The following is a 56,947-nucleotide window of genomic DNA, read 5'->3' as shown; positions in this document are numbered from 1 at the left end:
CCCATCCCGGCCGGCAGGTCACCTCAGACAGCCCAAGGAGGCCAGGCATGGAACCAGGTTCAGCTCCGCAAAAAAGGCCGCGGGGGTGGCGGGCCGCCGGCCTGCTCCTGGCCCCGGCCCTGTTGGCATCCGTCCTGGTGGGCTGCCAGCCCGCCAGCCCCGCGCCTGCCCCGACGGGCAGCCCCAAGCCAGCGCCAACCCAGAGCCCCACAAAAACGGCAGCCCCGGCACCCTCCCCGGCCACAAATCCCGGCGGCTCACCAGCCAGGGGAACTCCGGGGCACGTATTTGTCATCAACCTCGAAAACAAGAACTACGACACTGTTTGGGGTGACAACTCTCCGGCCCCGTACCTTGCCGGAACTCTCCGGAGCCAGGGTGTGCTGCTGACGAACTACTACGGGATATCCCATAACTCGCTGCCCAACTACCTTGCCCAGATCTCCGGACAGCTACCCAACGACGCCACCAAGCAGGACTGCCGCACCTACACCGAGTTCCATGCCACCGGCAATGGGCCGGACGGCACGCTGCAGGGCAACGGTTGCGTCTATCCTGGGGACACCCAAACTTTGGCCGGGCAGCTGACCGCGCAAGGCAAAACGTGGAAGGGCTACATGGAGGACATGCAGCAACCGTGTGAGCACCCCAACGTCGGGGAAGCCGATAACCACATCAGGGCCACCCGGGAGGAGATGTACTCCACGCACCACAATCCGTTCGTCTACTTCCACTCCATCCTCTCGTCCCCGGACTGCGCCAACAACGTGGTCAACTACTCTGCGCTTGCGGACGACCTGAAATCCGTGGACACCACACCGAACCTCGCCTACATCACCCCCAACCTCTGCCACGACGGGCATGACGAATCCTGCGCCGACGGCACCGGCGGCGGCATGGGGACGGTGGACAACTGGCTCAAGGACCAGGTCCCGGCCATTCTCGCCTCCCCGGCCTTCCAACAGGACGGCATGCTGGTGATCACCTTCGACGAGGCCGAGGTCAACTCGGTGGGCCCCTCTTCCGGATCCACGGGCAGCCCCGCCGGAGGTGCCGCAGGCGGAAGGGTGGGAGCGCTGGTGCTCTCCCCGTTCAGCACGGCGGGCGCTTCCTCGGACCAGCCGTACAACCACTACAGCCTGCTGGCCACCATCGAGGACCTCTTCCACCTGCCCCGGCTGGGAATGGCGGCCGACCCCGGCGTGAAGACCTTCAGCGGCGACGTCCTGCGGCAGGCATCCTAGGTGAAGCTCTCCCGGGCCCGGCTTCAACGGGCAGGACGACGGCGGGCCGTCCTGGCGGGTGCGGCCGCGCTCGTTTTGGTGGTCCTCGCCGTCGCCATTCCCCCCGTCATGCGGTCCGGGACGCCCTCGGGGCCTGACACGGGAATCTCCAAGATCAAGCACGTGGTGATCATCACCCAGGAAAACAGGTCGTTCGACAGCTACTTCGGCACCTACCCGGGTGCCGACGGGATTCCCATGCAGGACGGCAAACCCACCGCCTGCATTCCGGATCCTGCCAAAGGCGGCTGCGCGGCACCGTTCTACAGCACCGCCGATTCCAACGCCGGCGGCCCGCACAGCCCGGACGACGCCACCGCCGACATCAACGGCGGGGCCCTGGACGGTTTCGTGGCGCAGGCGGAAAAAGGCCTGGCCCATTGCGAACCCACGGCCACCGACTGCAAGTACAAGTCGAAGGCCACCGATGTCATGGGCTACCACGACAGGAACCAACTGCCCACCTACTGGGATTACGCCGACAACTTCGTCCTGCAGGACCACATGTTTTCCTCCGCTGCGGCCGGCAGCCTGCAGGCCCACCTCTACATGGTTTCGGAGTGGTCCGCCAAGTGCACCAAGGCCGGGGACCCGTCGTCGTGCGTCAATTCGCTGCAGGGCCTCGATACCGAGCCGGAGAAGGCGGACTTTGACAAGAGCCTGATCGGCCAATGCCAGGCGAACACCGATCCGCAGCCTTGCCAGGCTGCCCTCCAGGCTGCGGGCCTCAGCCCTGACCTGGCCGCGCAAACCTCGCAGGTCGCCTCTGGCAGCTGCAAATTCACCGATACCTTCACCGGCTGCAGGAACGCCGTTAACGGCGCCGACGTCCCGGATGCCCTAAAGGGAAAACTGGCCGATGCCGCCAAAACGCTCAGCCGGCCGGACTACGCCTGGACCGACCTGACCTACCTGCTCCACAAACACGCCGTCCCGTGGGCGTATTACGTGTTCGGCGGGACCGAACCGGACTGCGAAAACGACGCCGCCACCTGCCAGCCCGTCAAACAGGACGCCGAAACGCCGGGCCGGTGGAATCCGCTTCCCTATTTCGACACCGTCAAGGAGGACGGGGAGCAAGGGAACATCAAGCCGCTGACCGGTTTTTACGACGATGCCCGGCAGGGCAGGCTCCCTGCAGTCACGTGGGTGGCGCCCACCGACGCAGTCAGCGAACATCCCCCGGCGAAGATGAGCACGGGCCAGCAGTATGTTGCCGGCCTGATCAACGCGATCATGAGCGGACCGGACTGGGACAGCACCGCCATCTTCCTCAACTGGGACGACTGGGGCGGGTTCTATGACCACGTCCAGCCGCCGGTGGTGGACAACAATGGATACGGCCTGCGCGTCCCCGCCATGGTTATCAGCCCGTATGCCAAGAAGGGGTACATCGACCACCAGGTCCTCAGCCAGGACGCGTACTTCAAGTTTATCGAGGACGATTTCCTGGGCGGTGAGCGGATCGACCCCGCCACCGACGGCCGGCCTGACAACCGTCCGGGCGTCCGGGAGAACAATCCCCAGCTCGGTGACCTGGCCAACGCCTTCGACTTCAACCAGGCGCCCCGGCCACCCCTGATCATCTCCGACGCGACAACGTACTGACCCCGCCGCAGGCCTTTCAGGAGGTTGGGACCGTGCAGTCCGCCGCGTCCTCCACTACGCGCTCCAGCTCACCGGTGCGGTGCAGCACCTCCATCTGCCGCACCGCACCGGTACCGTCCGCCAGCAGTCTGTCCATCAGGTCCTCCACCCGGTGCAGGTCGCCCATGTCCTCCAGCGCCCCGCGGACATGGTGCAGCAGGGAATTGACGACGGCGAGCGCGGGCGCCGGGCGGTGCGTTTGGGGATCGAGCAGCTCACCCCGGAGGCCCCACCGGCTTGCCTTCCAGCCGGCAAGCCTGAGCAGCGCCGACGGGACGGACACCGGTTCGATCCCCTCCCGCCACTCCCTGGCGGCGGTTTCCACCAGGCCGCGGGCAATTCCGGCCAGCAGCACGGTGTTCTCCGGCCGCAGGCAGACGTCGGCCACGCGGATTTCCACCGTGGGGTAGTGCCGGGACAAGCGGGCGTCGAAGTACACCATGCCCTCGTCCATGGCGACGCCGGTGCTCACCATGTCATGCACCAGCTGGTGGTAGGCGTCCGGGGAGCCCAGGAGTTCCAGCGGCCCGGCGGACGGCCAGCGGTTCCACACCTGCGAACGGTAGCTGGCGTAGCCGGTATCCTCGCCGTGCCAGAACGGGGAGTTGGCGCTCAGCGCGACAAGCACCGGCAGCCAGTTACGCATGCGGTCCAGCACGGCCACGGCCTCCTCCGGCGACTCGACCGAGACGTGGATGTGGCAGCCGCAGGTGAGCTGTTCCCTGGCGGTCAGCCCGTACTCCTCCATCATCGCCCGGAACCGCCGGAGCTGTACGGGATGGGGATCGGCGGGCAGCGGTGAGGTTCCCAGTGCCGCCACCCTGACACCCACGTCCTCGGCCGCCTGGCGGGCGATGGCCCGGCCGGCCACGACGTCCTGTTCCAGCCGGGCCAGGGTGGCATGCGGGGGGCTGACCACCTCGATCATTTCCTGCTGGAACTCGGCTGTCAGGACGGGTCCGGACGCGGCTTCCAGCGGGCGGACGTAGAGGTCCAGGAGGGCCCCTGCCAGGGGCACGGCTTCCCCGGTTCCGGGATCCACTAGGAGCAGCTCCTCCTCGATGCCGAACGTCCGGCTGCCTGCACCCGCACCGCCGGAGCCGTCATTGCCATAGGTGTCCATCGCCGTCGTCCCCTGTCCCCTGCGCCGTTGCAAGTTCCTTCCCGCTGCCGGCCCCCAGCCCCCTGTCTCCAGGCGCTGTTGGAAGGAAACCTTATGATAAGCAGCCTTATCAATCCGTGGGAAGAGCCACCACGTCCCCGACCCTCGTGTTAGGGGATGCAAACCTTCATGGCGTACCGGCCGCCATGGTGCTTTACTGCCAACATGTCTGAAACCCTCAAGCTCAACCGCAACGAGCCCCACGACAGCAGCGTGGCAGCACGCCTGAACTGGCTGCGCGCCGGTGTACTGGGAGCGAACGACGGTATTGTCTCGGTCGCGGCAACCGTGGTGGGCGTCGCGGGTGTGACCAACGACCTCGCACCCATCCTGGTGGCGGGCACCGCCGCCGTGGTGGGCGGTGCCGTGTCCATGGCCCTGGGCGAATACGTCTCCGTGAGCAGCCAGAGTGACAGCCAGCGCGCACTGATTGAAAAGGAACGCCAGGAGCTCAGGGACGATCCCGAGGGCGAACTGGACGAACTGGCCCACATCTACCAGAACAAGGGACTCAGCGAAGCCACGGCCAGGACCGTGGCCGAGGAACTGACGGCGAAGGACGCCCTGAAGGCGCACCTCTCCGCCGAACTGAACATCGACGAAGAAGAAGTGGTCAGCCCCTGGCACGCCGCATTCGCCTCCGCCATCGCGTTCACCGTCGGCGCCATCCTGCCCATGCTGGCCATCATCTTCCCGCCGCAAGCTGCCCGCATCCCGGTCACCTTCGTTGCCGTCATCCTGGCGCTGGCCCTGACCGGCACCATCAGCGCCAAGATCGGCGGAAGCTCAAAGCGCAAGGCAACCATCCGGCTGGTGGTGGGCGGCGCGTTGGCCATGGCCTTCACATTCGCGGTGGGTAGCCTGTTGGGCACCACCGGCATCGCCTAGCAGCACCCACCCCGCCCGCCACCTACCGCCCAGGAGCGTCCACGTGCTCGAAATCGCCGGCCTTCCCGCCCACATCCTGCTGATTCACGGCGTGGTGGTCCTGGCCCCGCTGGCCGGTGTCCTGGCGGTGGTTTTCGCACTTCTCCGGCGCAGCAGGCGCTACCTGGCATGGCCGCTGGGCATCCTGGCGCTGATGATGGTTCCGCTGACGGTGGTCACTGCTGAAGCCGGGGAGCAGCTGGAGAAGGCCCGGCCGGCATCCCAACTCATCCAGGACCACGCCCACCAGGGAAGCTTCCTCCGCTATGTTGCGGCGCTGTTCCTGGTGGTGGTGGCGGTGCAGATCGCCGCCGCATTCCCCTCGCTGCTTGGCCGGCTGCCCGCCTTCCGCGGCCTGGCCACGCTCCTCGAATCCCGCTGGGTCCTTCCTGCCGCGTCCGTCCTGGGCGTCCTGGCGGGCCTGTTCCTGGTGTACCAGAGCATCGCCACCGGCCACTCGGGAGCAGCGTCAGTCTGGGCCGCCACGCGTTAGCGGAGCCAGCCCGGCGAAACGGTCCTCTTCGGGGACCTGCACCTGCTGCCCCGGGCACCCTAAAAACCCTTCACATCGCCATGCTCCGCGCGTAGGGTGGGGCTCACAACTGCTGGTCCCCGGGCCGGCGGTGGGCTCATGCAGTCGGGCTTCTGGAGCATGCCGGAGGGACCACAAGTGGGTAAGAAACCGTTCCGAAACCACAGCATGCGGCGCTTCGCAGCGCTGGCCGCAGGGATTCTTGCCCTGCCCGCGCTGGCCTCCTGCTCCGCGGAAGTCTCCCGCGGTTTCCTCCCCGGAGCCCGTGACACCACCAACAACACCCAGCTGATCACGGACCTGTGGGTCAACTCCTGGATCGCCGCACTGGTAGTTGGCGTCATCACCTGGGGGCTGATGATCTGGGTCATCGTGGCGTACCGGCGCCGGAAGAACACCGTGGGGTTCCCACCGCAGCTGAGCTACAACCTCCCCCTCGAAGTCTTTTACCTCGCCATTCCGCTGATTGTCATCGGCGTCCTGTTCGTCTTTACCGACCGGGAACAGCGTGCCATCGATGCGCGCTACCCCAACCCGGACGTGGTGATCGATGTCTTCGGCAAGCAGTGGTCCTGGGACTTCAACTACGTCAAGGAGCAGGTCCACGAGGACGCCGGGCAGCAGGCCCACCTGAACGGGTCCTATGGCGCACCGGACCGGCTGCCCACGCTCTACCTTCCGGTGGGGAAGACGGTGGAGCTGCACCTGCAGTCCCGCGACGTCCAGCATTCGTTCTGGGTGGTGGATTTCCTGCAGAAGCGCGACCTCTACCCGGGCCACGAACAGTACAACCCGTACATCAGCATCACCCCCAACCGCACCGGCGAGTACATGGGCAAGTGCGCTGAGCTCTGCGGCGAGTACCACTCCGAGATGCTTTTCAAAGTCAGGGTGGTGACGCAGCAGGAGTACGACAACCACATCGCCGACCTGAAGGCGAAGGGCAACACCGGCAACCTGGGCGCCGACTACGACAGGGTCCCGCAAGCGGCCCCTGCGCCGCAGCCCGCGGAAGTTACAGAGTAGTGAGGGCATGACGATGACCACCACAGGCCAACGAATGGGCGGCACCCCGGCCGCCGGAGTCCTGCCGGCACCCGTGGTCCCTAAGTCCAAGGGACGCCTTGTGGTCAACTGGATCACCTCCACGGACCACAAGACCATCGGGTACATGTACCTGATCTCGTCCTTCGTGTTCTTCTGCGCAGGCGGCGTGATGGCGCTCCTGATCCGGGCCGAACTGTTCGAGCCCGGAATGCAGATCCTGCAGACCAAGGAACAGTACAACCAGCTGTTCACCATGCACGGCACCATCATGCTGCTGATGTTCGCCACCCCGCTGTTCGCAGGGTTCGCCAACGTGATCATGCCGCTGCAGATCGGTGCCCCGGACGTGGCGTTCCCACGCCTTAACGCGCTGGCTTTCTGGTTCTTCCTGTTCGGTTCCACCATCGCCGTGTCCGGCTTCATCACCCCGCAGGGCGCGGCGTCCTTTGGCTGGTTTGCCTACGCGCCGCTGTCCAACACCACCTTTACGCCGGGCATCGGCGGTGACCTGTGGGTCTTCGGCCTGGCACTGTCCGGCTTCGGCACCATCCTGGGCTCGGTCAACTTCATCACCACCATCATCTGCATGCGCGCTCCCGGGCTGACCATGTGGCGGATGCCGATCTTCACCTGGAACACCCTGGTGACGGGCATCCTGGTGCTCATGGCGTTCCCCCCGCTGGCCGCGGCGCTGTTCGCCCTCGGCGCGGACCGGAAGTTCGGTGCCCACATCTTCGATCCCGCCAACGGCGGCGCCATCCTGTGGCAGCACCTGTTCTGGTTCTTCGGCCACCCGGAGGTGTACATCATCGCGCTGCCGTTCTTCGGCATCGTCTCGGAGATCTTCCCGGTATTCAGCCGCAAGCCCCTGTTCGGCTACAAGGGCATCGTATATGCCACCATCGCCATCGCGGCCCTGTCGGTCACGGTGTGGGCCCACCACATGTACGTCACCGGCGCGATCTTCCTGCCGTTCTTCGCCTTCATGACCATGCTGATCGCGGTGCCCACCGGCGTGAAGTTCTTCAACTGGATCGGCACCATGTGGGGCGGATCGCTGACCTTCGAAACCCCCATGCTGTGGAGCCTGGGTTTCCTGGCCACGTTCCTGTTCGGCGGCCTCACCGGCATCATCCTGGCCTCGCCGCCCATGGACTTCCACGTCTCGGACACCTACTTCGTGGTGGCGCACTTCCATTACGTGGTGTTCGGCACCGTGGTGTTTGCCATGTTCGCCGGTTTCTATTTCTGGTGGCCCAAATTCACCGGCAAGATGCTGAACGAGCGGCTCGGCAAGATCCACTTCTGGATGCTGTTCCTGGGCTTCCATGCCACGTTCCTGATCCAGCACTGGCTGGGGGTCCTGGGCATGCCGCGCCGGTACGCGGACTACATGCCGGAGGACAACTTCACCTTCATGAACCAGTTCTCCACCGTCGGGTCCTACCTGCTGGGTGCGTCCCTGATCCCGTTCTTCTGGAACGTGTACATCACGTCCCGTTCGGCGAAGAAGGTCACCGTTGACGATCCCTGGGGTTTCGGGGCTTCACTGGAATGGGCCACCTCCTGCCCGCCGCCGCGGCACAACTTCACGTCGCTGCCGCGCATCCGGTCCGAGCGACCCGCCCTGGACCTGCACCATCCCGAGCTGAGTATCCGGCTCCACCCCTCGGAGGACGCGCCGGCGGAAAGCGTCCTGGGAGCCGCAGACATCGGGGCGCAGGACGTCCGCGATCCCAACCCGGACAAATAGCCCAGGCCGGTTTCCAGGGCGCGCCGTACTTTTCGAGGCGCAGCATCGCTGGCGCACCCCAAAGCCGGGCAGCGCCTGTGATGTTGCGCAGCGCATTCCATTTTCCGTGTCGGCCGCGGCATTGCATGGCAGGAATGCGCCGGTCCCCTCACACCCATATCCCGATAATTACGTCACGCCATAGTTTCGTAATTGATGTGAACCTCGTCACTTAAACCGGTTTTCGGCTTGGAGCTTAGGTTTGCCTACCCTACAGTTTTCAGACATAGGCAACATTAGTGTTGCGCAATAGGACCTCGGTTCAAGCAGACTTTTTTCCCCACCGAAAGCAGCCTCAATGAAGATCCGCAACAGCGCGCTGGCAGGCATCGCACTCGCCGCCACCGCAGCTCTCGGCCTGACCGCCTGCGGCGGCGGCACCCCGGCAGGCAACGGCTCCTCCGCCTCCGGCGGCGCGGCCTCCGGCGAGATCACCGTCTACAACGCCCAGCACGAAAGCCTCACCCAGGAATGGGTGGACGCCTTCACCGCTGAGACCGGAATCAAGGTGACCCTCCGCCAGGGCGATGACACGGAAATGTCCAACCAGATCATCCAGGAAGGCCAGGCCTCCCCCGCGGATGTGTTCCTGACCGAGAACTCCCCCGCCATGACGCAGGTTGAGAACGCCGGCCTGTTCGCGGACGTCAACAAGGACACCCTGGACCAGGTCCCGGCCGAGTTCTCTCCGTCCACCGGGAAGTGGACGGGCATCGCGGCCCGCTCCACCGTGCTGGTGTACAACAAGACCAAGCTCACCGAGGACCAGCTGCCCAAGTCGATGCTGGACCTGGCCAGCCCGGAGTGGAAGGGCCGCTGGGCTGCCTCGCCCACCGGCGCCGACTTCCAGGCGATCGTCTCGGCCCTGCTGGAACTCAAGGGCGAGTCCGCCACGGAGGACTGGCTGAAGGCCATGAAGGACAACTCCAAGGCCTACAAGGGCAACAGCACTGCCATGAAGGCTGTCAACGCCGGTGAAGTGGATGCCGCCCTCATCTACCACTACTACTACTACGGCGACCAGGCCAAGACCGGCGAGAACTCCAACAACGTCACGCCGTACTACTTCAAGAACCAGGACCCGGGCGCGTTCCTGTCCGTCTCCGGCGGCGGCGTGCTCAAGTCCTCCAAGAATGCTGCCGCTGCGCAGGCGTTCCTGAAGTTCATCACGGGCAAGAAGGGGCAGGAAGTCCTGAAGAACGGTACGTCCTTCGAGTACGCCATCGGCTCCGACGTGCCCGCCAACGACAAGCTGGTTCCCATCAAGGACCTGCAGGCTCCCAAGGTTGACGCCGCAAAGCTCAACTCGCAGAAGGTCAGCGATCTGATGACCCAGGCCGGACTACTCTAATTCCGTGACCTCCGATCTATCGGCTCCGCCAAGGGCGGGCGCGACGACGGCGGGCAGGGGCAGCAGCCCCCGCCCGCCTTTGGGCGTTTCCGCAGTATCTGTCCTGGCGGTGCTGATCGCCCTCTTCTCCCTCGTCCCGCTGGGGTACGTGGTCTACATGACGGTGGCAACCGGGTGGGATACCGCCGTCGGCCTCATCCTGCGGCCCCGCGTGGGCGAACTGCTCATGAACACGCTGCTCCTCATGGCAGCCACCATCCCGCTGTGCCTGCTGCTTGGCGTGGCGGGGGCGTGGCTGGTGGAACGGACCAACCTCCGCGGCCGCCGGATCTGGGCGGTCCTGCTGGCCGCACCGCTGGCCGTCCCGGCGTTCGTGAACAGCTACGCGTGGGTATCGGCCATCCCGTCGCTGGGCGGCCTGGGCTCGGGGATCCTGATCTCCACCCTGTCCTACTTCCCGCTGGTGTACATCCCGGCGGCCGCCACCCTCAGCCGGCTGGACCCGGCCATTGAACAGTCCGCAGCCGCGCTGGGCCTGGGCGCCTGGCGGGCCTTCTTCCGGGTGGTCCTCCCCCAGTTGCGGATCGCCCTGACCGGTGGCGCGCTGCTGGTGGGACTGCACCTGCTCGCCGAATACGGCGCCTTCGCCATGATCCGCTTCGACACCTTCACCACTGCGATCATGACCCAGTACCGGTCCACGTTCAACGGGGCCGCCGGAAACATGCTGGCCAGCGTGCTGGTGTTCTTCTGCCTGCTCCTGCTGCTGGCGGAGGTCCGCAGCCGCGGCACCGCCCGGTACGCCAGGATCGGCTCGGGGGTCCAGGCCAGGGCGCTGCGCCTCCCGCTGCACGCCTACCAGGTCCCTGGCCAGGTCTTCCTGCTGGCACTCACGGCACTGGCGTTCGGCCTCCCGTTGTACTACGTGCTCAAGTGGATCGTGGCCGGCGGCGCCGAGGTGTGGGCCGCCGCCGAGTTCCTTCCGGCGCTTTTTGCCACCTTCGGGTATGGGCTCGCCGGTGCCGCGGCCACCATCGTGGTCGCCTTCCCCATGGCATACCTGGCGGTCCGGAAGCCCGGCTGGTTCAGCAAGTCCCTGGAACTGTCCAACTACGTCACCAGCTCCATGCCGGGCATCGTGGTGGCCCTGGCCTTCGTGACCGTCAGCATCCGCCTGGCGCCTGGGATCTACCAGACGGCCGGAGTGCTGGTGGCAGCCTACGTACTGCTGTTCCTCCCGCGCGCCCTGGTGAACCTTCGGGCCGGACTGGCGCAGGCCCCCAAGGAACTCGATGAGGCAGCCCAGGCGCTGGGCAAGCCCCCGCTTCTGGCGTTCATCCGCGTCACCCTGCGGCTCACTGCCCCGGCCGCGGCCGGCGGCGCAGCCCTGGTGTTCCTGGCCATCGCCAACGAACTCACCGCCACCTTGCTCCTCTCTCCCAACGGGACCAAGACGCTGGCCACCGAGTTCTGGAGCAAGAGCAGCGAGATCGATTACGCCGGCGCCGCGCCCTATGCCCTGCTGATGATCCTGCTTTCCGCGCCCATGACCTATCTCCTCTTCCAACAGTCCAAGAAAGTAGCCGGACAGTGACAGCACCATCAACCCGCAGGCTGCCCGAGCCGCGGGTGGCACCTTCGGTGGCAGCCACCACCAACAGCCACCTGCAGATCACGGACGTCACCAAGAACTTCGGATCCCAGGCGGTCCTCAGGGGCGTCAACCTGTCCGTGGCCAAGGGCGGGACCACCGCGATCGTGGGTCCGTCCGGTTCCGGCAAGACCACCCTCCTGCGCCTGATCGCAGGGTTCGAGCACCCGGACACCGGGACCATCTCGCTCAACGGCACCACCGTGGCCGGCGAGGGCGCGTGGCTTCCGGCGCATAAACGGCAGATCGGGTACGTGGCCCAGGACGGGGCACTGTTCCCGCACCTGAACGTTGGCCAGAACATTGCCTTCGGCTTGAATCCGGCCCGGCTCGACGGCGGACGCCGCGCCGTGAACGCCCGCGTGGCGGAGCTGCTGGAAATGGTGTCGCTGGATCCCTCCATGGCCAAGCGCCGGCCGCACCAGCTTTCCGGTGGACAGCAGCAGCGCGTTGCCTTGGCCCGCGCCCTCGCACGCGAGCCGGAACTGATGCTGCTGGACGAGCCGTTCTCAGCCCTGGACGCGGGCCTGCGCGTGGCCACCCGCCGCGCCGTGGCCAAGGTCCTGGCCGAGGCCGGCGTCACCACCATCCTGGTCACCCATGATCAGGCCGAGGCATTGTCCTTCGCGGACCAGGTGGCCGTGATGCGCGGCGGCAAGCTGGCACAGATCGGCAACCCCTTCGTGGTGTACACCCGGCCCGCGGACCGGGCCACCGCCGAGTTCCTGGGCGACGCCGTCATCCTGGACGCCTGGCTGGAAGGGACCCTGGCCACCTGCTCCCTGGGCGGCATCCCGGTGCGCAGGCCACCGGCGCAGGGCCGCGTGCAGCTGATGCTGCGGCCGGAACAGATCCGCATTGCCGAGGACGGCCCCATCCGCGGTGTGGTGGTGGATACCGACTACTTCGGGCCCGAAACCACTGTGCGGCTGAAGCTCAATGTGCCCAAGGAAGTGGCGGAGCACGCCGACCACCGCTACCCGGGCGGCGGCGAAGTGATCACCATCCGGCACTGGAACGCCTCGATCGCCCGCCCCGGCATGGAGCTCTGCCTGCGGGTGGTGGGCGAGGCCGTGGCATTCCCCATGGACGAGTAACCCCTCCAGCCACACAAGACACAGAAAAAACACCGGGCCGAAACACTGCGGCAACCTGCCCACGGCAAGCTGTGCTTACGGGGACACAACAGCAGGAGGCAGCCCAATGGAGGCACAAGGAATACGCACCGCCGAGCTCCGCATCGGCGACCAGATCGAGGCGTGGCACCGGGGCAGGCTCTTCCACAAAGGCCGGGTCACCGACGTCGTCCCGGCCCTCGAACTCTTCTGGATCCTGGACGCCCGGACCGGTGCGCGCAAGCTGCTGGACCCCGAGGCCCTGGAGATCCGCCACGTGGAACCGGCACCGGCGGCCCTCGCCGCCGCGGCCACGCTGGAGGCGGGGGCGGCACCGCCCCTCGCCCCGGCCTGACGCTCCTCGGGGGTCAGGTGTGCTCCTGGTAGACGTCCGGGACGCCGTCGTTGTCAGAGTCCACTTTTTCGAGCTCTTCGGCAAGCCGGTACTGCCGGTTGCGGGTGCGCAGGACGGCAGTCGCCAGCAGCGCCGCGATCAGTGACGCAGCCAGGATTCCCACCTTGGCGTGGTCATCGTGCAGGCTGCCCTGGCCAAAGCTGAGCTCTGCCACCAGCAGCGAGACGGTGAAACCAATCCCCGCCAGCAGGGACACACCGAACACATCGATCCACTTGAAAGAGCTGTCCAGGCGTGCCCGGGTGGCCTTGGTCAGGATCCACGTGGTGGCCAGAATGCCGATCGGCTTGCCCAGGACCAGGCCCAGGATGATGCCCAGGGCCACCGGGTCCACCAGGGCCGACCCCAGGCCCGCCCAACCACCAACGGCCACGCCCGCGGAAAAGAACGCAAAAATGGGGACGGCTACGCCGGCGGAAATAGGCCGGAACCTGTGCTCGAAAATCTCCGCGAGCCCTGGCCCGGCCTCGGGTCCGCCGGAGGCCTGCGAGCGGATCACTGGGATGGCGAAACCCAGGAGCACGCCGGCCACGGTGGCGTGGATGCCGGACGCGTGGACCAGGGCCCAGGTGACGGCACCCAGGGGCAGCAGGATCAGCCAGGCGGCGGCCGCATGGCGGCCGAAGAACCGGCGGTACTTCTGCGCAAGGAAGGCGTAGAGGGCCAGCGGGATGAGCGCCAGCAGCAACGGGGCCACCTGGATGTCGCTGGAGTAGAAGAACGCGATGATGGTGATGGCGATCAGGTCATCCACCACGGCCAGCGTGAGCAGGAAGATCCGCAGGGCGCTGGGCAGGTGGGAGCCGATGATCGCCAGGACGGCAACGGCGAACGCAATGTCCGTGGCTGTGGGGATGGCCCAGCCACGGAGCGTGTCCGGACTGGAAAAATTGACGACGGCGTAGATCACCGCCGGGACGGCCACCCCTCCCACAGCGGCCGCCACGGGCACGATCGACTTGCTGAGCTGGCGCAGGTCACCGGCCACGAATTCCCGCTTGAGCTCCAGGCCCACCAGGAAGAAGAAAATGGCCAGCAGGCCGTCCGCCGCCCAGGCTCCGAGGCTGAGGTCAAGGTGCCACGGTTCGTAGCCCAGCTTGAAGTCGCGGAGAGCGAAGTAGCTGTCCGACGCCGGCGAGTTGGCCCAGACCAGCGCGATCACGGCGGCTGCGACCAGGAGGGCTCCGCCGACGGTCTCCTTGCGGAGGATCTCGCCGATCCGCAGCGCCTCTGAGTAACTGCCGCGCGAAAAGAGCGTGGAACCGAACAAAATGTTCCGGCGCGGGGTGGGCGGCGTGGAGTTCATGGGCGTCCTTAAATCCGGGTTCGACAAATCCATGCCGACCAGACTTCCCGGCGCACCTGCTTCAATCCTAAGGGAACAGGCTTCAGCCCGCGCAACGGCCCCGGGCTGGTTCCGGCCGGCCGTGCAGCTCGATGGCCCGCACGGCCCGGTCCAGGTAGGTCCGCGCCTCCGGTGAATTGGCCAGGTGGACCAGCTCCGCCGCCACCGCCACGAGTTTTACGTTCCGGTGGCTGCTGGTGGTCACCAGCATCTGGAAGGCGTCATCGGAGCCAATTTTGAGCTGGCCCATGAGGATTCCGCGCGCCTGGTCAATCACGGTGCGGGTTGCCGTAGCGCCGGCCACGGCCTCGCGGGCGGTTTGTTCGGTTTCGCGCTGCAGCGTCCGGCTGAGATCCACCATCACGCCTTCGAGCGCCGTGACTTCGCCGTCCGGGCCGAGGACAGCCTCGCCTGAGGTCAGCACGCGCCGCGTCCGGCCCTGGGCATCGACCAGCCGGTGGTACATGCAGAAGAAGCCGCCGGTGTTGCAGACCTGCGCCACGATCTCCTCGCACCGTCCGCGGTCATCGGGATGCTTGTGGGCGAAGACCAGCTCCATGGTGGGGACCACTTCGCCCCGGCGGTATCCGTGCAGCCGGTAGGTACCGTCGGACCAGTGGAAGGTTGGGCCTGCCGGCTCGATGTCCACCCTGAAGGTTCCGGCATCGGTTTCGCTGTCCCCGAGGGCACTCGAATACGTGTACAGGCCGCTGAGCTCCGTCACAGGTCCACCTCCCGGCGTACGCCGGCCCCCAGCGGGCCGGCTTTGTCCTCGCTCCCTCCAGTATGGCCGCCCCGGTGGAGGGAAGGTAGTGCGGGAGGCCCTATGGACGCCACTCGGGAAATGCCCTAGGGCACTTGACCCGTATACCCCTAGGGGGTATATTGGCGGTGTTGTCAGTGAAGTGGTATGTCCCGGCCGGCGCACGCGCCCCAGCCTTTCACAGCCGTTCAACCCCAGCACCCCTTGATGTCTTCAACGGATTGGACCTGACATGAACAGCGGAAACCGCCCCCAGCTCCCCCTCGCGTCCTCCGGCTGCAGTTGCTGCGGCCCTTCCAGTGCCGCCCAGCCAGCCGCCCTCCCCGTTCCGTCCGCGCAGGTGTCCCCCGCCGCCGTCGTGCTGACCGAAACCGAGGCCGAGGCCGGTGCCAGCACCCAGCGCAGCTTCGCGGTGGAGGGCATGACCTGCGGGCACTGCGTCCGGTCTGTCGAGGCGGCCGTGTCCGCCGTTACCGGCGTTGCTTCAGCCTCGGTTGACCTGGTCCCCGGCGGCCGCTCCCTGCTGGCCGTCACCGGCACCGCCCCAGACGCCGACATCCGCCAGGCCGTAACGTCGGCCGGCTACGCCCTGGCCTGAGACAGCCGGCGCCCCCACATTCCGCAGCCCCGGACCAGGTCCGGGTAGCGATTGCCTCCAAGGAGGACAAATGCAGGACCATCAGCACATGCAGCATTCCACCGGCCATGGACACCACCAGCGGCCCAGCGGGACGCTCACCCAGCCGCCGGCGCACGGTGCCGGCCACGCACACGGCACCCCGGCCGACGACGACCACACCGTCCACACCCACGGCCAGCACGCCGGGCACAGCACCGCCATGTTCAAGAACAGGTTCTGGCTGACCCTGGCCCTCGCCGTCCCCGTGGTCTATTTCAGCCCCATGATGGGCCATCTCCTGGGCTACATGCCGCCGGAGTTCACAGGCTCGGCCTGGATCCCGCCGGTCCTGGGTACGGTCATCTTCGTCTATGGCGGCCAGCCGTTCCTCAAGGGCGGCGTGCAGGAGCTGAAGGACCGCTCGCCGGGGATGATGCTGCTGATCGGCATGGCCATTTCCGTGGCCTTCGCTGCGTCCTGGGTCACCAGCTTGGGGATCGGCGGCTTCGACCTGGACTTCTGGTGGGAGCTGGCGCTGCTGGTGGCCATCATGCTGCTGGGCCACTGGATCGAGATGCGCGCCCTCGGATCGGCGCAGGGCGCCCTGGATGCGCTGGCCGCCCTGCTGCCGGACGAGGCCGAACGCATCACGGACACCGGCACCGAGACTGTCCCGGTGTCCGACCTCAGCCCCGGGGACCTGGTCCTGGTCCGGCCCGGCGCCCGCATGCCGGCCGACGGCAGCGTGGTGGACGGGCAGGCCGAGTTCGACGAGTCCATGATCACCGGGGAGTCCAAGACCGTGGGCCGCGGCGCCGGGGACGCGGTGGTGGCCGGTACCGTGGCCACCGACAGCAGCGTCCGGGTCCGGGTCACGGCCGTGGGGGACCAGACTGCACTGGCCGGGATCCAGCGGCTGGTGGAGGAAGCCCAGGCGTCATCCTCCCGTGCGCAGGCACTGGCGGACCGCGCCGCGGCGTTCCTCTTCTACTTCGCTGCCGGCGCCGGCGTCCTGACCTTCATCGCGTGGACCCTGCTCGGCAGCGTCCCGGACGCCGTCACCCGCACCGTCACCGTCCTGGTGATCGCCTGCCCGCACGCCCTTGGCCTGGCTATCCCGCTGGTGATTGCCATCTCCACCGAACAGGCCGCGCGCGCCGGTGTCCTGATTAAGAACCGGATGGCACTGGAGCGCATGCGCACCATCGACGTTGTCCTGTTCGACAAGACCGGAACCCTGACCACCGGCGAACCGGAACTGAAGGACGTCGCCGTGGCGGACGACGCCGATCCCGACACCGTGCTGGCACTCGCCGCCGCGGTGGAGTCAGACAGCGAACATCCGGTGGCGCGCGCCATCGTGCGGGCCGCCAGGGAACGGAACCTGCGGCTCCCCCGCGCCACCAGCTTCACCGCCCTGACGGGCCGCGGCGTCCGGGCCGGCGTGGACGGACGTACGGTGCACGTGGGCGGGCCGGCGCTGCTGCGCGAGCTCGGCGTCGTCGAACCTGAATCCTTGGCTGCCAGTACGCGCACGTGGAGGGACCGCGGCGCCGCCGTGCTGCACGTGGTCGACGACGGCAAGGTCCTGGGCGCCGTGAGCATGGAGGATGCGGTGCGGCCGGAGTCGCGGCAGGCCGTGTCGGCCCTGCAGCGGCGCGGCGTCAAGGTGGCCATGGTTACCGGCGACGCCCACCAGGTGGCGCAGGCCGTGGCCGCGGACCTGGGCATCGACGAGGTATTCGCCGAAGTCCTGCCGGCCGACAAGGACAAGAAGGTCGCCGAGCTGCAGGGCCGCGGGATGAAGGTGGCCATGGTGGGCGACGGCATCAACGACTCCCCTGCCCTGGCACGGGCCGAGGTGGGCATCGCCATCGGCGCCGGAACCGACGTGGCCGTGGAGTCCGCCGGTGTGGTGCTGGCCGGGAATGATCCCCGGGCTGTCCTGTCCATGGTGGACCTGTCCCGCGCCAGCTACCGGAAAATGTGGCAGAACCTGGTGTGGGCCACCGGCTACAACATTCTGTCCGTGCCGCTGGCCGCCGGCGTCCTGGCCTTCGCCGGGGTGGTCCTCTCCCCCGCGGCGGGCGCCGTGCTGATGTCCGCGTCCACCGTGGTGGTGGCACTGAACGCCCAGCTCCTCCGGCGCCTGAAACTGAACCCGTCAGAGGTACGTTGAGTACTGCAGTCCGAACGGAAGGAGGGACGGCCGTGGCCACCCGTGCCGTGCCGGCCCTCCTTCGCAGGGCATGGCTGTTCGCCGCTGCCCTGGCCGTGATCGCGGGGCTGCTGGGCATGCATGTCCTGACCTCCGGGCACGCTTCGCACGGGTCAATGGCACAGGGGGCTGTTCCGCACAGCACAGCTCCGCAGCCTGCCCACGCGCCGGCCGCAGCTGCCGTGGACACACCGGACCTGGCCCCGGCCGCCTGCGGCGACGCGTGCCCGGGAGTGAAGGAGTCCGGGGCGCCCTGCGTCCCGTCCGCGCCCAGCGGCCCCCTCGCCATTTCCCCGCCGCAGGCAACCCTGGCCGTCCTGCCGCTGCAGCCGGCCGGCGGCAATCCCGCGCCCGGATACAGCTACCTGCCGCCGAGCCCCACGCCCTGCGAGGTGTCCATCAGCCGGACGTAAACCGGGCTGCGCCACCCAGCACGGCCCAGTTCCATTACTCCTGAAGGACAACCATGAACACCACTTTCAAGACCCTTTCCATCGCTGCTGCCCTGGCCGCCTCGCTCGGCCTCGCCGGATGCGCCGCCAATGCCGGTTCCGGCAACAGCATGCCCGTGGACCACGGCAGCTCCGGCGCCATGTCCAGCACCATGCCTGGCGCCGGCAGCACGCCCAGCGCCGGCGCCGACCACAACCAGGCGGACATCATGTTTGCCCAGATGATGATTCCGCACCACTCCCAGGCCGTGGAAATGAGCGACATCATCCTGGCCAAGAAGGACATGCCCGCCGACGTCACCGCGCTTGCCACCAAGATCAAGGCGGCCCAGGCGCCGGAGATCAAGCAGATGACCGGGTGGCTCACCGGCTGGAACGTGCCCACCGTGATGAGTGACCATTCCGGGCACGGCATGGCAGGCATGGTGGACGACGACGGGATCAACCAGCTCAAGTCCGCTACCGGTACCGAGGCCGCCCGGCTGTTCCTCCAGCAAATGATCGGCCATCACGAGGGCGCCATCGACATGGCCCAGCAGGAACTCAGCGCCGGCAAATTCCCGGACGCGGTCAAGCTGGGCCACGACATCGTGGATGCCCAGCAGGCGGAGATCACCCAGATGAAACAGCTGCTGGCCGCGCTGTAGCAGGCGGACCCGCGAAAGCGCGCGGCGCGGCGGCGGCACCCCGGTCCGGGAGGCCGCTGCGCGCCGTCGCGTGTTAAGTTGAAAGGCACGGGCCCGAGCGGGTCCGGCACCAGCTGGGAAAAGAGAACACCTCCTTGGACACTTCCACACCAGTACGAATCCTGACCGTCTGCACCGGAAACATCTGCCGGTCGCCGGTGGCCGAGCGGCTGCTGCAGGCAGGGCTGGACCAGGCGGTGCCGGGCGGCTTCCAGGTGTCCAGCGCCGGTACCCGGGCCCTGGTGGGCGAGCCGATGCAGCCACTCTCCGCGGAGATCGTGCGGACCTTCGGCGGGGAGCCGGAAGGGTTCGCCGCGCGGCAGCTGACGCCAAAGATCCTGCGCGGGGTGGACCTGGTGCTCACCATGACCTCCGGCCACCGCGGAGAGGTCCTCCAGCTTGACGCTTCCCTGCTCAAACGGACGTTCACCATCCGTGAGTTCGCGCGGATGCTCGATGTCCTCGATCAACGGGAAGACCGCCAGCGGGCGGACAGCCAGCTCCCCGCCGTCGCACCTTCGCAGGACACCGGGTCCGACGTCGATGGCGGGCTCGGTGCGAATGCCGCCTTGTGGCGGGGGCTCCCGGCGCGGGCCGCCGGAGTAAGGCACCTCTCGCTGCCGGCCGATTCCTCGGACAACGACATCGTGGACCCCTACCGCCACGCTCCGGAGGTCTACCGGGAGATGGAGGACCAACTGGCCCCAGCGATCGTCTCCATCCTGCGCCACGCACGGCTCAACTCCCCGGTCCATGGGGGCGCCAGGTGACAGTTTGGATACTCCTGTAGCCAATAGGGGCCTGCGGGACGGACACTGATCCCACCAGTCACAATGAGGTGGAGGCGGCATGAGCGTTCCAGGCGGTTCTGATTCATCCGGCGCCGGAAATTCCGGCTCCCGGAAACCCGGCCCAACCAGTTCCCCCCGGCCTGCCTGGATGCTTGCCCTGGGGCGGCGCCGCTGGATCGCCGCGCTGGTGGCGCTGGTGCTGGTGGTGGCCGCCGGCGTCGCGGTCTTCAGCCTGAACCGGGCCGGCCAGGAAGCCCAGCCGGCAGCCACCCAGACCCAGTCGCCCAGCCCGACGCCCACGCCCTCGCCCACGCCGTCGGAAACTCCTCCACCGGCCCCCGCCCCACCGCCACCACCGGCGCCGATCCCGGACCTGCCGGCGGCCCCCATGAACATCCTTGTCATCGGCAGCGACATCCGTGACACCCCGGCCCGCGACGCCGCGGCCCACACGGCTGCCACCGGCGAACCCCAGGACCAGCGGGCGGACACCCTCATGGTGGTCCACGTCCCTGCCGACCGGCGGAACCTCTACCTCATCTCGATCAACCGGGACAACTGGGTGGACATCCCCGGTTTCGGCAGCGCCAAGATCAACGCCGGGCTGCAGTACGGCGGTATCGACATGGAGACCGCCACCGTGCAGCAGCTGCTGGGCATCACCATCGACCACACCCTGATGCTTGACTTCGGCGGGTTCAAGCTCCTGGTGGACGGCCTGGGCGGCATCGACGTCAACGTGCCCATGGACTTCCAGTCCAGCATCGAAACCCAGCACGTCTTCAGCGCCGGCATGAACCACCTCGATGGCCAGGCCGCCCTCGAATTCTCCCGCGAGCGCTACGCCTTCTCCGACGGCGATTTCCAGCGGGTCCGCGACCAGCAGATCATGCTCCGCGCGATCCTGGCCCGGCTCACGGGAGGCGGCGCCCTCAACGATGTGACAGCGGTGCGGTCGCTGGTCGATTTCGCCTCCTGCTGCCTGACGGTGGACAAGGCCTTTGACCCCGTCCAGGCTGCCATCCTCGCGTACAGCCTGCGCAACCTTGACGTGAACGCCATCGGAACCATGACCCTTCCCACGCTGGGATCCGGCTTTGTGGCCGGCCAGTCCGTGCTGTTTCCCGATTACGCTGGCATTGCGGCGGTGGGTGCGGCCTTGCGGGAGGGCCGGATCGGCGACTTCGCGAAGCCTTAGCCCGGGAGGCGCGCAGCGATGCGCATACCCGTTGCCGCGGCGGATATTCCTTTCCGCGGCCCACATCCCGGGGGCGCCAGGGAATCTGCGCGTCGCGGGTGAATTTGCGCGTCGTACACCCCGGGTTCACCCGGCCGCCAGCGTTTGTGTGCCGGCCCGGGAAAGGCTGGGGACATGACTGAGTCTTCCCAGGCCGGGGTTTCCCGCCGCACCATCGTCAAGAGTTCCGTCCTCGCCGCCGCGCTGGCCTCCGTTCCTGCAGCCAACGCAACGGCCGCCACCCAGTCTCCCGCCGGCGTCGCGCTGGTCCGCAACCGGCTCACCCTGCCCAGCGGCATCGCCACAGGCGACGTCACCTCCGATTCCGCCGTGCTCTGGTCCCGTGCCTCGGGCGCCGGGCGGATGACGGCAGTCCTGCGGGCAGTGGACGACGCCGGCCAGGTCCTGCGCGGGCGCGGCGCCTTTGAGCGGGTCCTCCGCGGGCCCCGCGCCACCCAGGCGTCCGACTTCACCGCGAAGATCCACGCCGGGAACCTGCCGTCCAACACCCGCTTCGCGTTGGAGATCAGCTTCGAGGACGACGGCGGCGCGGCCGGCGAGACGGTCAGCGGCGGCTTCCGCACGGCGCCGGACGCCGGGACGTTCAACGGCAAGGGCCGCACCGGTGCGACGGGCAACGGCGGCGGGGTCCCGGCGTCGTCCGCGCAAAGCTTTGTGTGGACCGGCGACACGGCCGGCCAGGGGTGGGGCATCAACGAGGAGATCGGCGGCATGCGCGGCTACCGGGCCATGCACCAGACCCGCCCGGACTTCTTCATCCACTCCGGGGACACCATCTACGCCGACGGCCCCATCGCCGAAACCGTGGTGGAAAAGGACGGGCAGGTGTGGCGGAACCTGGTGACGGAAGAGGTGTCCAAGGTTGCCGAGACGCTCACCGAATTCCGCGGCCGGCACCGCTACAACTCCATGGACGCCAACATGCGCGCCCTGTTCGCGGACGTGCCGGTGATCGCCCAATGGGATGACCACGAGACGCACAACAACTGGTACCCGGGCCAGATCCTCGACGACTCCCGCTACACCGTGCGGGACGTCAACACCCTCGCCGCCCGCGGCCGGCAGGCCTGGCAGGAGAACATGCCCATCGCGGACAGCTCGGCGATCTGGCGTCCGGGAACATTCGACGCCGCCGGCACGTACCAGCCCGCCCGCATCTACCGGAAGATTTCCCGCGGCCCGCAGCTGGACATCTTCTGCCTGGACATGCGCACCTACAAGTCCCCCAACACCGACGGCAAGGAACCCTACGCCACCGCCATCCTGGGCCAGGAGCAGGTGGACTGGCTGGTCAGCGAGGTCAGCAAATCCAAGGCCACCTGGAAGGTGATCGCCAACGACCTGCCGCTGGGCGTCGTGGTGCCGGACGGCCCGGTGAACGAGGAAAGCGTGTCCAACCGCGACGCCGGTGCCCCCTTGGGCCGTGAACTGGAGCTCGCCGGGGTGCTGAGTGCCTTCAAGCGCAACGGCGTCAAGAACACGGTGTGGCTCACCGCCGATGTGCACTACTGCGCCGCCCACCACTACTCCCCCGAACGCGCAGCCTTCACGGACTTCGACCCGTTCTGGGAGTTCGTGGCCGGCCCCATCGCGGCAGGATCCTTCGGCCCCAACGCCATGGACGGCACGTTCGGCCCCGAGGTGGTGTTCTCCAAGGCCGGACGCTTCGCCGGTGAGTCCTCACGCGACGGCGAAAACCAGTTCTTCGGGCACGTCCAGCTGGGTGAGGACAACAGCTTCACCGTGAGCCTCCGCAACGCCAACGGCGCCACCGTGTTCTCGAAGGTCCTGACCCCCGAGCGGTAACGTCGGTTCCCTCCCGTTCTGTTGCAATGGCGACTGCGGCGCACGCACCCACGGTGCCCTGCCGCCGTCGCCCGTTATTTTCCGCCGTGCCGTGGGTACGCCGTGGGTAATGTTCCTGCATTTGGCACGGCGAGCGGACGGGGTGGTGTTGTGAAGGATGAGCGGACGAAGGGTGCTGCGGCGGACGACGACGGCCTGACCCAGGCAGTCCAGGAGGCCGGGGCCGTGGAGCTGCTGTTGATCCGGCACGGGGAAAGCGAAGGCAACGTTGCGGCCACCGAGGCGCGGGAAGCCGGGGTGGAGGTCATCGAGGTTCCCGCCCGCGATGCGGACGTGAACCTGTCCGGGACGGGACGGGACCAGGCCAAAGCGCTGGGCAGCGCCCTGGGCCGGATCGCTGCGGAGCTGCGGCCGGACGCTGTGGTGTCCTCCCCCTATGCTCGGGCCCGGCAGACGGCCGAGATCGCGGTGGAAACCGCCGGGTGGCCGGTGCAGGTGCGCACGGACGAGCGGCTCCGGGACCGTGAGCTGGGCATCCTGGACCGGCTCACCCGGCTGGGAGTGGAGAACCGCTACCCGGAGGAATCCGAGCGCCGGGACTGGCTCGGCAAGCTGTACTACCGGCCGCCCGGAGGGGAATCCTGGGCCGACGTGGCACTGCGGCTCCGGTCCGTCCTGGCGGAGTTGAACAACCTGGGCAACGGACACCGGGTGATGCTGGTGTGCCACGACGCCGTGATCATGCTGTTCCGCTACGTGCTGGACGGGCTCAGTGAAGAAGAGCTGCTGGACCTTGCCGCCAGGGAAGCCATCCTCAACGCGTCGGTGACCCGGTTCGTCCGCCCGTCCGGCGCGGGCCCGTGGACACTGGAGAGCTTCAATGTTGCCGACCACCTGGCCGAGCAGGGCGTCGCGGTCACGGAGCACGGAGGAGATACCAGTGTCCAGCCGCAGTGACTCCTCTCCCGTCCCCGTAACGCCCTCGCTCCTGCGGGACTGGCGGTTGCCGGCACCGGGCGCTGACAAGTATTCCCGCGGCTCGGTGCTGGTGGTGGGCGGCGCCCGCTCCACCCCCGGTGCGGCACTGCTGGCAGGCGTTTCGGCGCTGCGTGCGGGAGCGGGGAAACTTACGCTGGCCGTGGCGGAGTCGGTGGCCGTACAACTTGGAGTGGCGGTACCGGAATGCGGGGCCATCCCGATGCCGGAAACGTCCGGCGGCTCCGTCAAGGCCGAACTCGATGGCATCTCCTCCTACCTGGACCGGGCGGACACCCTGCTGGTCGGGCCCGGGCTGGACGACCCCGACCTCGCCGGCGAACTGCTGCAGGCCATGCTTCGCCGCGAGGCTGGCCGTGGCGGGGACGGCACCTCCGGCGATCCCGACGGCAGCCAAGGAGGTCCCGCCGTCGTCCTCGATGCCTATGCCCTGGCCGCTATGGTGCACCTGGAGGACCAGCTGGACCCTTGGCGCGGCCGGTTGATCCTCACGCCGAATCCCACCGAAGCGGCGATCCTGCTGGGACGGGACGTGGCGGACCTCGAAAAGGACGTCGCCGAAATCTCTGAACGGTTTGGTGCCGTGGTCAGCTGCCAGGGGCTGATCAGCAAGCCAACGGGGCTCGATGCCGACGGCCCCGCCCTGTGGAAAATCACCACCGGGTACGGCGGTTTGGGCACGTCCGGCAGCGGCGACGTCTTGGCGGGGGCGATTTCCGGGCTCCGGGCGCGCGGCACCACCGCCGCGCAGGCAGCCTGCTGGGGTACGCACCTGCACGCGGCGGCCGCGGACCGGCTGGCCAGCAGGATGGGGCCGCTGGGATTCCTGGCCCGCGAGCTGGCCGATGAACTGCCCGCGCTGATGCTGGAACTCAGCGTCTGAACGCAGGCCCCGGCGGCGGGGCCGGGCGGCCGGATCCCGGACGCATGTCCCCGGACGCGTGGATGGCCCCCGGCCGGAACCGGGGGCCACCGTGGCGGGAGGTTAAGGCCTACGCTGCCGATGCGCTGTCTGGCGCTGTGGCGTGCACAGAATGGCGATACGCCCCAAAAAGGCAGTCAACAGATGTGCCCGCCTCCCGGTCCTGTGGTGAAACTAAGCGGCGATTTCCTGCTTTGCCCCCTTCGTTTCAATCTCGATCTTGCGCGGCTTGGCCTTTTCGGCGACCGGGATCCGCAGCGTCAGGACGCCGGCGTCGTAGCTGGCCTTGACGTGGTCAGTATCCAGCGTGTCACCGAGGATCAGTTGGCGGCTGAAGACGCCGCGCGGCCGTTCGGAGGCGACCAATTCGGTGTCCTTGCCCACGGGGTCCGGGCGTTCGGCCCGCACCGTCAGGACATTCCGTTCAACATCCAGGTCCACCGAGTCCGCCGTAACGCCGGGCAAATCGAAGGCCACGACGAATTCCTGGTCCTCACGCCATGCATCCATCGGCATCGCCGCCGGGCGTGCAGCCGTGCCGAGGACCTGCTGGGCCAGCCTGTCCAGCTCGCGGAACGGATCGGTTCGCATCAACATGGCTTCCCTCCTCGTAAGAGATGGTCCAACATCATTTCCCACATCAGCCGATCTATGGTGGCTGATATAGATTTTTTAGCACTGGAAGACCAGGTCCGCAAGGGTTTCCAGCAGCGGATTCCGGAAGATTTTCCGCCCCCGTGGGCACACAAAAGGGCCCTTCCAGCTGTGCATAGGCAGGCAGTGGAAGGGCCCTTTCCGAGGATGGCGGTCAGTCCCTGGTGGGGTCCGGGCGGAGCGGCGCGGGGCCGGGATCCGGGACGGGCAGCGGGCCCGGGGGCTCCGGCGCGGGGAACGGGTTCGGGGACGGCGGGCCGGGCGGGCGCGGCTGGGTGGGGTCCGGGGAGGTGGGCTCCGGGCCGGGTTCCGGCGGAAACGGCTCAGGTTCGTGCACTGGCGGGATGGTCATGAACTTCCCTTCTCACACTGGGCGGATGTGCCTTGAACTGACCAGCCTACGCTTGCGCCCCGCCGGCAACCACCCTCCACTCCCCGGTTGCTCCATCAGTCGTGGTTCCTAGACACCGGGTTTGGGAGCCGTAAGTGATGGAGCATCACGACGGCGGGAGGTTTCCACCGTGCGCAGCGCTTAGTCCGCGGCACCCACCAGCCGCAGCCAGGACCCCAACTGGCCGGGGTCCGCCTCGCCGCAGCGGTAGCCGACGTACCCGTCCGGGCGGACCGCCACCACGCCCCGCCCGGGGTGGCTGGTGAGCCGGTGGACGTGGACCAGTGGCGAACCGGGACCCGCAGGGAAAGCGGGGCCGGCACCCGCGGGGCCCGGGCCGGCGTCGCGCTCGAACAACAGGTGTATGCCCGGCACAGCGGTCAGGTCGTGAAGTCGGGCCACCCGTCCGCCCACGGCGGCGGGCCCGTCCGGCAGCCGCTCCCCAGGCCGCGGCCATCCGCCGCCCCTGGGCATCCGGTCACGTGATATCGCACTGCCGCGGTAGTTCACGAACGGCTGGGCCAGCAGCCTGATGCCCTTGGAAGTGAGCCACCGCCGGCGCAGCAGCAGCGGCAGCACCGGCGCGAAGACGGGCAGGACGCTCCGGGCCAGGCGGGCCACCCGATGCGGCGAGGCTTCGCCGAAAAAGATCACGTGCGTCAGCGCCAGCACCCGCCGGGCCGCCAGCCGCCGCTCCTGTCCGTAGCTTTCCAGCAGTTCCGGGAGCGGCGTGCCTGCGGACGAGGCGAAGCCCAGCTTCCAGCCGAGGTTGAGGGCATCGAGGATGCCGTTGTTCATGCCCTGGCCGGCGGCGGGTGAGTGGGCGTGCGCGGAATCTCCGGCCAGGAAGACGGGACTGGAGCCGAAGGTGCTGGCAATCCGGTGCTGCAGCGGAATCTGCGCCGACCAGCGCACCTCGCTGACCGCAGCACCCAGACCGGATCCACCCAGTCCCGACTCCCCCACCAGCCTGGCCACCTCCTCGGCGGGAATGGGTGGACCCAGCTGGCCGAACCGGGCTCCGGGCGCCGGGGTTGCCGGACGGGTTGCCAGCATCCGCCAGGTGGCACCCTCGCCCAGCGCGAACAGGAAGACCAGCCCGGCTGCGCCGACGGCCACGTGCAGCAACCCCTCGTCCAGGGAGCCATCAAGTTCAAGGTCGGCCATGACCGCTTCCACCCCGTACGGGCCCCCGCGCCACTGCGCACCGGTCAGGCCCCGGACAGTACTTGCCTGCCCGTCGCAGCCGGCCAGGAACCGGGACACGTGGTGCTCCGCCAGGTTGCGCCCCAGGCCCCCGGCGGGATGCAGCTCCGCGCGCACCAGGCTTTGCGTGGACGCCAGGGCTGGCTCCCGCTCGAACCCGCGGAACTCCACGCCCCAGTCCACGTGGATCCCCCGGGCCTGAAGCGCCTGGCAGAGGACGTCCTCGACGTCGGCCTGCCGGACCAGGGTGAGGTGTGGGAAGGCCGTGTCCGGGAGGTCCGCGTGGCCCAGCCGGGCTTCGACAACGTGCCGGCCCAGGTGGATGCGTGCCTCGGGAGTGGTGTCGGCGCGGTTGAGCAGCTCATCGGTCACCCCCAGGGGGCGCAGGCCCTCCAGCGCCCTGGCGTGCAGCATCATGGCGCGGGAAGGACGCGCTCTGCTCGCGCGCCGGTCCACCACCCGAACTGTGGCGCCGTGGGCGTGCGCCTGGAGGGCAGTGGTGAGTCCGGCGGGACCAGCGCCGACCACCAGGACGTCGCTGTCCGCCGTCGTACCTTGACCGGGTGCCATGGGCGGCGGATGTTAGTTGGGGTTGAGGAGCCGCCACCAGGCGTGGTCTGCCTGGACGGCGGCCGTCATCGCGGCGGGGTTGGCGAGCACCTCGTCGCGGCGCAGTCCAGGAAGCACCTTGTAGCTGATGGACCCGGGGACGCTGACCAGTTCCAGGACGCGCCACAGGGCTGCGGCGTACTTGCGGGCGCGTTCTGGACCGTCCCATTCGTACAGCCCGCGGTAGGCGCCGAAGGTGTCGTGGGCGCACCAAAGCTTGGAGACAAACCCCGGGAACCCCACAAAGAGCGGGGTGTTCAGCAGGCTCTCCGCCTCGAACAGGCGGTGCGCCCTGCCGCGGACCAGCCGGAGGGTGAAGGCCACCACCAGGACGCAGGGCTCGGCGGTCCGGCGGTCGACGGAGGTCTCCCGGTAGACCCGCGCGGTGCTTCCGTCGGCGAACCGCAGCACCCTGCCAACATTGTGTTTCGGAAGATGGACCTGCCGGCGGACCAGCATGGCACCGGACGCCGCCACGCAGCGGGCCACCGCCAGCCATGCCTGGGCCCGGGGAGCGGGTCCGGATTCGACGGTCATGGTGCCTCCTATCCTCGCAAAGCCCTTCCAGCCTGCCGGGCCGCGCGGCAGGCACCCAGAGTCTTTCGCCCCTTTCGGCTCCCCCGGTAGCGAACGCCCTGCGGGGTTGCCGGAGGGGGTCTATATATTGAATCCATGACCTCCACTTTCCTGCAGGATTCCACCGGTACCGCTGCCCCGGTCCCCCCGGTTGCCAAGAAGATCCCCACCGAACGCACGCACCACGGGGAGACGTTCGTGGACAACTACGAGTGGCTGCGGGACAAGGAATCGGCGGAGGTGGTGGAGCACCTGAGGGCCGAAAACGCCTACCAGGAAGCCGTCACCGCGCACCAGGCACCGCTCCGGGAGGCCATCTTCCAGGAGATCAAGGGCCGCACCCAGGAGACCGACCTGTCCGTCCCGCACCGCAAGGACGGCTGGTGGTACTTCAGCCGCTCCGCGGAGGGCAAGGAGTACGGCATCCACTGCCGGGTAAAGGCAGAGGACACCGGGGACAAGGTGGCCGACTGGACGCCGCCGGCCGTGGAGGCCGGGGTGGAAATCCCGGGCGAGGAGATCCTTCTGGACGGCAACGTGGAGGCCGAAGGCAAGCCGTTTTTCTCCGTTGGCGGGACGGCGGTCACCGTGGACGGAAACCTGTACGCCTATGCGGTGGACAACGCCGGCGACGAACGCTTCACGCTGCGGATCAAGGACCTGCGCACGGGCGGCCTGCTGCCGGATGTCATCGAGAACATCTTCTACGGGGTGGCGTTCTCCCCGGACGGCACCCGCCTGTTCTACACCGTGGTGGACGACTCCTGGCGCCCGTACCAGGTGAAGGCGCACGTCCTGGGCACGCCCGTGTCGGAGGACGTGGTGGTGTACCAGGAGGACGACGCCGCCATGTGGCTGGGCTTCGAACTCTCCGCGGACCGGCGCCACCTGGTGCTGGGGATCGGATGCTCGGAGTACAGCGAAACCAGGCTGCTGCGCTTCGACGATCCTGCCGGCACCGTCACTACGGTGATTTCCCGCAACGAGCGCGTCCTGTACGAGGCAGAGCCTTTCCTGCTGGACGGGGAGGAACGCATCCTGCTCACGCACAACCGCGGCGCCATCAACTCCATGGTCTCCCTGGCTTACCCGGCCGAGCTGGAAAAGCCGCTGGCCGAGCAGGCCTGGCAGACCGTCGTCGGGCATTCCGACGACGTGCGCGTCAACGGCGCCGGCGTCACCGCCACGCACCTGGTGGTGTCCATCCGCAAGGACACCATCGAACGCGTGCAGGTGATGGGACTGGCCGGCCTGGGCACGCCCGCCCAGCAGGAGCCCGTGGAACCGGCTTTCGACGAGGAGCTTTACACCGCCGGCGTGGGCGGCTCGGACTATGAATCCCCCGTCATCCGGCTGGGCTACACGTCCTACTTCACGCCGTCGCGCATCTACGATTTCGTCCTGCCCACGCCCGGGCAGCCGGCCGGTGAGCTGCTGCTGCGCAAGGAAAGCCCGGTCCTGGGCGGCTATGACGGCAGCGACTACGTGGCCACCAGGGAATGGGCGACCGCCGGCGACGGCACACGTATCCCGCTGTCCGTCTTGCGGCACAAGGGCGTGAAGCAGGATTCGACGGCGGCTGGCCTGGTCTACGGGTACGGCTCGTATGAGATGAGCATGGACCCGGGCTTCGGCATCGCGCGGTTGTCGCTGCTGGACCGCGGCATCGTGTTCGTGATCGCCCACATCCGCGGCGGCGGCGAGCTGGGGCGGCACTGGTACGAGGACGGCAAGAAGCTCACCAAGAAGAACACCTTCACCGACTTCGTGGACGCCACCGACTGGCTGGCAGGCTCCGGATGGGTGCACCCGGCCCGGATCGCCGCTCTCGGCGGCTCCGCGGGCGGGCTGCTGATGGGCGCCATCGCCAACATGGCGCCCGAAAAGTACGCCGCCATTGTGGCGCAGGTGCCGTTCGTGGACCCGCTCACCAGCATCCTGGACCCGGACCTGCCGCTCTCCGCGCTGGAGTGGGAGGAATGGGGCAACCCCATCACCGATCCCCAGGCCTACGCCTACATGAAGTCCTACTCCCCGTATGAGAACGTGCGGGAGGTGGCGTACCCCAAGATCGCCGCCGTGACGTCCTTCAACGACACCCGGGTCCTCTACGTGGAGCCGGCCAAGTGGGTGCAGGAACTGCGGAACAAGACCACGGGGACCGAGCCCATCGTCATGAAGATCGAGATGGACGGCGGCCACGGCGGCGCCTCCGGCCGGTACGTGCAGTGGCGCGAACGGGCCTGGGACTACGCGTTCATCGCCGATGCCCTGGGCGCCACGGAACTCCTCCCCGGCGCCGGCCTGAAGTAACCCATCGGTTGCTCCCCACCGGCCCCCTGGCCTCGCAAGCTCGGCTGGGGAACCCTGCCGGCGTGGGCCCACGTAAACGCCGTTTTCAGCCCTCAATACGGCAGTTACGGAGCAATCGATGCGCATCGGCGTACCCGTAAAAGCTCACCATGCTTACCATTGGGGGGCACTTGTTTTTCGGCACGGGATACCAGAGGAGCAGGCATGTCATTGAGTAAGGGAACGCACGTGGAGTGGAACACTTCACAGGGCAAGACGCACGGCAGGATCGTTGAGAAGAAGACCAGTGACTTCGAGCTCGACGGCAACACCCACCGCGCCAGCGAGGATGAGCCGCAGTACGTGGTGGAATCGGACAAGACCGGCGCCCGGGCGGCGCACAAGGCATCCGCGCTGACCGAGAAGAAGTAGTCCGGTGGCTGCCCAGCACGAGGTAGTGGTCATTGGCGGAGGGAACGCCGGCATCTCCCTGGCGGCGCGGCTGCAGCGCTACGGCGTCAAGGACGTGGCAGTGATCGAACCCCGGGACCACCACCTCTATCAGCCGCTTTTCTCGCATATCGCAGGCGGCCGGGCGCAGGCCGGGGAGGCCATCCGGCCGCAGCAATCGGTTATCCCCAACGGCGTGACCTGGATCCGGGATGCCGCCGCCGGCGTGGATCCGATGGGCAACACCGTCACCCTGGAATCGGGGGCCCGGGTGGCGTACGGGCAGCTGGTGGTATGCCCGGGGCTCCAGTACGACTGGGACGCGGTGCCCGGACTCGCCGAGGCTGTCCATTCGCCGAACGGCGCCTCCCACTATGAGTTTGAACTGGCCCCCAAAGCCTGGACGCTGCTCAGCGCCATGACCTCCGGGACCGCCGTGTTCACCATGCCGGCGGGCCCTATCAAGTGCGGCGGGGCCGCCCAGAAACCCATGTACCTGGCCTGCGACTACTGGCGGGAACAGGGGGTCCTGGACAAGATCCGGGTGGTGATGGTGCAGCCCTACCCCACCGTCTTCGGGGTGCCGGAGGTGGACCGCGAACTGAACCGCAAGATCTCCGAGTACGGGATTGAACTGCGGACCAACAGTGAGCTGGTTGCGGTCAGCCCTGCCGGGCGCAGGGCCACCATCCGGGACCACGCGGCCCACACCACGGAGGACCTGGCCTACGACTTCATCAATGCCGTCCCGCCGCAGTCGGCTCCGGACTGGCTCAAGGCCACGGACCTGCCGGCTGCCGGTGACGCGGGCGGCTTCGTGGAAGTGGACCGGCAGACGCTGCGCCATCTCCGCTATCCCAACGTGTGGTCCCTGGGCGACGCCGCGGGGACCACCAATTCCAAGTCCGGCGGGGCGCTGCGCAAGCAGACCAAGGTGGTGGCCAAGAACCTCGTGGCCGCCAGGAAAGGAAAGCCGCTGCGGGCGAGGTATGACGGCTACTCGGTCTGCCCGTTCACCGTGTCACGGGACACCGTAGTGTTCGCCGAATTCGACGACAACTACCGGCCCAAGCCCACCATCCCCCGGGTGCCCACCTGGAACGAGAGCCGGCTGTCCTGGGTTGTGGACCGGGACCTGTTTCCCAAGATTTACTGGAACCTGATCCTCAAGGGCCGGGCTTAAAAGCTAACCGCCAGCCCCAACACGCCATTCGGCAGCCAGGATGGCGTAGACAAGCTCGGTGGCCCACTGTCCCTTGTAACGCCATTTATCGACGTGCCGTGCCTCCGGCCGCATGCCCAGCCGACTGCAGAGTGCGGCCGAAGCATGGTTGAGTTCATCCAGCCGCGCCTCGATCCGGTGCAGGCCAAGTTCCTCGAAGCCGAGGCGGAGCACGGCGTCGGCCGCTTCCGTGCCGTAACCCTTGCCGCGGGCCGCCGGCGCCAGGGTCCACCCAACCTCGGCCTGGCCCTGGCCCGGTAGCCATTTCAGGACCACTTCACCCAGCAGGCCCGGATCTTCGGCTGCTTCGATGGCCAGGGCCACCCAGTCGCCCTCCTTCTCGAAGACGAAGTTGGCGTACCTGCCCACCCGCTCCATGGACTGCGTATAGGTCTTGGCCGGCCCGGGGAGGAAACGGGCGGTGTCCGGCAGCGAGTGGTAGGCGTGGAAGGCGTCCAGGTCGCCGCCGTCGAACCGGCGCAGGACCAGCCGTTCGGTGGTGATGGGCAGACGGATTTCAGGCATGGATCGAGGTTACGCCACCGCCCGGCAAAGAACGACGACGGCTCCCACCTCTCACGGTCGGCGGCCTCTTGCCACGGCGAACCTCCGGGAGTACCGTTCGCGTACGGCTCGCTGGCGCCCGTGTTGTTCCTTTGGAAAGCTTGGAAAGTAGGGGCAAGAGTGAAGTCCGCACAGCCCTGGGCAGCCCTGGTCGCCGTCGGCATTCTGCTGGGCGCCGCTTCCTGCACCTACGAGGACTCCACGAAGGACCCCACCAGGGCAGCAACCACAGCAGCCCCCAGCGCCAAAGTGCTCCGCATCGGCACCCAGGACGATGCGATAGGCCCAACCCGCGGCCAGATCGAGGAATTTGCCCGGCAGGTGCAGGCCCGCTCCCACCGGACCCTGATGGTTGACCCGGTGTACCGGGCGGGAGGGGACACGGACAAGGGCTGGGACCAGCTGGTTGCCCGCCGGGTGATGAGCGGAGATCTGGAGATGGCCGTGGTGCCGGCCCGGACGTGGGACACCGAGGGTGTACTGGATTTCCGGGCACTCTCCGCGCCCTTCCTGGTGACATCAAGCGCCATGATCAAGGAAGTAGTGAAACCGGAGCACGCGCGGGGGATGCTGGCCGGCCTCGAAAGTGCAGGGGTCACAGGCCTGGCGCTCTTTCCGGACGGTCCGAGGATGCTGTTCTCCTTCACCACACCCATCCTCACCCTGGCGGATGTCAAGGGCATGGTGGTCAGGGCGCCCCTGTCCGACACCACCTTTGCCGTCCTCGCGTCCCTGGGCGCCGTCCCCGTGGACCTGTCCGACCAGGAATTCGGTGAAGGCGTGGAGAGGGGAACGGTGGGCGGCGCCGAATCCTCCATGGCCTACGCCCAGGATTTGCCGGGCGCACGGAACACGACGGGCCGTGCAGTCGCCACCGGAAACCTTGTGGTGCATTCGAAGATCAGTACTTTGGTGATCAACAACAAGGCCAGGGCTGCCCTCACCGCGGACGAACAGCAGATTCTCCAGGAGGCCGCCGATTCCACCAGGGAATGGGCCTCCGCCCTGCTGGCACCACTCTCTGCGCAAGTCCGGAAGTACTGCGAGGGTGGCGGCCAGGTGGTCCTGGCAACAGAGGAGGAGCTCGCCGCCTTCCGTGCTGCCGCAGCACCGGTCTACGGGGTCCTGGAGCAGGATGCGGATACCAAGGAGATGATTGGACGGCTCCAGGATTTGGCCGCCAGGACTCCGGCAGACCCCGCGGTCAAACCATGCGACTACGACACCTACTGAGGATCAGACGGGATCAGGCGGCAGCTGACCCGACGACGGCGGCCGTCGCCTCCGCGATGGCACGCTCCTCGTCGGTGGGAACCACCAGGACGGGAATTGCCGAGGACGGCGTGGAAATGACGCGCGGTTCCTTTGACCGCTCAGCGTTCAGGCCGCCGTCGAGCTCGATGCACAGGGCACCGAGCCGGTCCGCCACGTGCGCCCGGAACTGCTGCGAGTTCTCGCCGATTCCGGCCGTGAACACCAGCGCCTTGGCCCCGCCGACGGCCACGTGGTAGCCGCCGATGTACTTGGCCAGCCGGTAGGAGGCGACGGCGAGCGCCATCCTGGCCTTCTCATCGCCGGCCTCCGAGGCTTCCACCACGGAGCGCATGTCGTTGTTGCCGGCCAGGCCCTTCAGTCCGGATTCACGGTTCAGCATGGTGTCAATGTCCTCCGGCGTCCACCCGGCACGGCCCAGGAACACCAGGATGGACGGGTCCAGGTCGCCGGAGCGGGTGCCCATCACCAGGCCTTCGAGCGGGGTGAAGCCCATGGAGGTGTCCACGGAGAGGCCGCCCCGGATGGCGGTGACGGACGCGCCGTTGCCCAGGTGGGCGATGACGCCGTCGAACTCCTCGATGGGGAGGTCCAGCAGCGCCGCGGCCCGGCGCGCAACGTACTCGTGCGAGGTGCCGTGGAAGCCGTACCGGCGGATGCCGTGGTTGGTGTACAGCTCGTCCGGGACGGCGTAGCGCCAGGCGTGCTCGGGCAGGGTCCGGTGGAAGGCGGTGTCGAAGACGGCCACCTGCGGCATCTTGGGCCATTTCCTGGTGATGGCGCGGATGCCCAGGACGTTGGCGGGGTTGTGCAACGGAGCCAGCGGGTTGAGCCGTTCGATGGCACGGGTGATTTCGTTGTCCACCAGCACGGGCTCGGCGAACCGTTCGCCGCCGTGGACCACCCGGTGCCCCACGGCGCCCAGTTCCCGGTCCCCCAGCTCCCGGTGGATCGCCGCGTCAACCTGTTCCAGGGCCTCGGCGTGGTCCCGCGGGCCTTCGACCTCACCGTCACCGCCGCCGCCGTTGCCCATGCCGATCTTCTCGATCAGTCCCTCGGTGAGCACCGTCCCGGCCGCCACGTCACGGACCTGGTACTTCAACGACGACGAACCGGAGTTGATGACGAGCACGAGCATGCGGGGCCTCCTCAGCCTGGCGTCTGCAGTTCAACCCCACTATATGTGGCCACGCTTCCGCGCCGTTTCCTTGCGGAGCAGCGAAGCCTGTGCATAGAGTCGGCAGACCAGGCTGGACCACGCCGAGAGGACAATTCCATGACGAACGAGCCCAATTCGATCGACGAGAACGACCCCACCAACACGGGATCCAGCAGCACCGCCCCGCTCAACGCGCAACCGGATTCGGGCAGCAAGGGTGATCCGACGGGGGTGGAGGGCGCCAACCCGGCGCTGGACGATACCGGGAATCTAAAGGCTGCGGAAACCGGCGAGGCGCCGGAAGCACCGGAGAACCCCGAAGACCTGGACCTCACACCGCAGGGCCTCTCCGACGAACCCGCAAAGCAGGAAGACCCTGAGAGCCCCGCCAAGCCGGACAACAGCTAGGCGTTCGACGGCGGTACCGGGCTTTGTTGGAAAAGCCCGGTACCGCCGTCATGCGTTCCCTCCGCCTCCACCGAGATGAGCACTAGGCCAAGGTCACGGACCCTGGCAAGCAGCCCGTGAAGGGCCGCTTGGTCCGGGACCGTCCCGCTTAAGGAGGTGGTTCCCCCGTCGTCGTGCGTCACCGCCAGCCCTCCAAACCAGGCAGACCAGTTCCGGTCAAGGTGCCCTCCGACACGGATGCGGTACCGGCCGGGCTTCTCTTGTCGAGGGACGGCGGTCACGGCATACCGACCTGGCCCAGTACCTGGGTTGGGGCCGGGGACTCGCCAGCAGGCTTCAGCCCCCGCCAGAGGGAGTACCCGAGGCCGATCATGGCCACACCGGTGGGAATGGCGAACAGCCGCTCGTTGACCTGCGGCAGGAAGGGTATGGCCAGGGTTGCCACCGAGGCTGCGGCCAGGAGTGCGGCGGCCCAGCGGGCCAGGACCCGGGCACGGAACAGTGCGATGCCGAACAAGAGGCCGCCACCCAGGAATGTGGCTGCACCGGCCAGGTTTAGCACCGTCATCAGGCCCACATCACCATGCACCGGCTCACCCAGGATCAGGGCAAAGACGTCATTCACGTAGCCGGGATTGGTCCGGGCCACCGTTGGAAGGACCACAAGTCCGATCAGTTCCATGCCGGTCATGATGAGGTAGCCCGCGGCGAATACAAGGTATCCCACCAACCCCAGGACGCTTCCCCGTGAAGCCTGACGAAGGTAGATGCCGGTGATGCCGATCAGGGACAGCCAGGCCATGAGGATCTTGAGGGATTGGCGGACTGCATACTCCGTCGTGACAGCGAACTCGGCGTTCAAGTGCGGGTGGTTGATCTGGACACCGATGAACAGTGCACCCGCGGCGGCGGCGCTGACGCCGGCCCAGCGGGTGAGGCGGGTGGTGGTGATGGACATGGTGGGCTCCTAAGCCTTGGGGTTCCGGCTGCGGAGCGCTGCCGGATAAGTCCAAGGTAGGAATCCGTTGGGTGAGCGGGCATCACCCGATGATGTGATCCGTGAGGGTGACCCGGGAGTCAGGCCAGGCCATGACGTCGCGCAAGGGCGACCGCCGACCGCCTGCTGGTCACGCCAAGCTTGGTGAAGATGTGCTTGGTGTGGGTACGGAGGGTGTTCTGCGAAATGAAGAGGGCCCGGGCAATTTCCGGGCCGCTGAGCTCAGTGCCCAGGAGCCGGAGGACCTGCAGTTCGCGCTCACTCAGCGGATCAATGACGGCCGGCGGCGCCTTCCCCAAGCGTGCCGGCTCCTTCCCGGTCGGGGCAGCCATGCCAAGCAGGTGCCGGGCGGTTGCAGCGGTGCCGTGGTGCGTCCCGTCACCCGACCGTACGATCTCGCGCAGAAGTTCCTGCACGGGTGCCCCTTCGTCGAGGAACAACCGCACGTAGGCCTCCGGTTCCGGTGACGCCGTGAGGGCCTCCCGAAGGGCCTCCTGCGCCTGCGCCCGACGGCCCAACAAAGCAAGGGCCCCGGCCTGGAGCATCCTGATTTCCATCAGGCTCCCCGCCCGGCCGGATGCCGCGGCATTGGTGGCCAGCCGGTCCAGGAGGTCAGGTGCATCAAGAGCGGCACCAGGATCCGCCGGCAGCTCGGCGATCATCAGGCGGACAAGGGTCAGTTGGTTGTACTCCCCAAGGTAACCGAGGTCGTCATGCGCTGTGATCCCGAGCGCACGGGCCCAGGCGCCGGCGGCGGCGAGGTTACCCTGGCGTATCCAGAGGCGTGCCCTGACTGCGGGAACAGGGCGCACCTCCGGAAAGTAACCGGGCCGGTAAAGCTCCTCTGCCCGGTCCAGGCAGCTGACCGCCCGTCCAGCGTCACCCGCATCCTGCGCCAACAATCCAGCGGCCAGGAACCAGCGGTAACGGCTTTCCGTCATCGGCCCGCGTTCGACGAACTCTGCGGCGGCATCAAGGTGGCTTTTTGCCGCGGCAGGTTCGCCGGCCTGCCGTGACATTTCGCTGAGTACCACGTGCAGTTCGGCGCTGGCGCGCACCAGCGATTCCCAATGATCTGCGGCAGCCTGCAGCGCAATATTGCAGATCCTGCGCGCCTCACCGGGCTGGCCGGCCGTGAGCAAAATGTCCGCCAGGATCACGGTGCTGCCAAACCCGTCGAGAAGGTTGCCCCCGGCATGAAGGCTGGCTATTGCCTCCGTGAAGGTCTGCCGGGCTTCATCAACCGTCCCGGCAGCCCAGGCAGCCAGTCCCAGGAAACCAGCCGCCGCACCGCGCGACAGGTGGTCCTCCGGGCGCCCGCGTTCAAGGGCCTCCCGCGCATACGTCGCGGCACCGGTTGTGTCTCCCCGGGCCAGGGCGAGCGCTGCGCGGTAGGTGGCGATTGTCGCCGGTAAGGCCTGAAGCTCCAGGTTCTCCGGGTCCGGCGGGTCGTCCGGTTTCCTTGGACGGACAGCAGCCGCGGCCGCAAGCATTTCCTCGGCGTCGGCAAGCCGCTGCTCCACGGCGCGCAGGTCGCCCTCCGCCATCAGCATCGCCCCATAAAAGACGGTGAGCACCGGGCTGCGGCGGATGGTGCCGTCAGGGAGTTTCCGAAGCCACGCGAACAGCACCGTGTCCTGGCGGTTGCGCCGGAGCAGCGGCACAGCCTGTTCCACCAGCAGGGCGGCGAACTCGTAGTCCTGGCCGGCGAGGGCGTGCCGGACGGCGTCGGCGGTGCCACCGTGGGACGCATGCCAGCGGCTGGCTCGCCGGTGGAGTACCGGAACGCGCCCGGGATCGTCCCTGAGCAGCCTGCTTCCAAGGACGTCGGCGAAAAGGTGGTGGTAGCGGTACCATTCCCGCCTGTCATCGAGGGGAATGACGAAGAGATTTGCCCGCTCCAGGTCTGCCAGCATGCCGCCGCCACCCTCGGTTCCAGCCACGGCATCGCACAGGGGACCCGTCAGGCGATCGAGGACTGCCGTGTGCTCCAGGAAGCTCCGGACATTGTCCGTCTGGTGCCGCAATACTTCGTCCACAAGGTAATCCACGACGTACCGGTCATCACCTGCAAAGCCCTCAATGAAACCGGCGGGGTCTGGCCGGTCCCGGATGGACAGTGCGGCAAGTTGCAAGGCGGCAATCCAGCCCTCCGTCCGCTGCTCCAGCGTTGACACCTGTGCGTCGGCCAGTCCTAGCCCGGCCGCGCCGTTGAGGTAAGCCGCAGCCTCGTCCCGGGTGAACCGCAGGTCTGCTGCCCTGATCTCCAGGAGCTCTCCCCGTGACCGCCAGCGCGAAAGGGGCAGGCCAGGGTCCGAGCGAGTGGACACCACCACGTGCACGTTGGGCGGGCGGTGTTTGAGGAAGTAGGCAATACCGTCAGCGATGGCAGGGCTGTCCACTGCGTGGTAGTCGTCCAGGACCAACCAGATGTCATGGGCGGCCGCGGCGAGGTCGTTGAGCAGCACGGTCAGGACAAGCTCTGTTGCCAATGGTGGGGACGCGACCAGTTCCTGCGCTGCGGTGCCGATACCGGGGAGCGCTTTCCGGAAGGCAGCTATGACATAAGCCCAGAACGTGGCCGGGTCGCTGTCCGCCGGTTCCAGCGAAAGCCAGGCGACGCTCCGCTGTTGCTTCGTGGTGTCTGCGAGCCAGTCGGCGAGGAGCGCGGTCTTCCCGAAGCCTGCCGGGGCCGAGACCAGCGTCAGTGCGGCGCCTTCGGTGTGGACCAGTTTTTCGAAAAGGCGCGGCCGGGCCACCAGGCCCCGCGGGGGGACAGGAACGTAAAGCTTGGTGGCCATCAACGGCTGCTCCATGTGATCACCCTAGGCGACGCAAGCAACTGCCTAAGTGCCGGCGTCGTCCTTTTGAAGCGGGGCCTGTGTTTGCACTGGGGACTGAGCCTGGATGGCAGTGATGGCCACCGTGTTCACGATGTCCTCCACCGTGCAGCCTCGGGAGAGGTCGTTGACCGGTTTGCGCAGCCCCTGCAGGACCGGCCCTACCGCCACGGCCCCGGAGCTCTGCTGCACGGCCTTGTAGGTGTTGTTGCCGGTATTCAGGTCCGGGAAAATGAACACCGTGGCTTGCCCGGCCACGGAGGAACCGGGCATCTTGGACGCGGCGATCGAGGCGTCCACGGCGGCGTCGTACTGAATGGGTCCTTCGACGGCGAGGTCGGGCCGGCGCTGGCGCACCAGTTCGGTGGCTTGCCGGACCTCGTCCACGGCCTCGCCCGCGCCGGAGCCGCCGGTCGAATAGGACAGCATGGCCACCCGCGGTTCCACCCCGAACTGCGCGGCGGTCTCGGCCGAGGCCAGGGCGATGTCGGCCAGCTGCTCCACGTTGGGATCCGGGTTCACCGCGCAGTCGCCGTACACGAGCACCCGGTCCGGCATCAGCATCAGGAACACCGAGGACACGATCTTCACGCCCTCGCGGGTCTTCACGAACTCCAGCGCCGGCCGGATGGTGTGCGCCGTGGTGTGGGCGGCACCGGACACCATCCCGTCCACCACGCCGAGCTGGACCATCATGGTGCCGAAGTAGCTGACGTCCTGCATGATCTCCAGCGCCTTGGGCAGGTCCACGCCCTTGTGCGCCCGCAGTTCCGCGTACTTTTCGGCGAATTTCAGCCGCAGGTCCGAGGTGGCTGGGTCGATGACATTGATGCCGGACAGGTCGATGCCGTTGGCGGCTGCCAGCTCGCGGACGGCAGATTCGGGGCCCAGCAGGGTCAAGTCGCAGACATCGCGGCGGTGCAGGATCTCGGCGGCCCGAAGGATCCTGACATCCGTCCCCTCGGGCAGTACCACGTGGCGTCGCTGCGCCCGGGCCCGCTCGATCAGGTCGTGCAGGAACCGCAGCGGGGTCATCCGTTCCGCCCTGGGCAGGTGGAGCCGCTCCACCAGTTCGGCCTCGTCCACGCGGCGGGACCAGAGGCCCAGGGCTGATGCCACCTTGCGCCGGTGGCCGGACCAGATCTCGCTGCGCACCTCTGACACCCGGCGGGCCGTTTGGTACGTGTCCTCGTCGGCGGCAAAGACCGGGAACGGCGCCTGGGCCAGGAGCGGGTAGATGTTGGCGTCCGGCGCCAGGCCACCCGTGAGGATGAGCGCGGAGGCCACGGGAAATTCGGGTGAGAAGGACGAGGCCAGGCAGGCCACCATCACGTCGGCCCGGTCCCCCGGTACGATCACCAGGGCGCCCTCGTCCAGCACGTTCAGGAAGTTGCCCACGTTCATAGCGGCCACTTTGATGTCCCGGACGTCGCGTTCCATGTCCGGCGTTCCAGCGATCTGGCGGACGCCCAGGGCCGCCGCCACCTCGCCGGTGGTGGGCCGGGCGATCTCCTCCAGCTCCGGCAGGATGTACACGGGGCGGCCGGAAGCGCCGGGCTTCAGGGCGGCCGCGATGGCGTCCAGGTCGCCGGCGCCTGCCCGGTTGACCATGATGGCCAGCAGCGCGCACCGTTCGGCGGCGAGTTCCTTGCGGGCAACTTCGACGGCGGCAGCGGTCTCGGAGACGGTCCGCCCCTTGGCGCCCACCACGGCCACCACGGGCGTGGCGAGGTTGTTCGCCAGCCGGGCGTTCAGGTCAAACTCGACGGCGGAGTCCTGGCCGACCAGGTCCGTACCCTCCACGATCACCACGTCGCAGTGCCGGGCGATGTCCGCGAAGATCTCCACGCACCGGGCATCGATTTCCGCCCGGTTTCCTTCCGCGAGCAGGGTGCGGACCTCGTCGTAGGTCAGGCCTCCGCGGCAGCGCTCGTCCTCCAGGGCGAACCGGGCCTTCATCAGCGCCACCATGGGGTCATCGGCAGCCGAGGGCCCGTGGACCACTGGCTTGAAGAACCCGATCCTGTCGGCGTGCCGGTGGAGGGTGTCCGCCAAGCCCAGGGCCACGAGGGACTTGCCCGAGCCGGGGGTGGTTGCGCTGACGTAGATGCCTGTGGCCATGGTCCGCCCTTTGCTGTTGGTGCTGGTGCCGGTCCCCCCAATCCTTGCACTTCGAGGCTGTGCGCGGGGCGCCTGGCCCAGCGTCGACTGCTCCGTAACCGCCGTTTTGAGCGCTGAAAACGGCAGTTACGCAGCAATCGATGAAGGGGCGCCCCAGGCCCGGCAACCGGGCAGGAGCGTCCGCGCGCGGGCCGCCTCCTCTTGACACCGGACCCCCTTATGGGATTACCTAATGAACATTCGGTAAATAAAGCTGGAGGCAATGACGCATGGCTGAAACTACACTTTCCGGGGCTACCCACCCCATCCTGGAAAACGACTACGCCTCCGAGTGGATGGGAATCGAGGTCCTCGCCCTCAGCGACGGCCACGCCACCATCCGGATGACGCTCCGGCAGGAAATGCTCAACGGCTTCGGCATGGCCCACGGCGGAATGATCTTCGCCTTCGGCGACACTGCCTTCGCCCTGGCGTGCAACCCCGTCCACCCTGCACCCGGCGAGGAAAACACCATCACCGTTGCCTCCGGCGTCGACATCAATTTCCTCAAGCCCGCATTCCGGGGCCAGGTGCTCACCGCCGTCGCGGACCGCCGCTCCAGCGCCGGCCGCAGCGGACTCTACGACATCCAAATCTTCGCCGCCGACGCCGGTGCGCCGGCTCCCGAAGGCCAGCCCAGTTCCAGCACCCCGGGCGAGCTCATCGCCGAGTTCCGCGGACGCAGCCGCACCATCCCCAAGAAGTAGGAAAATCATGACCCTGCATGCCCCCGAAACCCCCGCCGCTGCCGCTTCCACCCAGGACACCGCCACCGGCATCGACGCTGGCCTGGACCGCGAGGAGACCATCTCCCGCGACGAGCTCGAGGCCCTCCAGCTCGCCCGCCTCCAGCACACCGTGGCCTACGCCTATGAGCGTGTGCCGCTGTACAAGCGCAAGTTCGACGAAGCCGGGATCCACCCCAACGACCTGCGCGAACTCGAGGACCTTGGCAACTTCCCCTTCACCACCAAGGACGACCTGCGGGAGGAATACCCGTTCGGCATGTTCGCGGTGCCGCAGAATGAGGTAGCCCGGATCCACGCCAGCTCCGGCACCACCGGCCGGCCCACCGTCGTCGGCTACACCAAGCAGGACCTGGCCGACTGGGCCAAGCTCGTTGCCCGCAGCTTCCGCGCCTCCGGCATCCGGCCCGGCATGAAGGTCCACAACGCCTACGGCTACGGCCTCTTCACCGGCGGCCTGGGCGCACACGCAGGCGCCGAAGCCCTGGGCTGCACCGTCATCCCCATGTCCGGCGGCCAGACCGAGCGCCAGATCCAGCTGATCCAGGACTTCAAGCCGGACGCCATCCTGGCCACCCCCACGTACCTGCTCACCATCGCCGACGCCATGGCACACATGGGCATCGACCCCGCCTCCACGTCGCTGAAGTTCGCCGTCCTCGGCGCCGAGCCGTGGACCCAGGAGATGCGCCACGAACTCGAAGTGATGATGAACATCAAGGCATGCGACATCTACGGCCTGTCCGAGGTCATGGGCCCGGGCGTTGCCGGCGAGGCCGTTGAAACCCAGGACGGCAGCCACATCTGGGAGGACCACTTCCGCCCCGAAATCATCGACCCCTTCAACCCGGCCCCGGGCAAGGAAAACGTCCTGCGCGACGGCGAGCACGGCGAGCTGGTCTTCACCTCGCTCACCAAGGAAGCCCTGCCCATCATCCGCTACCGGACCAAGGACCTCACCCGCCTGCTGCCCGGCTCGGCACGTCCCGCGCACCGCCGGATGGGCCGCATCACCGGCCGCAGCGACGACATGATCATCCTGCGCGGCGTGAACCTGTTCCCGTCCCAGATCGAGGAAATCGCCCTCCGCATCCCCGAGCTGAGCCCGCACTTCCAGCTCGAGCTGACCCGGCCGGAAGGCCAGCGGATGGACCAGCTGACCGTCCGGATCGAGCGCCGGGATGCGGTCACCGTTGAGCAGAGCACGACGGCGGCGCGCACCCTGAAGGAACAGATCAAGATCCACGTGGGTTCTTCGTGCACCGTGAACGTGGTGGACCCCGGTTCGCTGGAGCGGTCCAACGGCAAGCTCCGCCGCATCTACGACATGCGGCCCAAGGCGTAGCGGAACATGCTGCGGGGCGTGGCCGGGCCGGCCGGGATAACTCCCGGCCGGCCCGGAGCTCCCCGACCGACCGACCGTTCGTGAGAAACTAGCCACTATGCCCAGCACCACCGAAACATCCAGCCCGACCAACGGCACCGCCAAGCGCGGCCGCCCCGGCTACGACCAGCAGTCTGTGCTGCGCATCGCCGTCGACGTCTTCAACCGCCATGGCTACGACGCCACGTCCATGGGGATCCTGGCGGACAACCTGGGCATCTCCAAGTCCGCGATCTACCACCACGTGCCGTCCAAGGGCGACCTGCTCAAGCTTGCCCTCGACCACGCGCTCGGCGGCCTTGAGTCCATCCTTGAGCAGCCGGAGGCCACCTCAGGGGCCGCTGATGCCCGGCTGGAGTTTGTGCTTCGCCAAACCGTGGCGGTGCTGGTGGACCGCCTGCCCTTCGTCACGCTGCTGCTGCGGCTGCGCGGCAACACGGAAATCGAGCGGGACGCGCTGGAACGCCGCCGGACCTTCGACCACAAGGTGGCCGTACTGATTTCGGCTGCCCGCGACGAGGGGTCGCTCCGCCAGGACATCGATCCCCGCACCGTCACGAGGCTCCTGTTCGGCATGATCAACTCGATCGTGGAATGGTACAAACCCGGCGGGGCCCTGTCCCCGCAGCGCCTGGCCGACGACGTCATCACCATGGCGTTCGACGGCCTGCACGCAGACTTATAGAGCCCACAGCCAGGGGCCGCAGCAAAGTACTAAGCGTGCTTGGTATTTAGCGGCTCCCCGGCTACGGTGGTAGGAAACCAGTGATTCCAGGGAGGTAGGGAAGATGAGTACCCATAAAGAAGATCCCGACGCAGGATTCATCGTCCCGGATCCGTCAAAGCTCCGCGAGGACATTCCCGGTGACGCCGGCGACGAGGCCAACGCGATCCGCTTCAGCGAGGAGCAGGCCCTGATCGAGGAGCAGTCGCACGGGATCCGCCCCGATACCTACAGCGTCCCGCCGGGCGGCCCCACAATGGACGAGGCCCGCGGCAACATGGACCTCTCCGACCGCAGCGAGGACGGCCGCGGCACCGGACGCGAGGATGACAGCAGCGACGACGGCCTGCACGGCGGCGCCGAAAGCTGACGCCCGGCAACCACTGACACAGCAGGGGCGCCCCATATGGGGCGCCCCTGCTGCTTTAGTTCCTCAGCGTGCCGCGTGCCTAGACCTGGTACTCGGGCTCGCTGCCGAGGTTTTGGCGGACGCAGAGGATATTGTGCTCAGTGTCCATGAACCACGCGCACTTCTCGGATGCCGTGGTGCAAATGTGGTTTTCCGTCTTCAGGGTGGGCAGGTCGTAGTCCTGGAACAGGACGCCCCTGGCCTCCATGTCACGGACGGCGGCCTCGATATCCGCAACCTCAAAACTCAGCGCCGTGTGGTCCGAGTGCCTGCCGTCGGAGACCGGCATCAGCTGCAGCAACGGCCCGCCGTCGGTGCCGAGCAATTCGCTGCCATCGTCCGTCATTCCGCGGTGCGGGAGTCCCAGCTTTTCGGTATAGAAACTCCGGGCACGGGCTGCATCGTCGACAGGCAGGATGGTCGTGGCTGTGTTCATTTTCAGGGTCATTGGGGCCACCTCCTACGGGCAGAATCATACGCCCGGCGGCCCCAAAAAGAACCGGGTCCAAACGCCCCATCACCTCCCGCCCACCAAACCCAAAGGCCCCATCACTTTCTTCAAAGAAGTGATGGGGCGTGTGGGAAAAACCGGCAGTAAGTGATGGGGCGTCGGGTTACTTTTCGACGAGGGTGAGGACGTCGTAGGTGGCCACGATCTCGTCGTCCTGGTTGGTCAGGACGGCGTCCCAGGCCACCTCACCGTATTCGTCCGTTTCGCGCGGGGTGATCTTCTTGGCCGTGAGGGTCACCCGGATGGAATCGCCGGCGGCAACGGGCTTGGTGAACCGGCAGTTCTCCAGCCCGTAGTTGGCCAGGACGGGGCCCGGTGCGGGTTCCACGAACAGCCCGGCGCCCCATGCCAACAACAGGTAGCCGTGCGCCACGATGCCCGGGAAGATCGGGTTCGCTGCCGCGGCCTCTTCGTTCGTGTGGGCGTAGAACGTGTCTCCGGTGGAGTTGGCGAACGCGCTGATGTCATCGAGCGTGACCTGGCGCAGGTCGGAGCGGACGGCATCGCCAATCCGAAGGGTTGAAAGGTGCTTCCGGAACGGGTGGGTCCCCTCGGTTTCCACGGTGAAGTTGCGGTCAGCCCCGGTGTGCCACACACCGGTGACCGCGGTCAGCATGTTCGGGGAGCCCTGGATGGCCGTCCGCTGCATGTGGTGCAGCACGGATCGGATGCCGCCGAGTTCCTCGCCGCCGCCGGCGCGTCCCGGACCGCCGTGGACCAGGTGGGGAACCGGCGAGCCGTGGCCGGTGGAGGACCTGGCGTCCTCGCGGTTGAGCATCAGGACGCGGCCATGGTGGGCGGCGATCCCGGTGACGAGCTCGCGGGCCGCCTCATGATCATTGGTGCACACCGAGGCCACCAGTGAGCCACCGCCGCGGGCGGCGAGCCGGACGGCGTCGGCCAGGTCCCTGTAGCCGATCACGGACGACACCGGTCCGAACGCCTCGAGCGAGTGGACGGACTCGGCTTCCGGGTTGTCCCAGTTCAGGACCACAGGTGCCATGAAGGCCCCACCGTCCACTACACCGGTGGTTCCGTCGGCGGAGGTGACCGACGGCGAATCGAGCGTTCCGTACGCAAGCTCACAGCCGGCGTCGAGCATTGACTGCACGGCGGCGCGGACGTCCTCCATCTGTTCCACCGACGCAAGGGCGCCCATGGTGACGCCTTCGCCGCGGGGGTCACCAAGGACCACGCGCTCGGCGATGCGCTTGCCGATGGCTGCCGACACGGCGGGCACCAGTTCCTGCGGCACGATGGCCCGGCGGATGGCGGTGCATTTCTGGCCGGCCTTGACGGTCATCTCAGTGACCACTGACTTGACGAAGGCATCGAACTCGGGGGTGCCCTCCACGGCGTCCGGGCCCAGGATGGCGGCGTTCAGGGAGTCGGTTTCGGAGGTGAACCGGACGCCGCCCTCCACCACGTTCTGGTGGGCCTTCAGGGACTTGGCCGTGGAGGCGGAACCGGTGAAGGCCACCAGGTCGCGGTAGTCCAGGACATCCAGCAGGCCGCGGACCGAGCCGGAGATGAGCTGCAGCGAGCCCTTGGGCAGGATGTTTGATTCCACGATGGCTTTGACCACGGCGGCCGCAACGTATCCGGTGGGGGTGGCGGGCTTGACGATGGTGGGCACGCCGGCCAGGAATGCGGGGGCGAACTTCTCCAGCATGCCCCAGACCGGGAAGTTGAAGGCGTTGATCTGCACGGCCACGCCGGGAATGCGGGTGTAGATGTGTTCGCCGGCGAAGGAACCGTCCTTGGACAGCACCTCCAGGGGGCCGTCCACCACAACCTGGGCGTTGGGCAGTTCGCGCCGGCCCTTGGAGCCGAACGTGAACAGGACGCCGATGCCGCCGTCGATGTCCACCATGGAGTCGATTTTGGTGGCGCCGGTCTGGTAGGAGAAGGCGTAGAAGTGCTCCCGGCGCGCATTGAGGTACTGCGCCAGCTCCTTGAGCTTGAGGGCACGCTGGTGGAAGGTCAGCTGGCCCAGTTCGGCCTGGCCGGTGGTGCGGCCGTACTCCACGACGGCGCCGAGGTCCAGCCCCTCCGTGCTCACCTTGGCCAGGATCTCCCCCGTGCTCGCGTCCCGGACGGGGACCGCGGAAGCCGAGGAGCCGGCGTCGGGCGTCCACCAGGCGTCCATGACGAAGCTGGGCACTGTCTCCACGGTGTCGACCGTGGCCTGGGGAGCTGTGGCTGTGGTGGTCATCGTTGACGGTCCTTCCAACAAGGGGGCAGGCAAAGCGGCCGGTCATTACTGACCGTCCGTTCGGTAATATATTCACCATACATGACGTGCCGTGCTGCAGACTAGAAGGCCAGTACGGAATTGCCGCCTCAAAGGAGAATCCATGAATGCCGCTGCCCCGAAAGATGACGCCGGAAGCCAGCCCTCCGAGCACGAACTCTGGAAGATCACCCTCGGGGAGCTGGACGAGAAGATGGGCGTGAAGATCCTGGAGGAGTCAGTGGAGCGCGTGGTGGCCACCATGCCCGTGGCAGGGAACAGGCAGTCGTTCGGACTGCTGCACGGCGGTGCTTCCCTGGCTGTGGGAGAGGCAGTGGGGTCCTGGGCAGCTGTGATCCATGCCAGCACCATGGGCAAGACGGCCGTGGGCGTGGATGTTTCCGCCACCCACCACCGCTCTGCTCGGGAGGGCCAGGTGACCATCACTGCCACCCCGATCCACCTGGGCGGCACGCTCACCACGCACGAGGTGCTGATCACCAACGAGGCGGGCCAGCGGCTGTGCACGCTGCGCATCACCAACCTCCTGATGAAGCGCCACAAGTAGCGGCGGCTCCGCCCGTCGAACCTTAGTCCGACGTCTTCTTCCTGCGGCGGACAATGACCGTCAGCAGAATCCCAAGGACCAGCGCAGCGGCCGCACCCGCCGCCGCGGGCACCAATCCGGATGGTCCGGTAAAGGCCAGCCCGCCGCTGCCGGCATCACCGTTTCCGCCCGTGTTGGCAAGGTCAGCGGGAGGCGCGCTGGGGGCCGGGGTGGCTGCCGGCGGAGGTACGACGGCGGGACCTTCCGCGGGCGGGATGGGTGACGGATCTGCGGGAGCAGGGACAGCCGGGGCAGGAACGGTTGCGGCGGGAGCGACCGGAGCAGGGCTGGTTGGCGGCGGGGTCGGTGCCGGGCTGGTTGGCGGCGCGATGGCCGCAAATTCGAAGCTGTTCGCACCGGACTTGCTGTACCCGTTCACCGTTTCCGCGGTGAACCGGAGCGTACCCGCATCCTGCGGAGCCGTGAAGCTCCACGTCCCGGTGGAGTCCACGGGCACCTCAAACGGGTCTTTTCCCTGGAAGGTGACGCGGACCGAGGATCCGGCAGCGACCGCAGATGCTGGAGCCGCGGGGACCTGGCCGCTGATCTGCTGGCCAGGCTGGTAGGCCTTCCCCGAGGCCGGTGCCGTGACGGCAGGCTTGTTCAGGAACAATGCCAGTTGGTAGCCGGGCAGCACGGCAAGGGCATCCTGCAGGGTTGCTGCAATGGCCCGGGTCTGGACGCCGTTCTCACTCTCGGCCCCGGTGTGGGTACCAACGGCGAAGTTGCCGCTGATCCACGGGCCGCCGGAGTCCCCTCCGGCCGACTTGACCGTCGCTGAATCAAACGCGCGGACCGGCCGGAGATCGTTGTCGTAGTTGGGCGGAAGACTCTTCTCGCCCGGCATCATCCAGATGCCCACCGAATCGACCGTGCCGCATTTCCAGCCGGACGTCCGGCCCGACCTGCAGACGTCCTGGCCCTGGAAGGGTGCCACGGTCCCGATGATTTTGACAGGGTCCGGTGCCGACGGAGCCGCCCAGGTGGTGGTAGCCGGCAACGGGTTCACCGACGGCGCGATGTTTTGGATGACGGCGATATCAGTTCCGGCCACCGATCCGTCCGGAGCTGCCGCCGAGTTGCCGGGCCCCCCGAACTGGCTGAACCCAAAGGTGCCCAGGGGTGCCAGCGGAGGCCTCGGTTGGGGCGTGGCAGCGCCGGGGCCGCTGGCGGGCGCCCACCCGGGAGGCTCCACCGCCGCCTGCCGCGCCAGCCCATCGGCAGTGCAGTGCCCGGCCGTCAGGACCAGGGGCAGCCCCGCCGGGCTGAACGCGCTGAAACCGGCCGAGCAGATCGCAGTGTTGTCGGCGTAGTAGCCCTGCCCGCCGAGTAGATCCCCTTCGGTTTTGACCGCGGCGCCCTTCTCCAGTTTGACGTTGGTGTACTGCGCAACAAACTGCGCCGGCGTCATTTTGCTGATGCCGGTTGGCCCGCTGGTGGCCGGGGTGGCCTCCGGCTGGTTAATTTGGGTTCCGGACTCAGGAGTATTGACGGGCCCGGTGCGGATGACGAAATGGCCGCCGGTATAGGCGATGGCCTGGAGGTCCCGGGGGCCGACGTCGCGGATGTAGGCCTTGTACAGCTGGTCAATGTCCCCCGCGACCAGGACGGGTGCCGGAGCTGCCGGGGACGTGTCCGTCAGCGGGGCGGCGGACTGGGCAGCCGATGTGGACGCGGGGACGACCAGTACAAAGTCCGGGTGGCCTGAGCGGTTCAGTTCATCCACCCTGGCCCGAAGTTCCGCACCGTCACCCGCCACCTTGATGATGCCGGCGTCCAGGCTGATGCCCACAAAGCCCGGCAGGGTCCGCAGGCCGGGCGCCGCCTCGGCGGCACGGCGGCCGAGTTCGCCGGCAGCATCGAATTCGGCCAGGCTGATGCCGAGATCCCGACGAAGCGCCTCAGCCAGGCCGGCGCTGGAGGGGCCGGTTGTGTCCGTGGGAACGTCCGAGGTGGCCGGCACGGGCTGGGCCGTTGCAGGTCCGGCGGCCAACCCGAACGACAGCATCACGCCGGCCATGGTTCCTGCGGCAAAGATTTTCTTCATGGGGCTCGCCGTTCCGCTCGTCCACGCCCGCGTTGAGGCGCCTGTGACTTCAACTGCCAGAAAAATCTCAGCAGTCACTTCAGTAACTTAAGTCACAAGGTTATCTTCCGGCATGCGAGGTCGGAAACAGAATCCAGCTCCGCCTCCAGCAGTCCATGGGCCAGGAGGTAGTTGGGCGTATCCAACGTGCGGACGAATTCCACCACTGCCAGCCCGCGCTGCTCCAGGAGGGGCTCAAGTTCCGCCTCTGTCAGGTACCGCTCCCGGCTGTGGGGCGGCCCGTGCGTGCGGTAACGCTCGTTGATGCCGCGGGCGGCCAGCCGGTAGCCCGCGGTGATCTCCTCGTCGGAGTCGCCCGCCAGGTCCTGGATCATGGCGGAAACCAGTCCGCTGCGGTCGCGCCCGGCGGCGCAGTGCAGTACGACGCCTCCCCGCGGTGCTGCAAGGGCCAAGGCCCGGAAGACGCCCACCAGTTTCTCCGGGAAAAGCCTGGCATTCTCGGGATAGTGGGCGGGATCGTTCAGATAAGCTCCCGTGACGGCCGCGAACCGCGGATTGCCCGGCTCCTCGGTGGGCGCCTGGACCACCTCGAAGGCCGCCCATGCGCTGGCAGGTACCACTGGATCAGCGTCCCGGCGCCGGCCCTCCGCGGGGTTCCGCAGTTCCACCACGGTGCGGACGCCGTCGTCGAACGCCTGTTTCCACCCTTCTTCGGTCAGCCACTCACGCCGCCCCATCCGATAGATTCCACCGGCTACGTGCCACGCGTTGACCGCACCATCCCAGTCCACGGACCTGTCCTGTTCGCCCATCCGCACAGCTAACCACACGCTGCTGGGTGGTGCCCCCAAAGTCCTCTAAAGGGAAGGGTAGAAAGGCCCCATGACGGGCCCGTGGCTCCGGTCGTACTGTGGCATCACGCATTGACCCTGCACGGGCATTCACGTTCGAAGGAGAACTACGTGGGACATTCACCATTACGACGGCGCCAGCGGGCTCTTGCTGCTGCCGTGGCTAGCCTTGCCATGGCACTGGGTTTCGCGGCCCTACCAGCCGAAGCAGCAACGACGTCGCGGCACGTCGACTATGTCGCCTTGGGGGACTCCTACACGGCAGGCACCGGGGCGGACACCAGTGTTCGCACGGCCAGCGGCCCCTTTGTTCCGACTTTGCCTTGCACCAAAACTCGAGGGGGTTACGTCGACATCGTGGACGGAGCAGACTTGGTCAATCTTGCGGCCAACGCAGCGTGCCACGGATCCCTGCTGACCAAACCCACCTGGGACGGCGTTCCCAGCGTGACCGATCAACTGGCCACACTCACCACCTCAGGGGCTTTGTCCAAAGATACTGAACTGGTCAGCATGACGGCGGGCGCCAATGACGTTGGCGTCAACACTGTCCTCTTTGTGTGCGCCACTTCTTCAGCCGCAACCTGCAGCCAGGCAGTTGACGCTGCAGCCGCCACTATGCCGTCCGTTGGTGCAAACCTGGTCAAAGTGCTCGCCGCGATCCACAAGCAGGCGCCCCGCGCGCGGATTGTGGTGCTGGGATACCCTCGACTGTTCAACACCGCGGGAGCTCCCATCATCCCCGTTGATAATCAGAATCTTGTCAACCGGGGGACCGCGTTGCTGAACACCACCATCGCATCATCCATCGCAGCGGCCAATATTTTGTATGGCGCCAATTCCCAGTACGTTGACGTCACCCCCGGGTTTTCCGGCCACGAAGTGAACACAGCTGTCCCTTGGATTTTTCTAGCCGCATCCGCGGACGCCAACGGGGTTCTACAGTTCGATCCTCGTAGTTTCCATCCGACGCGGGAGGGACATGCACAGTACGCGGCGGCCCTGCTCTCGTCCGTGAAACTCCAGCAGCTCGCCCGCCAGTAGCCCTGTTCCTAACCCCGCCGGTCCAGCCGGTACTCAAGCCCCGCGCGGACCGCCGGCCATTCATGCTCCAGGATGGAGAACACCAGGGTGTCGCGCAGGTTGCCGTCGCTGGTCCGTGAATGGCTGCGTAGCACGCCGTCCTGCTTGGCGCCCAGCCGTGCGATGGCCTCCCGCGACTGGTGGTTGAGCCAGTGCGTGCGGAACTCCACGGCCGGGCAGCCCAGCACTTCGAAGGCATGCCGGAGCAGCAGGAGTTTGGAGTCGGGATTGGTCCCCGTCCCCTGCACGGAGGCCGCGTTCCAGGTGGAGCCGATCTCCACCCGGGGCGTGGCCGGGTCGATGTTCATGTAGGTGGTCATGCCGATGATGCGGCCCGGCCCGCCCGTGCTCGGATCAATGAGCCGGGTGGTGAAGGGCAGCATGGATCCCAGTTCCTGCAAGGCGAGCCGGCGCCGGATTTCCGCGGCCATGGCGTCCGGTTCCGGAACGGAGGTGTACCAGAGCTTCCAGAGTTCGCCGTCCCTGGCCGCTTCCAGCAATCCGTCATGGTGTTCCACCGCCAGCGGCTCCAGGATTACATGCCGGCCGGTCAGGGTAAGGGGTTCAAGGAAAGTCACTGCACCAGCCTAGGACCATTCACCGGGGCCGGTTACGCTGGGAAAACCCAGACCGCGAGCAAGGGAGTTAACGTGTCAGGAACCAATCCGGACCCGGAAGACGACAAGATCACCGGCCTGGAGCCCGGCGGCGGCGTGCCCCCGGGAGAGACCCCGCCTGGCGAAGGTTCGGTGGCGGGAACCCAGGAGCCCCGCCAGCCGGGATCCGGCAGGGGGCAGCAGATCTTCTGGCTGGCGGCCATCGGAGCGGGCGTGCTGCTGTTCCTGCTCTACTTCATCGGCTACATCGTGGGCTTTTTTGACTAGGCCGTGTTCCGGCCGGCGGTCGGCCTAGCTGGGCCAGTCGAAGAATCCCTTGCCGGTTTTGCGGCCGAGTTCACCGCGCGCCACCTTGTCGCGCAGGATCTGCGGCGGCGCGAACCGCTCCCCCAGCGTCGAGTGCAGGTATTCGGCGATGCCCAGGCGGACGTCCAGGCCCACGATGTCAGTGGTTTTAAGCGGGCCGGTGGGGTGTTTGTAGCCCAGCACCATGGCGGCATCGATGTCCTCCGCCGAGGCCACGCCCTCCTCCACCATCCGCATCGCCTCCAACGCAATGGCCACCCCGAGGCGTGAAGAGGCAAACCCCGGAGCATCGTTGACGACGACGGCGGTCTTGCCGAGTGCCTCCACCCAGGTTTTGGCCGCGGCAGCGAGTTCGGGAGACGTGCGTTCGCCCAGCACCACCTCGATCAGCGTGGATGCCGGTACGGGGTTGAAGAAGTGCAGGCCGAGGAAGTTCCCGGGCCGCTTCAGTTCACCGGCCAGGCCGTTCACGGACAGTGAGGAGGTGTTGGACGCAATGTAGCCGTCCGGCCCAAGCCGTTCCTCGATTCCCCTCAATGCCGTGACCTTGAGGTCCCAGTCTTCGGGGACGGCTTCGACCACCAGCTGGCGGTCTTTGAAGGCGTCGTAGTCGGTGCTGACGGTCAGCCGGGTCACCAGCTCTTCGAAGTTGGCATCCACTGCACCTCGCTCGATGCTCTTCAACGCTGCGGACTGAACCCGTTCCTGCGCGGCTTCGGCGGAGACGTCGTCGCGCTCCACCACCAGCACGTTGGCGCCCTTGATCAGGAAGGCGTGGGCGATGCCCGCGCCCATGCGGCCGCCGCCCAGCACGCCGACGAAGGAAGGAAGGCCGGGGGCTACTGATGAATTACTCATGGTCTACTTTCCATCGGCGGGGTTGTTGGAGGCGGCTGCCTTCTTCGCTGCATTGCGGTCCAGGAATGCCTGCATCCGGTCGAATTTGGCCTGCGATTCGAAGAGAATGCCCTGGGCCAGCTGGTCGATGAGCGGATGCGCCTCGGCGGGCGCATGGAACACGGATTTGGTGATGCGGACGGCCAGCGGATCCTGCCGCCCGATCCTGTTGGCCAGGCTGTGGGCGGCGTCCAGGAGCTCAGCGGGGTCGTGGATTTCCGTGATGAGGTTGGCTGCCTTGGCTTCGTCGGCGCCGAGGACCCGCCCCGCCAGCAGGATTTGCTTGGCCAGTGGCTCGCCCACGAGTTCCCGGAGACGCCAGCTGGCGCCGGCCGCGGCCAGGATTCCCAGCCCCGTTTCCGGGTTGCCAATCCGGACGTTGGGGGTGCCGATGCGGAAGTCCGCCGCGTAGGCAAGTTCCGCCCCGCCGCCCAGGCAGTAGCCGTCCAGTGCGGCGATGACCGGCATGGGCAGCTTGGCGATCCTCACGAAGATGGTGGAGTTGATGCCCTGCAGGGCGTCGTCCCGCCGGCGTTCGCGCAGCTGGGCAATATCGGCACCGGAGGCGAAGACCCCGTCCACGCCGGCGATGATCAGCACCTTGGGGTTCTGTTCCAGGGCTGCGCAGACGGTGTGGAGTTCGTCCACCATCTGTTGGTCGATCGCGTTCTTTACCTGGGGCCTGTTGAGCAGCACCACCACCCGGTCCTCGCGTTCCTCGACGAGGAGCGCGGAGAAGTTCCCTGCCGCGAGGTCCACCGGCGCCGCCATCAGATCTTCTCCAGCAGCATCGCAGTGCCCTGTCCCACGCCGACGCACATGGTGGCCAGGCCGAACTTCGCGTCCTCGCGTTCCATCCGTCCCAGCAGGGTGATGGCAATCCGCGACCCGCTGGAGCCGAGCGGGTGCCCCAGGGCGATGGCGCCGCCGTCGCGGTTCACGATCTCCGGTTCCAGCCCAAGCCGCCGGATGCAGGCCAGGGACTGCGTGGCGAAGGCTTCATTAAGCTCGACGGCGGACAGGTCGCCGACCCTCAAGCCGCTCCGCTTGAGCACCTTCTGGGTGGCGGGCACGGGGCCGATGCCCATGATTTCGGGCTCGCAGCCGGCAGAGGCGCCGTCAATGATCCGGGCCCGGGGCGTGAGGCCGAGCCGTTCGATGGCTGCTTCGGAGGCGATGATGATGGCGGACGCGCCGTCGTTCAGGGAGGAGGAGTTTCCGGCCGTGACCACGGAGCCGCCGTGCGCCACGGGCCTGAGCTTGGCGAGGACGTCCAGGGTGGTGCCGGGGCGGGGACCTTCATCCGTGTCCACCACAGTCTCGGATTTGCGGGTCTTGACCGTGACCGGCACGATCTCATCCTTGAACCTGCCGGCTTCAATGGCATCCAAGGCCAACTGGTGGGACCGGACGGCAAACGCGTCAGCGTCTTCGCGGGAAATGCCGTCAACGCGGGCCACCTCCTCCGCCGTTTCGGGCATGGAGTAGGTCATCTTCCCGTCCCGGGACAGCCCGCCGTGCTGGAAGTGGGGATTGGTGAACCGCCAGCCGATGGAGGTGTCGAAGATCTGGCCCGGCTTCGCGAACGCAGCAGTAGGCTTCTCCTGGACCCAAGGGGCGCGGCTCATGGACTCCACGCCGCCAGCGATCACAATGTCCGCGGCGCCGGCCTTGATCATGTGGCTTGCCTGGATGATGGCGCTCAGACCCGATGCGCAAAGCCGGTTGACCGTGATTCCCGGAATGTGCAGCGGCAGCCCGGCGAGCAGGGTGGCCATTCGGGCCACGTTGCGGTTTTCCTCGCCCGCGCCGTTGGCGTTGCCCAGGATGACTTCGTCAATGCTCTCCGGGTCCAGGCCGGCGCGTGCCACGGCTTCGCGGACCACGAGGGCCGCGAGATCATCCGGCCGCACGGCGGACAACGCCCCTCCGTACCTGCCCACGGGCGTTCGGACGCCGCCAACAAGGAAAGCCTGTGGACCTGCGGTTGCAGCCATGGAAACACCCTTCACGCGATAAACAGCACTGTCATCGGCGGCCGGCACAGCAGAATCCTCCACTTACCGACCGTTCGTTCTGTAAATGGTACACGGCAGGGTCATGCTGCGCATCCGGTTACAGGACGGTCACCCCCAGGTGTGCGGCGATCAGGGGAGCCAGCAGGCCCAATTGGTACTCATCAATGACAAGCCCGGACATGCTGGCCAGGCCGCTGATCTTGCGGAATTCCGTGCCCCTGAGGTCAAAGTCCTTCAATGTGGCTCCGGCCAGGTCCAGCGATCCGACCGTGCAGTCCTCCAGCTTCACCCTTGTTGCGGCGGCAGCACCCAGGTCCAGTTCGTTGATGATGCAGCCACTGATCAGCACGTCGGTGAGCTTTGCCCCGCGGAGGTTGAGGTAGTCCACCTTGCCGCCGTCGATCCGGACCGACTGCCACCCGCTCTCATAGAGTTCCGCGGAGCCCAGGCGGGGGTTGCGGATCTCAACCTCGCGCCAGGTGCTGCGGGCACCGCGGAACACGGGCGCATACAGCTCCCCCAGGATGCTGTCGCGGAATGAGGCACCCCGAAGCTGCGCCTCATTGAAGGAAGTACCCTCAAAAAGGCATTCGGAAAAGACTGCTCCGCCAAGCTCCAGCCCGTCCCCGTCGATGCGGCTGAACCGAACGTTGTCATGCCTGCCAGCGTGCTGGATAGTGAGTTCCGGCGAGTCCTCGAGGTCCGGCAGCTGCACCGGGGAGAGCCTGGGCGCCGCAACTGCCTCTGGCCGCCTGCCACGCACTTTGTCCATAGCCCCGAGCCTAGCTGTAATTCCCACTGAGGTTGTGAACGCGGCTGATGGGGGTTGTGCCGCCGATGCCGGTATGGGTTCTGTGGTGATTGTAGTGGTGGAGCCACTGGTCGTAGGTGGCGGCGCGTTCGGCTTCTGAAGTGTAGGGCCGGGCGTAGGCCCAT

The 56,947-nt window shown here is 67.3% G+C and carries 53 protein-coding genes; 31 read left to right on the top strand and 22 right to left on the bottom strand.

Annotated elements, in window-relative coordinates; translation table 11 throughout:
- The first annotated feature begins 47 nt into the window (after positions 1-47).
- The gene (locus AC1DIP_RS00265; protein ID WP_477732427.1) at positions 48-1,244 is read left to right on the top strand and encodes an alkaline phosphatase family protein; all 1,197 of its coding nucleotides are present in this window, start codon (positions 48-50) and stop codon (positions 1,242-1,244) included.
- Positions 1,245-2,891, top strand: coding sequence for an alkaline phosphatase family protein (locus AC1DIP_RS00260; protein ID WP_477732426.1), 1,647 nt, complete (start codon positions 1,245-1,247; stop codon positions 2,889-2,891).
- 16 nt (positions 2,892-2,907) lie between these two features.
- Here the strand turns inward: AC1DIP_RS00260 and AC1DIP_RS00255 are convergent, their stop codons facing one another.
- Positions 2,908-4,053, bottom strand: a complete 1,146-nt coding sequence (locus AC1DIP_RS00255; RefSeq protein WP_477732425.1) for a carboxylate-amine ligase — start codon at positions 4,051-4,053, stop codon at positions 2,908-2,910.
- Positions 4,054-4,257: 204 nt separating this feature from the next.
- Here AC1DIP_RS00255 and AC1DIP_RS00250 point away from each other — a divergent pair, with 204 nt between their 5' ends.
- From AC1DIP_RS00250 to AC1DIP_RS00215, 8 genes are all read left to right on the top strand, one after another.
- Positions 4,258-4,980, top strand: a complete 723-nt coding sequence (locus AC1DIP_RS00250) for a VIT1/CCC1 transporter family protein (RefSeq protein WP_477732424.1) — start codon at positions 4,258-4,260, stop codon at positions 4,978-4,980.
- A 43-nt stretch (positions 4,981-5,023) separates the two neighbouring features.
- The gene (locus tag AC1DIP_RS00245; protein WP_476206976.1) at positions 5,024-5,512 is read left to right on the top strand and encodes a hypothetical protein; all 489 of its coding nucleotides are present in this window, start codon (positions 5,024-5,026) and stop codon (positions 5,510-5,512) included.
- A 207-nt stretch (positions 5,513-5,719) separates the two neighbouring features.
- Positions 5,720-6,577: an aa3-type cytochrome oxidase subunit II gene (ctaC, locus tag AC1DIP_RS00240; protein ID WP_477732936.1), complete on the top strand. Its 858-nt coding sequence runs from the start codon at positions 5,720-5,722 to the stop codon at positions 6,575-6,577.
- Between the two features lie 13 nt (positions 6,578-6,590).
- Entirely contained in the window at positions 6,591-8,351 is a 1,761-nt protein-coding gene (ctaD, locus tag AC1DIP_RS00235; RefSeq protein ID WP_477732935.1) for an aa3-type cytochrome oxidase subunit I, read from the top strand.
- A gap of 337 nt (positions 8,352-8,688) precedes the next feature.
- Complete coding sequence (locus AC1DIP_RS00230; RefSeq protein ID WP_476206978.1) at positions 8,689-9,741, top strand: extracellular solute-binding protein; 1,053 nt, start codon at positions 8,689-8,691, stop codon at positions 9,739-9,741.
- Positions 9,742-9,745: 4 nt separating this feature from the next.
- On the top strand, positions 9,746-11,335 hold the full coding sequence (locus AC1DIP_RS00225) for an ABC transporter permease (RefSeq protein ID WP_477732423.1): 1,590 nt from the start codon (positions 9,746-9,748) through the stop codon (positions 11,333-11,335).
- Positions 11,332-12,489, top strand: a complete 1,158-nt coding sequence (locus tag AC1DIP_RS00220) for an ABC transporter ATP-binding protein (RefSeq protein WP_477732422.1) — start codon at positions 11,332-11,334, stop codon at positions 12,487-12,489. The genes AC1DIP_RS00225 and AC1DIP_RS00220 overlap by 4 nt, the downstream gene beginning before the upstream one ends.
- 106 nt (positions 12,490-12,595) lie before the next feature.
- Positions 12,596-12,862, top strand: a complete 267-nt coding sequence (locus AC1DIP_RS00215) for a hypothetical protein (RefSeq protein ID WP_477732421.1) — start codon at positions 12,596-12,598, stop codon at positions 12,860-12,862.
- A 13-nt stretch (positions 12,863-12,875) separates the two neighbouring features.
- Here AC1DIP_RS00215 and nhaA read toward each other — a convergent pair whose 3' ends face one another.
- Both nhaA and AC1DIP_RS00205 read right to left on the bottom strand, forming a co-directional pair.
- Positions 12,876-14,228, bottom strand: coding sequence for a Na+/H+ antiporter NhaA (gene nhaA / locus AC1DIP_RS00210; RefSeq protein ID WP_477732420.1), 1,353 nt, complete (start codon positions 14,226-14,228; stop codon positions 12,876-12,878).
- Between the two features lie 82 nt (positions 14,229-14,310).
- Positions 14,311-14,991, bottom strand: a complete 681-nt coding sequence (locus AC1DIP_RS00205; RefSeq protein WP_476206986.1) for an ANTAR domain-containing protein — start codon at positions 14,989-14,991, stop codon at positions 14,311-14,313.
- Positions 14,992-15,262: 271 nt separating this feature from the next.
- On the opposite strand from AC1DIP_RS00205, the gene AC1DIP_RS00200 reads away from it, so the two are divergent.
- The 9 genes from AC1DIP_RS00200 to AC1DIP_RS00160 all read left to right on the top strand — a co-directional run bounded on the left by AC1DIP_RS00200 (position 15,263) and on the right by AC1DIP_RS00160 (position 24,739).
- A complete protein-coding gene (locus AC1DIP_RS00200; RefSeq protein WP_476206990.1) occupies positions 15,263-15,628 on the top strand; it encodes a cation transporter in 366 nt (121 codons plus the stop codon).
- Positions 15,629-15,698: 70 nt separating this feature from the next.
- Positions 15,699-17,828 (top strand): heavy metal translocating P-type ATPase, encoded by a 2,130-nt coding sequence (locus tag AC1DIP_RS00195; RefSeq protein ID WP_477732419.1) that lies wholly within the window; start codon positions 15,699-15,701, stop codon positions 17,826-17,828.
- Between the two features lie 32 nt (positions 17,829-17,860).
- A complete protein-coding gene (locus tag AC1DIP_RS00190) occupies positions 17,861-18,280 on the top strand; it encodes a hypothetical protein (RefSeq protein WP_477732418.1) in 420 nt (139 codons plus the stop codon).
- Between the two features lie 53 nt (positions 18,281-18,333).
- Complete coding sequence (locus AC1DIP_RS00185) at positions 18,334-18,966, top strand: DUF305 domain-containing protein (RefSeq protein ID WP_477732417.1); 633 nt, start codon at positions 18,334-18,336, stop codon at positions 18,964-18,966.
- A gap of 134 nt (positions 18,967-19,100) precedes the next feature.
- Positions 19,101-19,775, top strand: a complete 675-nt coding sequence (locus tag AC1DIP_RS00180) for an arsenate reductase/protein-tyrosine-phosphatase family protein (protein WP_477732416.1) — start codon at positions 19,101-19,103, stop codon at positions 19,773-19,775.
- Positions 19,776-19,944: 169 nt separating this feature from the next.
- Positions 19,945-20,994: an LCP family protein gene (locus tag AC1DIP_RS00175; RefSeq protein WP_477732415.1), complete on the top strand. Its 1,050-nt coding sequence runs from the start codon at positions 19,945-19,947 to the stop codon at positions 20,992-20,994.
- Positions 20,995-21,168: 174 nt separating this feature from the next.
- A complete protein-coding gene (locus AC1DIP_RS00170; protein WP_477732414.1) occupies positions 21,169-22,860 on the top strand; it encodes an alkaline phosphatase D family protein in 1,692 nt (563 codons plus the stop codon).
- A 150-nt stretch (positions 22,861-23,010) separates the two neighbouring features.
- Positions 23,011-23,817 carry a histidine phosphatase family protein gene (locus tag AC1DIP_RS00165; RefSeq protein ID WP_477732413.1) on the top strand — a complete coding sequence of 269 codons (807 nt, stop codon included), beginning with the start codon at positions 23,011-23,013 and terminating at the stop codon, positions 23,815-23,817.
- Positions 23,801-24,739: an NAD(P)H-hydrate dehydratase gene (locus tag AC1DIP_RS00160; protein ID WP_477732412.1), complete on the top strand. Its 939-nt coding sequence runs from the start codon at positions 23,801-23,803 to the stop codon at positions 24,737-24,739. Before AC1DIP_RS00165 ends, AC1DIP_RS00160 begins: the two co-directional genes overlap by 17 nt.
- A 213-nt stretch (positions 24,740-24,952) precedes the next feature.
- On the opposite strand, the gene AC1DIP_RS00155 is transcribed toward AC1DIP_RS00160, so the two are convergent.
- From AC1DIP_RS00155 to AC1DIP_RS00140, 4 genes are all read right to left on the bottom strand, one after another.
- Complete coding sequence (locus tag AC1DIP_RS00155; RefSeq protein ID WP_477732411.1) at positions 24,953-25,375, bottom strand: Hsp20/alpha crystallin family protein; 423 nt, start codon at positions 25,373-25,375, stop codon at positions 24,953-24,955.
- Positions 25,376-25,586: 211 nt separating this feature from the next.
- Positions 25,587-25,784, bottom strand: coding sequence for a hypothetical protein (locus AC1DIP_RS00150; RefSeq protein ID WP_387558462.1), 198 nt, complete (start codon positions 25,782-25,784; stop codon positions 25,587-25,589).
- Between the two features lie 180 nt (positions 25,785-25,964).
- Positions 25,965-27,599 (bottom strand): FAD-dependent monooxygenase, encoded by a 1,635-nt coding sequence (locus AC1DIP_RS00145; protein ID WP_477732410.1) that lies wholly within the window; start codon positions 27,597-27,599, stop codon positions 25,965-25,967.
- 12 nt (positions 27,600-27,611) lie between these two features.
- Positions 27,612-28,175 carry a hypothetical protein gene (locus AC1DIP_RS00140; protein ID WP_477732409.1) on the bottom strand — a complete coding sequence of 188 codons (564 nt, stop codon included), beginning with the start codon at positions 28,173-28,175 and terminating at the stop codon, positions 27,612-27,614.
- A gap of 135 nt (positions 28,176-28,310) precedes the next feature.
- Here AC1DIP_RS00140 and AC1DIP_RS00135 point away from each other — a divergent pair, with 135 nt between their 5' ends.
- The 3 genes from AC1DIP_RS00135 to AC1DIP_RS00125 all read left to right on the top strand — a co-directional run bounded on the left by AC1DIP_RS00135 (position 28,311) and on the right by AC1DIP_RS00125 (position 32,139).
- Positions 28,311-30,527 (top strand): S9 family peptidase, encoded by a 2,217-nt coding sequence (locus tag AC1DIP_RS00135; protein WP_477732408.1) that lies wholly within the window; start codon positions 28,311-28,313, stop codon positions 30,525-30,527.
- A 204-nt stretch (positions 30,528-30,731) separates the two neighbouring features.
- Positions 30,732-30,938, top strand: a complete 207-nt coding sequence (locus tag AC1DIP_RS00130) for a hypervirulence associated TUDOR domain-containing protein (protein WP_043452340.1) — start codon at positions 30,732-30,734, stop codon at positions 30,936-30,938.
- Positions 30,939-30,942: 4 nt separating this feature from the next.
- Complete coding sequence (locus tag AC1DIP_RS00125) at positions 30,943-32,139, top strand: NAD(P)/FAD-dependent oxidoreductase (protein WP_477732407.1); 1,197 nt, start codon at positions 30,943-30,945, stop codon at positions 32,137-32,139.
- A gap of 3 nt (positions 32,140-32,142) precedes the next feature.
- Here the strand turns inward: AC1DIP_RS00125 and AC1DIP_RS00120 are convergent, their stop codons facing one another.
- Entirely contained in the window at positions 32,143-32,703 is a 561-nt protein-coding gene (locus AC1DIP_RS00120; RefSeq protein WP_477732406.1) for a GNAT family N-acetyltransferase, read from the bottom strand.
- Positions 32,704-32,862: 159 nt separating this feature from the next.
- Between AC1DIP_RS00120 and AC1DIP_RS00115 the strand changes: the two genes are divergently transcribed.
- Entirely contained in the window at positions 32,863-33,975 is a 1,113-nt protein-coding gene (locus AC1DIP_RS00115) for a TRAP transporter substrate-binding protein (RefSeq protein ID WP_477732405.1), read from the top strand.
- 13 nt (positions 33,976-33,988) lie between these two features.
- On the opposite strand, the gene AC1DIP_RS00110 is transcribed toward AC1DIP_RS00115, so the two are convergent.
- Complete coding sequence (locus tag AC1DIP_RS00110) at positions 33,989-35,152, bottom strand: acetate kinase (protein ID WP_477732404.1); 1,164 nt, start codon at positions 35,150-35,152, stop codon at positions 33,989-33,991.
- Between the two features lie 138 nt (positions 35,153-35,290).
- On the opposite strand from AC1DIP_RS00110, the gene AC1DIP_RS00105 reads away from it, so the two are divergent.
- Positions 35,291-35,581, top strand: a complete 291-nt coding sequence (locus AC1DIP_RS00105; RefSeq protein WP_476207017.1) for a hypothetical protein — start codon at positions 35,291-35,293, stop codon at positions 35,579-35,581.
- 277 nt (positions 35,582-35,858) lie between these two features.
- On the opposite strand, the gene AC1DIP_RS00100 is transcribed toward AC1DIP_RS00105, so the two are convergent.
- From AC1DIP_RS00100 to pta, 3 genes are all read right to left on the bottom strand, one after another.
- On the bottom strand, positions 35,859-36,539 hold the full coding sequence (locus AC1DIP_RS00100) for a hypothetical protein (protein ID WP_477732403.1): 681 nt from the start codon (positions 36,537-36,539) through the stop codon (positions 35,859-35,861).
- Positions 36,540-36,658: 119 nt separating this feature from the next.
- Positions 36,659-39,394 carry a winged helix-turn-helix domain-containing protein gene (locus AC1DIP_RS00095; protein WP_477732402.1) on the bottom strand — a complete coding sequence of 912 codons (2,736 nt, stop codon included), beginning with the start codon at positions 39,392-39,394 and terminating at the stop codon, positions 36,659-36,661.
- A gap of 30 nt (positions 39,395-39,424) precedes the next feature.
- Positions 39,425-41,539, bottom strand: a complete 2,115-nt coding sequence (gene pta / locus AC1DIP_RS00090) for a phosphate acetyltransferase (protein ID WP_477732401.1) — start codon at positions 41,537-41,539, stop codon at positions 39,425-39,427.
- Between the two features lie 269 nt (positions 41,540-41,808).
- On the opposite strand from pta, the gene AC1DIP_RS00085 reads away from it, so the two are divergent.
- The 4 genes from AC1DIP_RS00085 (at position 41,809) to AC1DIP_RS00070 (ending at position 44,802) form a co-directional block, all read left to right on the top strand.
- Positions 41,809-42,285 (top strand): hotdog fold thioesterase, encoded by a 477-nt coding sequence (locus AC1DIP_RS00085; RefSeq protein ID WP_477732400.1) that lies wholly within the window; start codon positions 41,809-41,811, stop codon positions 42,283-42,285.
- A 7-nt stretch (positions 42,286-42,292) separates the two neighbouring features.
- The gene (gene paaK / locus AC1DIP_RS00080; protein ID WP_477732399.1) at positions 42,293-43,669 is read left to right on the top strand and encodes a phenylacetate--CoA ligase PaaK; all 1,377 of its coding nucleotides are present in this window, start codon (positions 42,293-42,295) and stop codon (positions 43,667-43,669) included.
- Positions 43,670-43,766: 97 nt separating this feature from the next.
- Positions 43,767-44,393, top strand: coding sequence for a TetR/AcrR family transcriptional regulator (locus AC1DIP_RS00075; protein ID WP_477732398.1), 627 nt, complete (start codon positions 43,767-43,769; stop codon positions 44,391-44,393).
- Positions 44,394-44,496: 103 nt separating this feature from the next.
- Complete coding sequence (locus AC1DIP_RS00070) at positions 44,497-44,802, top strand: hypothetical protein (RefSeq protein ID WP_476207027.1); 306 nt, start codon at positions 44,497-44,499, stop codon at positions 44,800-44,802.
- A gap of 79 nt (positions 44,803-44,881) precedes the next feature.
- On the opposite strand, the gene AC1DIP_RS00065 is transcribed toward AC1DIP_RS00070, so the two are convergent.
- Together AC1DIP_RS00065 and paaZ are read right to left on the bottom strand one after the other, a co-directional pair.
- Positions 44,882-45,289, bottom strand: coding sequence for a VOC family protein (locus AC1DIP_RS00065; RefSeq protein WP_477732397.1), 408 nt, complete (start codon positions 45,287-45,289; stop codon positions 44,882-44,884).
- A 166-nt stretch (positions 45,290-45,455) separates the two neighbouring features.
- On the bottom strand, positions 45,456-47,567 hold the full coding sequence (gene paaZ / locus AC1DIP_RS00060) for a phenylacetic acid degradation bifunctional protein PaaZ (RefSeq protein WP_477732396.1): 2,112 nt from the start codon (positions 47,565-47,567) through the stop codon (positions 45,456-45,458).
- 142 nt (positions 47,568-47,709) lie between these two features.
- On the opposite strand from paaZ, the gene AC1DIP_RS00055 reads away from it, so the two are divergent.
- Positions 47,710-48,153 (top strand): PaaI family thioesterase, encoded by a 444-nt coding sequence (locus tag AC1DIP_RS00055; protein ID WP_477732395.1) that lies wholly within the window; start codon positions 47,710-47,712, stop codon positions 48,151-48,153.
- Positions 48,154-48,175: 22 nt separating this feature from the next.
- Here AC1DIP_RS00055 and AC1DIP_RS00050 read toward each other — a convergent pair whose 3' ends face one another.
- Together AC1DIP_RS00050 and AC1DIP_RS00045 are read right to left on the bottom strand one after the other, a co-directional pair.
- Positions 48,176-50,239 (bottom strand): S1 family peptidase, encoded by a 2,064-nt coding sequence (locus AC1DIP_RS00050; protein ID WP_477732394.1) that lies wholly within the window; start codon positions 50,237-50,239, stop codon positions 48,176-48,178.
- A gap of 92 nt (positions 50,240-50,331) precedes the next feature.
- A complete protein-coding gene (locus AC1DIP_RS00045; RefSeq protein WP_477732393.1) occupies positions 50,332-51,051 on the bottom strand; it encodes a tyrosine-protein phosphatase in 720 nt (239 codons plus the stop codon).
- Between the two features lie 213 nt (positions 51,052-51,264).
- Between AC1DIP_RS00045 and AC1DIP_RS00040 the strand changes: the two genes are divergently transcribed.
- A complete protein-coding gene (locus AC1DIP_RS00040; protein ID WP_477732392.1) occupies positions 51,265-52,134 on the top strand; it encodes an SGNH/GDSL hydrolase family protein in 870 nt (289 codons plus the stop codon).
- Positions 52,135-52,142: 8 nt separating this feature from the next.
- Here the strand turns inward: AC1DIP_RS00040 and AC1DIP_RS00035 are convergent, their stop codons facing one another.
- The gene (locus tag AC1DIP_RS00035) at positions 52,143-52,751 is read right to left on the bottom strand and encodes a GNAT family N-acetyltransferase (protein WP_477732391.1); all 609 of its coding nucleotides are present in this window, start codon (positions 52,749-52,751) and stop codon (positions 52,143-52,145) included.
- A gap of 72 nt (positions 52,752-52,823) precedes the next feature.
- Here AC1DIP_RS00035 and AC1DIP_RS00030 point away from each other — a divergent pair, with 72 nt between their 5' ends.
- Positions 52,824-53,057, top strand: coding sequence for a DUF6480 family protein (locus AC1DIP_RS00030; protein ID WP_141159459.1), 234 nt, complete (start codon positions 52,824-52,826; stop codon positions 53,055-53,057).
- Positions 53,058-53,081: 24 nt separating this feature from the next.
- On the opposite strand, the gene AC1DIP_RS00025 is transcribed toward AC1DIP_RS00030, so the two are convergent.
- The 5 genes from AC1DIP_RS00025 to AC1DIP_RS00005 form a co-directional block, all read right to left on the bottom strand.
- A complete protein-coding gene (locus AC1DIP_RS00025) occupies positions 53,082-53,954 on the bottom strand; it encodes a 3-hydroxyacyl-CoA dehydrogenase family protein (protein ID WP_477732390.1) in 873 nt (290 codons plus the stop codon).
- A gap of 3 nt (positions 53,955-53,957) precedes the next feature.
- The gene (locus AC1DIP_RS00020; protein ID WP_477732389.1) at positions 53,958-54,764 is read right to left on the bottom strand and encodes an enoyl-CoA hydratase/isomerase family protein; all 807 of its coding nucleotides are present in this window, start codon (positions 54,762-54,764) and stop codon (positions 53,958-53,960) included.
- Positions 54,764-55,990: a thiolase family protein gene (locus AC1DIP_RS00015; protein ID WP_477732388.1), complete on the bottom strand. Its 1,227-nt coding sequence runs from the start codon at positions 55,988-55,990 to the stop codon at positions 54,764-54,766. The genes AC1DIP_RS00020 and AC1DIP_RS00015 overlap by 1 nt, the downstream gene beginning before the upstream one ends.
- Positions 55,991-56,108: 118 nt before the next feature.
- The gene (locus AC1DIP_RS00010) at positions 56,109-56,783 is read right to left on the bottom strand and encodes a pentapeptide repeat-containing protein (protein ID WP_477732387.1); all 675 of its coding nucleotides are present in this window, start codon (positions 56,781-56,783) and stop codon (positions 56,109-56,111) included.
- Positions 56,784-56,793: 10 nt separating this feature from the next.
- Positions 56,794-56,947 (bottom strand): integrase core domain-containing protein (locus AC1DIP_RS00005; RefSeq protein ID WP_477732934.1); only part of this gene is annotated, 154 nt, incomplete at its 5' end.

This window comes from Pseudarthrobacter sp. 05T312 (assembly GCF_056396685.1).
The sequence above is the reverse complement of the archived record's forward strand: the minus strand, read 5'-3'. Positions and strand labels throughout refer to the sequence as shown.

Bases quoted from the DNA above. Each gene is read 5' to 3' on its own strand.
- AC1DIP_RS00015 (WP_477732388.1), bottom strand. From the start codon at position 55,990: ATGGCTGCAACCGCAGGTCCACAGGCTTTCCTTGTTGGCGGCGTCCGA.
- AC1DIP_RS00130 (WP_043452340.1), top strand. From the start codon at position 30,732: ATGTCATTGAGTAAGGGAACGCACGTGGAGTGGAACACTTCACAGGGC.
- paaK (WP_477732399.1), top strand. From the start codon at position 42,293: ATGACCCTGCATGCCCCCGAAACCCCCGCCGCTGCCGCTTCCACCCAG.
- AC1DIP_RS00055 (WP_477732395.1), top strand. From the start codon at position 47,710: ATGAATGCCGCTGCCCCGAAAGATGACGCCGGAAGCCAGCCCTCCGAG.
- AC1DIP_RS00255 (WP_477732425.1), bottom strand. From the start codon at position 4,053: ATGGACACCTATGGCAATGACGGCTCCGGCGGTGCGGGTGCAGGCAGC.
- AC1DIP_RS00200 (WP_476206990.1), top strand. From the start codon at position 15,263: ATGAACAGCGGAAACCGCCCCCAGCTCCCCCTCGCGTCCTCCGGCTGC.
- AC1DIP_RS00010 (WP_477732387.1), bottom strand. From the start codon at position 56,783: ATGGACAAAGTGCGTGGCAGGCGGCCAGAGGCAGTTGCGGCGCCCAGG.
- AC1DIP_RS00025 (WP_477732390.1), bottom strand. From the start codon at position 53,954: ATGAGTAATTCATCAGTAGCCCCCGGCCTTCCTTCCTTCGTCGGCGTG.
- pta (WP_477732401.1), bottom strand. From the start codon at position 41,539: ATGGCCACAGGCATCTACGTCAGCGCAACCACCCCCGGCTCGGGCAAG.
- ctaD (WP_477732935.1), top strand. From the start codon at position 6,591: ATGACCACCACAGGCCAACGAATGGGCGGCACCCCGGCCGCCGGAGTC.
- AC1DIP_RS00140 (WP_477732409.1), bottom strand. From the start codon at position 28,175: ATGACCGTCGAATCCGGACCCGCTCCCCGGGCCCAGGCATGGCTGGCG.
- AC1DIP_RS00020 (WP_477732389.1), bottom strand. From the start codon at position 54,764: ATGGCGGCGCCGGTGGACCTCGCGGCAGGGAACTTCTCCGCGCTCCTC.
- AC1DIP_RS00175 (WP_477732415.1), top strand. From the start codon at position 19,945: ATGCTTGCCCTGGGGCGGCGCCGCTGGATCGCCGCGCTGGTGGCGCTG.
- AC1DIP_RS00155 (WP_477732411.1), bottom strand. From the start codon at position 25,375: ATGTTGATGCGAACCGATCCGTTCCGCGAGCTGGACAGGCTGGCCCAG.
- AC1DIP_RS00250 (WP_477732424.1), top strand. From the start codon at position 4,258: ATGTCTGAAACCCTCAAGCTCAACCGCAACGAGCCCCACGACAGCAGC.
- AC1DIP_RS00085 (WP_477732400.1), top strand. From the start codon at position 41,809: ATGGCTGAAACTACACTTTCCGGGGCTACCCACCCCATCCTGGAAAAC.
- AC1DIP_RS00095 (WP_477732402.1), bottom strand. From the start codon at position 39,394: ATGGAGCAGCCGTTGATGGCCACCAAGCTTTACGTTCCTGTCCCCCCG.
- AC1DIP_RS00135 (WP_477732408.1), top strand. From the start codon at position 28,311: ATGACCTCCACTTTCCTGCAGGATTCCACCGGTACCGCTGCCCCGGTC.
- AC1DIP_RS00170 (WP_477732414.1), top strand. From the start codon at position 21,169: ATGACTGAGTCTTCCCAGGCCGGGGTTTCCCGCCGCACCATCGTCAAG.
- nhaA (WP_477732420.1), bottom strand. From the start codon at position 14,228: ATGAACTCCACGCCGCCCACCCCGCGCCGGAACATTTTGTTCGGTTCC.
- AC1DIP_RS00120 (WP_477732406.1), bottom strand. From the start codon at position 32,703: ATGCCTGAAATCCGTCTGCCCATCACCACCGAACGGCTGGTCCTGCGC.
- AC1DIP_RS00215 (WP_477732421.1), top strand. From the start codon at position 12,596: ATGGAGGCACAAGGAATACGCACCGCCGAGCTCCGCATCGGCGACCAG.
- AC1DIP_RS00040 (WP_477732392.1), top strand. From the start codon at position 51,265: ATGGCACTGGGTTTCGCGGCCCTACCAGCCGAAGCAGCAACGACGTCG.
- AC1DIP_RS00185 (WP_477732417.1), top strand. From the start codon at position 18,334: ATGAACACCACTTTCAAGACCCTTTCCATCGCTGCTGCCCTGGCCGCC.
- AC1DIP_RS00075 (WP_477732398.1), top strand. From the start codon at position 43,767: ATGCCCAGCACCACCGAAACATCCAGCCCGACCAACGGCACCGCCAAG.
- paaZ (WP_477732396.1), bottom strand. From the start codon at position 47,567: ATGACCACCACAGCCACAGCTCCCCAGGCCACGGTCGACACCGTGGAG.
- AC1DIP_RS00065 (WP_477732397.1), bottom strand. From the start codon at position 45,289: ATGACCCTGAAAATGAACACAGCCACGACCATCCTGCCTGTCGACGAT.
- AC1DIP_RS00145 (WP_477732410.1), bottom strand. From the start codon at position 27,599: ATGGCACCCGGTCAAGGTACGACGGCGGACAGCGACGTCCTGGTGGTC.
- AC1DIP_RS00045 (WP_477732393.1), bottom strand. From the start codon at position 51,051: ATGGGCGAACAGGACAGGTCCGTGGACTGGGATGGTGCGGTCAACGCG.
- AC1DIP_RS00110 (WP_477732404.1), bottom strand. From the start codon at position 35,152: ATGCTCGTGCTCGTCATCAACTCCGGTTCGTCGTCGTTGAAGTACCAG.
- AC1DIP_RS00070 (WP_476207027.1), top strand. From the start codon at position 44,497: ATGAGTACCCATAAAGAAGATCCCGACGCAGGATTCATCGTCCCGGAT.
- AC1DIP_RS00105 (WP_476207017.1), top strand. From the start codon at position 35,291: ATGACGAACGAGCCCAATTCGATCGACGAGAACGACCCCACCAACACG.
- AC1DIP_RS00150 (WP_387558462.1), bottom strand. From the start codon at position 25,784: ATGACCATCCCGCCAGTGCACGAACCTGAGCCGTTTCCGCCGGAACCC.
- AC1DIP_RS00100 (WP_477732403.1), bottom strand. From the start codon at position 36,539: ATGTCCATCACCACCACCCGCCTCACCCGCTGGGCCGGCGTCAGCGCC.
- AC1DIP_RS00230 (WP_476206978.1), top strand. From the start codon at position 8,689: ATGAAGATCCGCAACAGCGCGCTGGCAGGCATCGCACTCGCCGCCACC.
- AC1DIP_RS00265 (WP_477732427.1), top strand. From the start codon at position 48: ATGGAACCAGGTTCAGCTCCGCAAAAAAGGCCGCGGGGGTGGCGGGCC.
- AC1DIP_RS00050 (WP_477732394.1), bottom strand. From the start codon at position 50,239: ATGAAGAAAATCTTTGCCGCAGGAACCATGGCCGGCGTGATGCTGTCG.
- ctaC (WP_477732936.1), top strand. From the start codon at position 5,720: ATGCGGCGCTTCGCAGCGCTGGCCGCAGGGATTCTTGCCCTGCCCGCG.
- AC1DIP_RS00195 (WP_477732419.1), top strand. From the start codon at position 15,699: ATGCAGGACCATCAGCACATGCAGCATTCCACCGGCCATGGACACCAC.